This window comes from Streptomyces sp. NPDC042346 (genome assembly GCF_055581845.1).
Genome location: NZ_JBVJEH010000004.1, coordinates 720,680 through 761,475, shown reverse-complemented (window position 1 = coordinate 761,475; position 40,796 = coordinate 720,680). Strand labels below are relative to the sequence as shown.

The following is a 40,796-nucleotide window of genomic DNA, read 5'->3' as shown; positions in this document are numbered from 1 at the left end:
GGTCGTCACGGTTGAAACCGCCCGACGGACGGTCATCGCGGCGGAAACCACCGGAGGACGGACGGTCGTTGTCGCGACGGAAGCCACCACGGTCGCCACCACGGTCGTCACGGTTGAAACCGCCCGACGGACGGTCATCGCGGCGGAAACCACCGGAGGACGGACGGTCGTTGTCGCGACGGAAGCCACCACGGTCGCCGCCACGGTCGTCACGGTTGAAACCGCCCGACGGACGGTCGTCACGGCGGAAACCACCGGAGGACGGACGGTCGTTGTCACGGCGGAAGCCACCGGACGGACGGTCGTTGTCGCGACGGAAGCCACCACGGTCGCCACCGCGGTCGCCGCCACGGTCACGGCGCTCGTAGTTGCCGCGGTCGTCGCGGAACGCCGGGCGCTCCTCACGACGCTGCTCCTCGGCGCGAGCGACACGCTCGGCCTCGGCGGCAGCGGCCGCGACCTCGGCCTCGGCGGCCTCGGCCACCTCGGCGACAGCGGCCTCCGGGTCCTCGCCGCGCTCACGGGCGGCGCGGGCCACCAGGCGGTCGGCCTCCTCGCGGAGCTCGACGGCACGGCGCTGGAGGCGCTCCAGCTGCTTGGTCAGCTCGACGACCTCGCGCTCGGCCTGCTTGGCCGAGTTGTTCGCGGAGTCGGCCTGGACCTCGGTCAGGGACCGGGCACCGGTGATCTCGGCGACCTCCGGCTCGAACGCGCCGGCGCTCTGGATGATGTGGCGCGAGGCGTCGACGCCCGCGTCCTCCATCAGCCGGAAGATCTGGCGGCGCTGGTGCGGCAGCGACAGCGAGACGACGACACCGGACTTGCCGGCGCGGGCCGTACGACCCGAGCGGTGCAGGTAGTCCTTGTGGTCACCGGCCGGGTCCACGTTCAGGACCAGGTCGATGCCGTCGACGTGGATGCCGCGGGCGGCGACGTCGGTGGCGACCAGCGCGTTGACGTAGCCGTCCTTGAAGTCGGCGAGGACGCGGGTACGGGCGCCCTGCGTCATGCCGCCGTGCAGCGCGTCGGCCTTCACGCCGGACTCGACGAGCTGCTCGGCGATGCGGTCGGCGCCCAGCTGGGTGCGGACGAAGATGATCGTGCGGCCCTTGCGGGCGGCGATCGCGGCCGTGACCGGCGCCTTGTCCTTCGGCTTCACGACGAGGACGTGGTGCGACATGGTCGAGACGTTGCCCTGGGCGCTGTCGACCTCGTGGCTGATCGGGTTGTTCAGGTAGCGCTTGACCAGCGTGCCGATCTCGTTCTCCATGGTGGCGGAGAAGAGCATGCGCTGACCGCCGGCCGGGACCTGGTCGAGCAGCTCGGTGACCTCGGGCAGGAAGCCCAGGTCGGACATCTGGTCGGCCTCGTCGAGGACCGCGACCTGGACGTTCTCCAGGGAGCAGGCGCCACGGTTGATGATGTCGCGCAGTCGGCCCGGGGTGGCGACGAGGATGTCGACGCCACGCTCCAGGGCGTAGATCTGGTTGCCCATGGACGTACCGCCGCAGACGACCTTGATCTTCAGGCCGAGCACGTCGCCGTACGGCTGGAGGGCGTCCGCGACCTGCATCGCGAGCTCACGGGTCGGGGTGAGGATGACCGCGCGGGGCTTCTTCTTCTCGGTGTGACCGCCGGCCAGCTGGGCCAGGGTGGGGAGACCGAAGGAGAGGGTCTTGCCGGAGCCGGTACGGCCACGGCCGAGGATGTCCTTGCCGGCCAGGGCGTCCGGGATGGTCGCCGCCTGGATCGGGAAGGGGCTCGTCACGCCGTTCTGCGCGAGCTTGCGCACGATGCCCTCGGGCAGACCGAGGTCCGCGAAGGTGATGGTGGGCTCCTCGTCGGCCTCGTCGGCCTCAGCGGAGTCCTCGACGTCCTGGACGTCGTCGAAGTCGGTGGTGTCGTCGGTGTCGACGACGGCCGCAGCCTCGGTGGCGACGGTCTCGGTGGCCTCTACGGCCTCGACGATCTCGTCGTTCTCGGGCATGACGGTGTGGTCAGAACTGAAAATGGACATGCGAAATGCGAAACCTTCCGGAGTCTCGGCACGCGCCCGTCAACTCCGTGAATTCGCAAATCGACCGCCTCAATGCGGTCAGCCACGGCTAGGGAGAGTACGCGCCACACGGCGCTCTTCTGTGTCGGCGCCGGGCAATGGGATCAAACGATCTACCACCATACGCACCCTCCCCCACCTATGGCAAACCGGACTCCGTCACACCGGCCCGACCTGCGGAGATGCCGCCGGCTCCGAAGGCGCTCCCGGCCCGTCCGCCGCCGCCATCGCACCCAGCTGGGTCTCGGGTCCGGAGGTCGGCGGATCGGTCGGATTGGAGGTCGGCTCGGGCGTCGGTTCCGGGGTGGGCTCCGGGGTCGGCTCCGGGGTCGGAGGCTCGGTCGGGTTCGGGGTCGGCTCCGGCGTCGGCGTCACGCCGCCACCCGGGCCACCGGCCCCGCCGCCGCTGTCACCGCTCCCCGCGCCGCCGTCACCGCTCCCGCCGCCGCTCCCGCCACTGCCCCCGCTCGCGCCACTCCCGCCACTGCCGCCGTCCACAGGGCTCCCGCCCGTGCCCTGCTGACCGCCGGCGGCACCGGCGCCTCCGCCACTCGTCTGCCCGGGCTTCGGGGAGCCGCCGGTCCCGTCGGGGCCCTCCGAGGGCATCACCGCGCCGGGCGAGGGCTGCCCGGAGGCCGACGGCGAACCGCTCGGCACCGGGGACTTCGCGCCCCCGCCGGCCACGTCGGGCCCGCCGCCCTCCGGGCGCCCGTTCCAGGAACCGCCGCCGCCGTCAGGGAGCCCGGCGCCGCCGCCGGTCTCGGCCGCCACACCGCGCTTCCCCCCGGACGCGCCGGGCGCCGGCTTCGCCCCCTCGTCACTCACACTCATACAGCCGCTCAGACCGGCGCAGGCCGCGACGGCCAGTGCGGCGGCGGCCCACCTCACACGGGTGGGCAAGCGGGTGGGCAAATGGCGCACGGGGGCACCTCCAGGGACACAACAGGCAGGAACGGAACGCGTTGCCCTGCCCAACTCCCCCGGCGCCACAAGGGACACGCCCCGGCCTCAGCCGCGCCTCAGCCTCAGCCGCGCCTCGGCCGCGCCCCGGCCGTAGCCGCGCCTCAGCCGTAGCCCAGCGCGTGCAGCCGCTCGTCGTCGATGCCGAAGTGATGGGCGATCTCGTGCACCACCGTGATCTCGGTCTCCGCGACCACGTCCTCGTGCGACTCGCACATCCGGAGCGTCGGCCCCCGGTAGATCGTGATCCGGTCCGGCAGCACCCCGGCGTACCACTCGCCGCGCTCGGTCAGCGGCGTCCCCTCGTAGAGCCCGAGCAGCTCGGGATCGTCCGGGGCGGGTTCGTCCTCGACGAACACCGCGACGTTGTCCATCAGCCGGGCGAGTTCCGGTGGGATCCGGTCCAGGGCCTCGGCGACAAGTTCCTCGAACTCCTCGCGCGTCATCTCCAGCACGCGCCCATTGTCCCCCCGTCAGAGGGACTCGCCGGGGGTGGGCGGAAACCGTTTTGGCGATAGCGGCCGACATCCCATATGCTTCTCACGTCCCCGACGCGCTGAGAAGCGCCCCGGTGGGCCCTTAGCCCTCATCGTCTAGTGGCCCAGGACGCCGCCCTTTCAAGGCGGTAGCACGGGTTCGAATCCCGTTGGGGGTACGCATTAACGTGTGCGAGACTTGTCTCGCACATTGCAAGGCTCTGTGGAGCAGTTGGTTAGCTCGCCACCCTGTCAAGGTGGAGGTCGCGGGTTCAAGTCCCGTCAGAGTCGCTGAAGCTGGAAACAGCTTCGTGGCTGGGTAGCTCAGTTGGTACGAGCGATCGCCTGAAAAGCGATAGGTCGCCGGTTCGACCCCGGCCCCAGCCACAAACAGAAGGCCCCGTTCGAAAGAACGGGGCCTTCGTCGTTTTCTCTCCCGCGTCCCAGGACTCCCGTACGGGGAAGGGGCCCGCGCCCCTTCCCCGTGGACGGTCACGCCTCCTCGCGCTCCCGCGTTCGGCTCCCCCGCCGGCCCCGCACCACGAGCACCACCGCCACCACGGCCACCACCGCGACGAGCAGTGCCCAGTCCGGCACCGCGCGCCCCAGCTCGGCCACCCGCTCCTCCACCGCGAACGACTCGTCCACCGAGAGCAGCCCCGGCAGCGCGGTCGTCCCGTCGAAGACCAGGAAGAGCGTGCCGAGGGCGATGAAGAACAGGCCCGAGAGCACCGAGGTCGAGTGGAGCGTGAGCGGCCCGACCCGGAGCGGCCGGCCGCGCAGCCAGCGCCGCCGGCCCAGGTCGTACCGCTCCCAGAGCAGCGCCAGGACGAAGAGCGGGACCGCCATGCCCAGCGCGTACACCGCGAGGAGCAGCCCGCCGTACGCCGGACTGCCGCTCAGCGCCGCCACCGTCAGGACGCTGCCGAGGATCGGGCCCGCGCAGAAGCCCGCGAGGCCGTAGACCAGGCCGAGGGCGTAGACGGAGAGCGCCGACGTGGGCCGGATGCGGCCGCTCGCCTCGGCGATGCGGCGGGACGCGAAGCCCAGGCCGAGGAGCTGGAGGACGCCGAGCCCGACGATCAGCCAGCCGCCGACGGTCACCAGGAGGTCGCGGTTGCCGTAGAAGAACCGGCCCGCGAAGGACCCGGCCGCGCCCAGCGGGACGAGGGTGGTCGCCAGGCCCGCGTAGAGGATCCCGGTCCTGGCCACCAGTTTCGCGCGCGTGTCGATCGAGTACGCGAAGAAGGCGGGCAGGAGCAGGGCGCTGCACGGGCTGAGGAGGGCGAGCAGACCGCCGAGGAACGCGGCGAAGTACCCGATGCCGGAGGTCACTGCGCGGAGCCCGGCTTCTTCGCGTCCTTCGTGGCCTTCGCCGTCTTCGCCGCCGCCTCGATGGCGTCGGTGAAGGTCTCCAGGGGCTGCGCGCCCGCGATCGGGCGGCCGTTGACGAGGAAGGACGGGGTGGAGGTCGCGCCGAGCGCGTACCCCTGCTCCTGGTCCTTGCGGACGGCCTCGCGGGCCGCCGTCCCCTCGGTGTCCTTCGCGAACCGGGCCGCGTCGGGGACGCCGGCCTCCTTCGCGAGAGCCGCGAGGCGGTCCTTCCCGAAGCCCTTCTCCTTGGCCCCCTCGGCGTACGCGGCCTTGTGGAACTCCCAGAACCGGCCCTGCTGCCCGGCCGCCCAGGAGGCGCGGGCGACGGCCTCCGACTCCTCGCCGAAGATCGGGAAGTTCCGCCACTCGATGCGCAGGGTGCCCGCGTCCACGTACTTCTTCACGAGGACCGGCTCGGTGTCCCGGGCGAACTTCCCGCAGTAGCCGCACTTGAAGTCGGCGTACTCGATGAGGACGACGGGCGCGTCGGCCCGGCCCAGGGCGAGCTTGTCGGCGGCGTCGCGGCGGGCGTACGCCTCCAGCTCGGGGTAGACGCCGGCGGACGGGTCGGCGGAGACCTCGGCGACGGCGGACGAGCCGCCCGCGCCGCCGGCGGCCGGCTTGGTGGCGGTGTACGAGACGACGCCGAGCAGCACGGCGGCGGCCGCCACCCCGGAGACGATCACGATCGGCTTGGACTTGGGCTTGGACTTGGGCCTGGACGTGGGCATGCGGAAGCGCTCCTGAGGAGGAAGGGGAGAAGGAGAGGGACGGCGCGGAGGGCGACCGTCCGTCTACACCCTCATCAGGGTCGACAGCTCCACGGGTGAGGCCGCGACGCGCTCGGGCGGCTCCCGGCCCGGCGCCGTCCCCCGTCCGTCCGGCTGCCCGTGCCGGACCGCGCACGGCGTCCGGTCGGCGGCCAGGGCGGGCAGCAGCTCCGCGAAGCCGCCGGCCCGGGGCGGTACGACGGGACCGGAGGCGCCCGCCTCGACGGCGTGTCCCGGGTCACAGCCCGGCACGACGGCACCCACGACGGCGACGGCCTGGGTCCGGGGAGAGTCGGCAGAGGCGGCGGCAGCGGCGGCCGACGTCGTCGTCCCGCACACCAGCAGCCCCAGCACCAGGCCCGCCAGCGCGGCGAAGGCCGCCAGGGCGCGGGTGGTGCGGAACATGCGATACCTCTCGGGTCCGGTCGACGTGCCCGAAATAGTACGCACCCCTCCCCCGGAAATCGGTTCGCCGCTTCTCGGCCGCAAGTGCGATCCTGGGGTCCGTATGTCTACTTCCTTCGCCGCCCTCCAGTCCGTCCTGGCCGAGGTCTCGCTGCGGGACTCCCACCGGCTCGGCCGCCGTCTCGAAGGCGCCCGCCGCATCCGTAAGCCCGAGGCCCGTGAGGCCGTCCTGGACGAGATCGCCGCCGAGGCGGCCAAGGCCAAGGAGCGCGTCGACGGGCGCGCCTCTCGCGTGCCCGCGATCACGTACCCCGAGCAGCTGCCCGTCTCGCAGAAGAAGGACGAGATCCTGGAGGCGATACGCGACCACCAGGTCGTGATCGTCGCCGGTGAGACGGGTTCGGGAAAGACCACCCAGATCCCGAAGATCTGTCTGGAGCTCGGCCGGGGCGTCCGGGGCATGATCGGGCACACGCAGCCCCGCCGGATCGCCGCCCGCACGGTCGCCGAGCGCGTCGCCGAGGAGCTGCGCACCCCGCTCGGCGAGGCCGTCGGCTGGAAGGTCCGCTTCACCGACCAGGTGAACCCGGACGCAACCTTCGTGAAGCTGATGACGGACGGCATCCTGCTCGCCGAGATCCAGACGGACCGCGAGCTGCGCGCCTACGACACGATCATCATCGACGAGGCCCACGAGCGGTCCCTCAACATCGACTTCCTGCTCGGCTATCTGGCCCAGCTGCTGCCGAAGCGCCCCGACCTCAAGGTCGTCATCACCTCGGCGACGATCGACCCGGAGCGTTTCTCCCGTCACTTCGGCGAGGCCCCGATCGTCGAGGTCAGCGGCCGTACGTACCCCGTGGAGGTCCGTTACCGGCCCCTCCTCGAAGAGGACTCCGAGGAGTCGGACCGGGACCAGATCACCGCGATCTGCGAGGCCGTCGAGGAGCTCCAGTCCGAGGGCCCCGGCGACGTCCTGGTCTTCCTCTCCGGTGAGCGCGAGATCCGCGACACCGCGGACGCGCTCCTCAAGCGGCAGCTGCGGAACACCGAGGTCCTCCCGCTCTACGCGCGCCTGTCGCACGCCGAGCAGCACCGCGTCTTCCAGGCCCACTCCGGCCGCCGGATCGTCCTCGCGACGAACGTCGCCGAGACCTCCCTGACCGTCCCCGGCATCAAGTACGTGATCGATCCGGGCACCGCCCGCATCTCGCGCTACTCGCACCGGACCAAGGTCCAGCGGCTGCCGATCGAGGCGGTCAGCCAGGCCAGCGCCAACCAGCGCAAGGGCCGCTGCGGCCGTACGTCCGACGGCATCTGCATCCGCCTGTACTCCGAGGACGACTTCCTGTCGCGACCGGAGTTCACGGACGCCGAGATCCTCCGGACGAACCTGGCCTCCGTCATCCTCCAGATGACCGCGGCCGGCCTCGGCGACATCGAGAAGTTCCCCTTCATCGACCCGCCGGACCACCGGAACATCCGGGACGGCGTGCAGCTCCTCCAGGAGCTCGGCGCGATCGACCCGGCGGAGAAGGATCCGAAGAAGCGGCTCACCCCGCAGGGCCGGAAGCTCGCCCAGCTGCCCGTGGACCCGCGGCTCGCCCGCATGGTCCTGGAGGCGGACAAGAACGGCTGTGTCCGCGAGGTCATGGTGATCGCGGCCGCGCTCTCCATCCAGGACCCGCGCGAGCGGCCCGCGGAGAAGCAGACGCAGGCCGACCAGCAGCACGCCCGCTTCAAGGACGAGGCGAGCGACTTCTCCGCCTACCTGAACCTGTGGCGGTACGTCCGCGAGCAGCAGAAGGAGCGGGGATCCAGCTCCTTCCGCCGGATGTGCAAGCAGGAGTACCTGAACTTCCTGCGCATCCGGGAGTGGCAGGACATCTACGCCCAGCTCCGTACGGTCGCCAAGCAGATGGGGATCCATCTCAACGAGGACGACGCCCCGGAGCAGTCCGTCCACGTGTCCCTGCTCGCCGGTCTGCTCAGCCACATCGGTCTGAAGGACGTGAAGGACGGGGCGAAGAACGACTACCTGGGTGCCCGCAGCGCCAAGTTCGCGATCTTCCCCGGCTCCGCGCTCTTCAAGAAGCCCCCGCGTTTCGTCATGTCGGCGGAGCTCGTGGAGACCTCGCGGCTCTGGGCCCGGGTCAACGCCCGGATCGAGCCCGAGTGGATCGAGCCGCTCGCCGAGCACCTGACGAAGAAGACGTACAGCGAGCCGCACTGGGAGAAGGACCAGGCGGCCGTGATGGCCTTCGAGAAGGTGACGCTGTACGGCGTGCCGATCGTCGCCGACCGCAAGGTGAACTACGGCCGCATCGACCCGGAGGTCTCCCGCGACCTGTTCATCCGGAACGCCCTGGTCGAGGGCGACTGGCGCACCCACCACAAGTTCTTCTCCGACAACCGCAAGCTCCTCACCGAGGTCGAGGAGCTGGAGCACCGCGCCCGGCGCCGGGACATCCTCGTCGACGACGAGACGCTCTTCGACTTCTACGACAAGCGCGTCCCCGAGCACGTCGTGTCCGGCGCCCACTTCGACTCCTGGTGGAAGCACAAGCGCCATGACGAGCCGGAGTTCCTGGACTTCGAGCGCGAGATGCTCATCAACGAGAAGGCCGCGGGCGTCACCAAGGACGACTATCCGGACTCCTGGCGGCAGGGGCCGCTGAAGTTCCGGGTGACGTACCAGTTCGAGCCGGGCGCGGACGCGGACGGCGTGACCGTCCACATCCCGCTCCAGGTGCTCAACCAGGTGACGGACGAGGGCTTCGAGTGGCAGATCCCGGGTCTGCGCGGCGAGGTCGTCACGGAGCTGATCCGCTCTCTGCCGAAGCCGATCCGCCGCCACTACGTCCCCGCGCCGAACTTCGCGTCCCGGTTCCTGGACGCGGTCGTGCCCGTGCAGGAGCCGCTGGCGGGCGCGCTCGCCCGCGAGCTCCAGCGGATGGTCGGCGTCCCGGTCACCGCCGAGGACTTCGACTGGGCGAAGGTGCCGGAGCACCTCAAGGTCACGTTCCGGATCGTCGACGAGCGGCGCCGCAAGCTGGCCGAGGACAAGGACCTGGAGACGCTGCGGCTCCAGCTGCGCCCCAAGGCCCGTAAGGCCCTCTCCCAGGCCGCCGCGGCGGCCACGGGTGGCCCGGACGGCTCCGGGCCCTCCCTGGAGCGCACAGGGCTCACGGAGTGGACGATCGGCACCCTCACGAAGGTCTTCGAGACCAAGCGGGGCGGCCAGCCGGTCAAGGCGTACCCGGCGCTCGTGGACGAGGGCGCGACCGTCGCCGTACGGCTCTTCGACACGGAGGCCGAGCAGGAGCGGGCGATGTGGCGGGGCACCCGGAAGCTGATCATGCTGAACATCCCGGTGAACCCGGCGAAGTTCGCCTCGGACAAGCTGACCAACCAGCAGAAGCTGGCCCTGTCCTCGAACCCGCACGGCTCGATCCAGGCCCTCTTCGACGACTGCGCGACCGCCGCGGCCGACAAGCTGATCGCCGACCACGGCGGGCCGGCCTGGGACGAGGAGTCCTTCCGGAAGCTGTACGACAAGGTCCGCGCGGACCTGGTGGACACGACGGTCCGGACGGTGGGCCAGGTCCAGCAGATCCTGGCGGCCTGGCAGGCCTGCCAGCGGCGGCTCAAGTCCACGAACAGCCTGGCGCTGATCAACAACCTGACGGACGTGCGCGAGCAGCTGGCCTGGCTGGTGCCGGCGGGCTTCGTCACCCGTACGGGGCTCAAGCGGCTCCCGGACCTGATGCGCTATCTGGTGGCGGTGGACCGGCGGCTCCAGCAGATGGCGACCGGCGTCCAGCGGGACACGACCCGCATGGAGAAGGTCCACGAGATGCTGGACGAGTACGCGTGGCTGCTCGAACAGCTCCCGAAGGGCCGCCCGGTGCCGACCGAGGTGACCGACATCCGCTGGATGATCGAGGAGCTGCGGGTGAGCTACTTCGCGCACGCGCTGGGCACGGCGCACCCGGTCTCGGACAAGCGGATCGTGAAGGCGATCGACGCGGCGGCGCCCTGAGCGCCGCCTCGGCACCCTGACCGGCCGCGGGGCCGGCGGTGCCGTCCGGCGGTGAGTTCGACCGGACCGCTGACCTGCTGTACAGTCTTCCTCGCAGCCACTTACGAGGGGCTGCGAGCAAGGACCTGTGGAGCAGTTGGTTAGCTCGCCACCCTGTCAAGGTGGAGGTCGCGGGTTCAAGTCCCGTCAGGTTCGCAGTACCGAAGGCCCGCATCGTGAGATGCGGGCCTTCGTTGTGTTCCCGTGTATTGACGGCGCGGGGCGCCCGCCGGTACCCCGGACTCAGGGAATCGGGGGACCGTACCGGAGGTGGTCGCGCATGGCCGCGGCGTCGGCGGCACGACACGACACACGAGCGCTGCTGCGTGCCCATCTGGCGGCCGCTTCCCGCTACGGACACCTCACGCGTCACTGCGTGGTCTGCCATCGCCTCCAGCGGCTCGTCATGGAGCTTCCCGAGTACGAGGATCCCGAGCCGGCGGCGGAGGAGGACGAAAGTCCCACCGACCCATGACCAACGGCGGGTTGTGAGCGATCCAGGGGGTGGCACGCTGGATATTGGCAAGGCTTCGCGAGTGTGACGGGTGTCACTGAAGGAGTTTCAGGAACCCCTGCACTTACACCTCTCCTACACCCGCCCGATTTAATATGTGCAATTGCACGGCCTGCCGCAGAGTGGCCCAGGGCACAAAAAAGATCGCGCCAGACCCGGCGGAGTCCAGCGCGATCGTTGACGAAGGCCTGTTGGGGCAGGATTCCGTCGGCAGTACTAGGGGTGGGCGACCGGATTGGGGGATCCGGACGGGCCCGGTGTTACAGGGTGCTGCGGGGTGTTGAGCGAGCCTCAGGCCTCGCTGCGCTGCTGCGGAATACCCGCGAGCAGTGCGCGAACCTCGGCCTCGCGGTACCGGCGGTGCCCACCCAGCGTGCGGATGGACGTGAGCTTGCCCGCCTTCGCCCAACGGGTCACCGTCTTCGGGTCCACACGGAACATCGTGGCAACCTCGGCAGGGGTCAGCAGCGGCTCGGCATCAGGGGTGCGAGCGGTCATGAGCGGCCTCCTCGGGAGAACCGAACCAATCTCGGTTCTTTCCTCTAAATTCTGCACCTTGACCCGCGTTGCCCGAAATGGCAGAAGCGGGCCGAGTCGGTTATAGGACGAACGGCTTGTCCTCGGCACTACAACTACACCATCCGTCCAGCCACGTCGGCCAAACCGATGGAATTGCCCTCGCAGGTGTTCATCAGCGGCGGAAGTCGATGGACCATGCCATAACGGACAGTCACGCGGCTGTGACGATCAGTCACAGAGCGATCAGGAGTCCTCAGACCCCCCATAGAGTGCAATGCTGAGCGTTCCGCCCAAACTTGGGCGGAAGGAACCCTCCCCGGACTCCTTGTCCTATTTTGGCACGAGGGTGGGTGATGGGCGCAAGGGTGCGTTAAGTGCTGTCCGTCACGCTTGAGCCAAAGGCCCGGATCAGGACCAACGTCCCCGTCGCCCGTGTGCCGAAAGACCCCGCCGCGAAGAGCGCGGCGAGAGACCCCGGAGCCGTCGGGTCCGGATGTCTGAAGATCATTTACCTCAGTCGGACATGTCTTGTCGATGGGGACCTGACGAAGATGCCCGACTGATGTCAGTTCGCGCCCCGCAGGTCCCTGACGACCCGCCAGCGCTCCGCGAGCCGGCCGTACACCTCACTGGCCCGCTCGCCGTCCCCCGCGCGCAGCGCGGCGATCCCCTCCGCCATCTCCGCCGCCGACCGCTCGGCCGCCAGCCACTCCTCCGCGACCGCGTGCACCAGGCCCCCGAAGTCCAGCTCCACGAGCGCCCGCGGATGGAACTCCTCCAGCCAGCGGCCCACGTCGACCAGGCCCTCCGTCATCGGCCCCTCGTCGATCGACTCCCGCAGGGCCCTCAGCGCCCGTGCGAGCCGCCGCCGCGCCTGCGCCATCGTCGTCCGGTAGCGCAGCACCGGAGCCGTCTCCGGGCCGCCCGGCTCGTACTGCCGGTCCTCGTCCCCGAAGAGCGCGAACCAGCGCAGCGGCACCTGCCAGACCGCCGTACGGATCCACGGACGGGCGTCCGGGTTCCTGCTCAGCCACCGTTCGTAGTCGCCGGCCACCTGGACGCGCACCACGGGCGGCAGCATCGCGTCGAGCACCGGCCCCGGGTACCCGTCGGCCATCAGCTCCTCGACGGCCAGCCAGCTCCGCAGCCGGGTCCGCCACGGACAGATCACCACCACCCCGTCCAGGTGTGCGACGAACGCCTCCCCGCTCTCCTGGACCGGCACCGGCACCGGGGGCGTCGGCAGCAGGTCGGCGAGCGAGCGCCGCAGCTCCTCCTGCGCCCCCGGCGTACGCGGGAGGCGGGCGTACCGGGCCCAGTGGCTCCGCTCCGGTTCGGGGAACGCGGCCAGCGGCTCGTACACCCGCAGGTAGGACGCGTAGGGGACGAGGACCGAGGAGGCGACCGACATGCCGCGAATCCTTCCACGGAGGTACTCCGGGAGGGGGTGATCCCGAACGAGAGGGGGTGATCCTGAGCACTGCTGCTGATCTACGCCCAGGTAGGACTTACTCTCTTGCCGAACTGGTCCTCCCCCACCCGCAGGGAGGGCCGTAACCGCCGCTTCGTACTTGGGAGTCACCACCGTGACCGATGTGACCGGCGTTCCTGTCGTTCCCGCAGACGTGCTGCACACCTTGTTCCACTCGGAGCAGGGTGGCCACGAGCAAGTCGTGCTCTGCCAGGACCGCGCCACCGGCCTCAAGGCCGTCATCGCCATCCACTCCACCGCCCTGGGCCCGGCCCTCGGCGGAACCCGCTTCTACCCGTACGCGACCGAGGCCGAGGCGATCGCCGACGCGCTCAACCTGTCGCGCGGGATGTCGTACAAGAACGCCATGGCCGGCCTCGACCACGGCGGCGGCAAGGCCGTCATCATCGGGGACCCGGAGACGATCAAGACGGACGAGCTGCTGCTCGCCTACGGGCGCATGGTGGCCTCCCTCGGCGGCCGCTACGTGACGGCCTGCGACGTCGGCACCTACGTCGCCGACATGGACGTCGTCGCCCGCGAGAACCAGTGGACCACCGGCCGCTCCCCCGAGAACGGCGGCGCCGGCGACTCCTCGGTCCTCACCGCCTTCGGCGTCTTCCAGGGCATGCGCGCCTCCGCGCAGACCCTGTGGGGCGACCCGACGCTGCGCGGCCGCAAGGTCGGCATCGCGGGCGTCGGCAAGGTCGGCCACTACCTCGTCGAGCACCTCCTGGAGGACGGCGCCGAGGTCGTCATCACCGACGTGCGCGAGGAGTCGGTCCGCCGGATCACCGACAAGCACCCGCAGGTCACCGTCGTCGCCGACACCGCCGCGCTGATCCGCGTCGAGGGCCTGGACGTCTACGCGCCCTGTGCGCTCGGCGGCGCCCTGAACGACGAGACCGTGCCCGTCCTCACCGCGAAGATCGTCTGCGGCGCGGCCAACAACCAGCTCGCGCACCCCGGTGTCGAGAAGGACCTGTCGGACCGCGGGATCCTCTACGCGCCCGACTACGTGGTCAACGCCGGTGGCGTGATCCAGGTCGCCGACGAGCTCCACGGCTTCGACTTCGACCGGTGCAAGGCGAAGGCCACCAAGATCTTCGACACCACGCTGGCCATATTCGCACGTGCGAAGGCGGATGGAATTCCGCCGGCCGCCGCCGCCGACCGGATCGCCGAGCAGCGGATGGCGGAGGCCCGGCGGGGCTGATCCGGCACCGCCGCACCGAGGATCGGCCCGCCGCCGGGGGACACCCGGGAGAGACATCGCTCACCCCTGTCGGCGGGTCGACCCTCAAGAAGAGGTTAAAATCGCGATTGACCAGCGAGGAAAGGGCGCCTCGAAGGTTCTGTACCGAGGTATGTGATGCGCACGGCGTACCGTAGAGCCGAGGAAACAGGTACCGTTGAAGCCCTACGGGCCGGTCTCTCTTTCGAGAGTCCGTTCCGAATCATGAACGCGTGTCAAGACTCTGGGGTCATCGAGCCCCGTCACCGAGGGGGTCGAGCCATGGGGCGCGGCCGGGCAAAGGCCAAGCAGACCAAGGTCGCCCGCCAGCTGAAGTACAGCAGCGGCGGGACTGACCTGTCGCGTCTGGCCAATGAGCTGGGCGCTTCGACTTCGAACCAGCCGCCGAATGGCGAGCCGTTCGAGGACGACGACGAGGAAGACGACCCGTACGCGCAGTACGCGTCTCTCTACGACGACGAGGACGAGGACGAGGACGACGAGTCCGGTCCGTCGTCCCCACGTCGCGCTTGATCTTCTGAATCACCGAAACCCGGTCCGGTACACCCGGCCGGGTTTCCGTGCTGCCTTCGTACGCCTCCGTGCTGACGGAGACGGGGACGGGGACAGGACAGGGACGGCAACGGCCCGGCAGCACCCCTGTGGGGCGCTGCCGGGCCGCTGTCGTCTGTCTTTACTTCGCGTAGTCCCCGACCAGCTCCGCGCCGGTCGTGTGCGCGCCGCGCTCGGTGATCTCGCCCGCGACCCAGGCGTCGACCCCGCGGTCCGCGAGGGTCGCCAGGGCCACGTCCACGGAGTCGGCCGGCACGACGGCCATCATGCCGACGCCCATGTTCAGGGTCTTCTCCAGCTCCAGGCGCTCCACCTGACCGGCCTTGCCGACCAGGTCGAAGATCGCGTCCGGGGCCCAGGTGGAACGGTCGACCGTGGCGTGCAGGCCGTCCGGGATCACCCGGGCCAGGTTGGCGGCCAGGCCGCCGCCCGTGATGTGGCTGTACGCGTGGACGTCCGTGGTCCTGGTGAGGGCCAGGCAGTCCAGCGAGTAGATCTTGGTGGGCTCCAGGAGCTCCTCGCCGAGGGTCCGGCCCAGCTCCTCGACCTGCTGGTCCAGGGTCATTCCGGCGCGGTCGAAGAGGACGTGCCGGACGAGCGAGTACCCGTTGGAGTGAAGACCCGAGGAGGCCATGGCGATGACCGCGTCCCCCGTACGGATGCGATCGGCGCCGAGCAGCCGGTCGTACTCCACGACACCCGTGCCGGCGCCGGCGACGTCGAAGTCGTCCGGGCCGAGGAGGCCCGGGTGCTCCGCGGTCTCGCCGCCGACGAGGGCGCAGCCGGCGAGGACGCAGCCCTCGGCGATGCCCTTGACGATGGCGGCGACCCGCTCCGGGTGGACCTTGCCGACGCAGATGTAGTCGGTCATGAAGAGCGGCTCGGCGCCGCAGACGACGATGTCGTCCATGACCATCGCGACCAGGTCGTGGCCGATCGTGTCGTACACGCCCATCTGGCGGGCGATGTCGACCTTCGTCCCGACACCGTCGGTGGCGGAGGCGAGCAGCGGACGCTCGTAGCGCTTGAGGGCGGAGGCGTCGAAGAGGCCGGCGAAGCCGCCGAGGCCGCCGAGGACCTCGGGGCGCTGCGTCTTCTTCACCCACTCCTTCATGAGCTCGACGGCGCGGTCGCCCGCTTCGATGTCGACGCCCGCGGACGCGTAGCTGGCACCAGTGGTCTCAGACATGCTGAAGAACTTTCGTGTCGTACTGCGGTTGCAGCGGGGTCTTACGGGCGACGCAGGGCGTCGGAGGCCGCCGTGGCCGCGGGACCCGCGGCCAGCTCGGTCTCCAGGAGCTGCTTGCCGAGGAGCTCGGGGTCCGGGAGCTCCATCGGGTACTCGCCGTCGAAGCAGGCACGGCAGAGGTTCGGCTTCTGGATCGTGGTCGCCTCGATCATCCCCTCCAGGGAGATGTACGAGAGCGAGTCCGCACCGAGCGACTTGCCGATCTCGTCGATCGACATGCCGTTGGCGATCAGCTCCGCGCGGGTGGCGAAGTCGATGCCGAAGAAGCAGGGCCACTTCACCGGCGGGGAGGAGATCCGGATGTGGATCTCGGCCGCGCCGGCCTCGCGGAGCATCCGGACGAGCGCGCGCTGGGTGTTGCCGCGGACGATCGAGTCGTCGACGACCACCAGGCGCTTGCCCTTGATGACTTCCTTGAGCGGGTTCAGCTTCAGCCGGATGCCCAGCTGGCGGATGGTCTGGGAGGGCTGGATGAAGGTGCGCCCGACGTAGGCGTTCTTCACCAGGCCCGCGCCGAACGGGATGCCCGAGGCCTCGGCGTAGCCGATGGCGGCCGGGGTACCGGACTCCGGAGTCGCTATCACCAGGTCGGCCTCGACCGGCGCCTCCTTCGCGAGGCGGCGGCCCATCTCCACGCGGGAGAGGTAGACGTTCCGCCCGGCGATGTCGGTGTCGGGGCGAGCCAGGTACACGTACTCGAAGACACAGCCCTTGGGCTTCGCTTCCGCGAATCGCGAGGTACGCATGCCGTTCTCGTCGATCGCGATCATCTCGCCCGGCTCGACCTCGCGGACGTAGCTGGCGCCGCAGATGTCGAGGGCGGCGGACTCGGAGGCGACCACCCAGCCGCGCTCCAGGCGACCGAGGACCAGCGGGCGGATGCCCTGCGGGTCACGGGCCGCGTAGAGCGTGTGCTCGTCCATGAAGACGAGGGAGAAGGCGCCCCGGACCTCGGGGAGGATCTTCGCGGCGGCCTGCTCGATGGTGAGCGGCGTGCCGTCCTCGTCGACCTGGGCGGCGAGCAGCGCCGTGAGGAGGTCGGTGTCGTTGGTGGCGGCCACTCGGGTCGAGCGGCCTTCCTTCTTGGGAAGGTCGGCGACCATCTCGGCGAGACGGGCCGTGTTCACCAGGTTGCCGTTGTGGCCGAGCGCGATCGAGCCGTGGGCGGTTGCCCTGAACGTCGGCTGCGCGTTCTCCCACACGGACGCCCCGGTGGTCGAGTAGCGGGCGTGACCGACCGCGATATGACCTTGGAGGGAGCCGAGAGAGGTCTCGTCGAAGACCTGGGACACGAGGCCCATGTCCTTGAAGACGAGGATCTGGGAGCCATTGCTGACCGCGATACCCGCGGATTCCTGGCCCCGATGCTGGAGGGCGTAGAGCCCGAAGTACGTGAGCTTTGCGACCTCTTCACCCGGAGCCCAGACACCGAAGACGCCACAAGCGTCCTGGGGGCCTTTCTCTCCGGGGAGCAAGTCGTGATTGAGTCGACCGTCACCACGTGGCACGTTTCCGAGTGTAGACCGGGCTCGACCACTGGTCCGAATTGAAGAAAAGGGCCCCCTCCCCCCTCGTGCGATCACACAAAATGATCATCTCCGGCTTGGAGAGGCCTACGAAGCAAGCGCGGGAAGGGATTCCGCCTCCGGGGCCTCGATGAGCAGACGCTCGTACCAGGCAGGACGAGCCCTCGCGATGTGACGGAGTGCACCTCTTTTTTGGGGCTCGGTTCACCTCCGGGGCGCTTGAGCCGGGCTCACAGGGTCACCGTGCTCGCCTCCCTCGTACCTCGGGAGGCTCCGCGCGGTCGACCCTGTTCCCCCGGCGCGCCCCTTCGGCTCACTCGCCGGTCCCGTGGGTGACGGGCTGCTCCTCTACGGGGTGGCCTTGGCCGCGAGGCCCTCGCCCGACGGGGCCGTGAGGGTCAGGGTGCGGTGGTCGAGGCGGTAGGTGAGCGGGCCGTCGAGGAGCTCGTACAGCTTCGTCTCCAGCTGCATCTCGGCGCTCGCGCACATCATGCGGGTGGTCGCCGCCGGGCCCTCGACGGTGACGGTGGTGCCGTCGACCCGGGCGGTGGCGGAGAAGTTGTTGCAGCCCAGGTTGCCGGTGACCCGGCCGTCCTCGCCGATCACGAAGCGCGCCTTGCTCCCGCTGCCGGCGGGCAGCGAGGCGGCCGTCGTGCCGGAGAGCAGGGAGTCGACCTTCCAGGTGGTGCCGCGCAGCGGGGCGCCCGGCTCCGACGTCAGTTCGAGGCCGTTCCGGCCGTCGGCCGAGGCGAGCGTGAACCGCTCCCCCTTGAGCGTGCCCGTGAGCGGGCCGGAGAAGGCCGTGATCAGCTCCTTCTCGAAGCGCTGCCGGTCGCCGGGGCAGCCGATCTCGGTGATCTCGTCCTGGCTGACGGTGAGGGTATCGCCCTTCACCACGACGCCGGCGCCGAAGTGGTTGCAGCCGGTGTTCCCCCGGGCGCGGCCGTCCTCCGTGAACTCGACGCGCGCGTCGGCGGGGGCGGTGGACCTGCGGCCGTCGACCGTCACGGCCTTGATCGACCAGTGCGTACCGCTGACGGGGAGGCCGGGATCGACGGTCCCGGCCTGGGCGGCTCCGGGACCCTGCTCCGACCCGCAGGCGGTGGCGGTGGCCGTGAGCAGCAGGAGCGGGACCAGGACGGCGAGGGCGCGTGGCTTCGGCATGGAGGTGGGACGGGCCGGCCCCGGCGTCGGTTCCCTGGGGCCCGGGCCGGCGGATCGGGGCCGGACAGGACCTGGGAGAGGACCTGGGGGAGGACCTGGGGGAGGACCTGGGAGAGAGGGCCTAGGAGAGGACCGGGAGGACGCCGCTCAGGTCCGCGCGCTCGCCGCTCGCGCCGACCCGGGCCGCGTCCAGCTCCGCCGCCCACTCCGCGCGCCCGGTCGCGAGCCTGATCCAGGTCAGCGGGTCCGTCTCGACGACGTTGGGCGGGGTGCCGCGGGTGTGCCGGGGGCCCTCCACGCACTGCACGACCGCGTACGGCGGGATCCGCACCTCGACGGCGCCGCCGGGGGCCTTCGCCGCGAGGGCGTCGGCGAGCAGCCGGACGCAGGCCGCGAGGGCCTGCCGGTCGTACGGGACGGCGGCGCCGGTCGCCGCGTTCAGGTCGTCGGTGTGGACGACCAGTTCGACGGTCCGGGTCACCAGGAAGTCGGCGAGGGTCATGGCGCCGAAGCGCGTCGGGACGAGCCGCTCGTCGGAGGCGCCCGCGATCCGCTCCTCGTACAGCGCGGCCGTCCGCCCGTACAGGCCCGGCAGGTCGCCCGTGTCGATCGCCCGGGTGTCCTCGTCGATGCGCGCCGAGGCCGTCGCGGTGGCCAGGGCCCAGTCGAGGACGGTGAGGTCCCGCTTCGCCGGCTCGGGCTCGCCGAGGTACCGCGCGACCGCCCCCACGGCCATCGTCACGTGCGCCGCGAGCTCCCGTACGGTCCACTCCCCCAGCCGCGTCGGCCCGTCGAGCTGCTCCGGCGTGAGCGCCGCCACCCCGTCCCGTACGTGCGCGAACTGGGCGAGCACGGCGGCCCGGGTCTTGGCGGAGTCGTACCTGCGGGCGCGCTTCTTGGCCGGTGGCATGGGGGCGAGGGTAGCCGGAGACTGGGAGGGGAGGGCTTCCCGCACACACCTCAACGCGTTCGAGAGGGGTCGAGCAGCCATGACCGAGCACCCTGACATCGCCCTGGTCCGCCGGGGCTTCGAGGCATGGACCCGAGGGGACATGGAGGCCGTCGGCACCCTGATGACGGCGGACTGTACGCACCACTCGCCCGGCAGCAGCCAGATATCCGGGCACTACAAGGGGCGCGACAACGTCCTCGCCATGTACGGAAAGATGTTCGAGCTCACCGGCGGCAAGATGCAGGTGGAGATGGACAGCATCTCGATGGACGGCCGCGGGCACGTGGTGGCGTCGAACAAGTTCTTCGCCGAGCGCGGTGACCGGGGCATCGAGATGAAGGGCGCGCTGATCTTCACGATCATGGGCGGCAAGATCACCGACATCGACGAGTGCGTCGAGGACATCGAGCAGTCCGACGCCTTCTGGGGTCAGGCTCAGGCCGCCGCGTAGGAGTCCGGCGCCGTGAACGTCTCGCCGTTCGCCGGTACGCCGATGCCGCGCCAGGTGAACGGGACACCCCGGGCGGTGTCGAGGTCCGGGCCGTCCATCAGCTGGAAGTGGACGTGGGGCTCCGTGGAGTTGCCGGAGTTGCCGCACCTGGCGAGTTCCTGACCGGCGACGACCCGGTCGCCCGGGCGGACGGCGAGCGAGCCGCGCCGCAGGTGCGCGTACATCGCGTACGTACCGTCGCCGAGGTCGAGGACGAGGTGGTTGCCGGTCACGCGGCGGGCGCCGGCGAGCGCCCGGACGGAGGACTCGATCAGGATCAGGTAGACCAGCGCGGGCAGCGAGTTGCGGCTGAGGTGGTCGCGCTGGCCGTCCTCGGCGTGGACGACGGTCGCGTCGGCGACGGCGAGCAGGGGCGCGTCGAAGGCCGGGAAGTGCCGGTTGTCCCGGACGAGGGGCCACAGCCGGGCGAAGGAGGGGTGCGGACGCCTCTCGTCCTCCTCCACGACGTCGATGGCGTACGTCTGGCCGTACTGGTGCGTGCCGTGGCTCGGCGTCCGGTCGGCGGGGCTGTTGAGCGCGGACCAGCGGCCGGCGACCGGCGGGCCCACCTCGACCGTCTCGCGCGGCTCTGCCGCGATCCGGCGGCGGGCGGTCACGGCGAGCGCGAGGCCGAGTCCGCCGGCGGCGATCGCCGGCAGCCAGCCCGCCCAGTACGGATACGGCGGCTCGACGGCCACCGAGGCGAGGGCCTGCACGATGAACAGCAGCCAGAGCGCGCGGTGGAGCAATAAAGCGGACTTGCGCGACAGCGACGGCATGAACGTTCCCCCTGTGTCGGTCTACGGGTTCTACGAGTCCTACGGGCGGGCGGCGGTGAGCATCACCAGGAGCGGGACCACCCGGGCCCCGGGCACCTCGTAGCGGCCGCGGCCGGTGGTGTGGAGCCAGCCGGCGCCGGTCAGCTGCCGGAGGTGGTGGTAGATCTGGCCGGTCGTGCCGATCTCCGCGAGCTCCGCCAGTTCGGCGGCGGTACGGCGGCCGCCGAGGATCTCCCGCAGCAGCCGGAGCCGTACGGGATGGCCGAGCGCGGCGAAGGAGTCGGCGGTCTCGGCCCACTCCTCGTCGAGCAGCCGCTCGGTGAGCGCGCCGAACTGCCACTCGTACCGCTCCCCGGTCGGCAGTCCGACCGAGCCCGTGAACAGCACCCCGCCGTCCTCGCCCCGCGCCCCCGCCTCCGCGAGGTCCGTCCTGAGCCCTTCCAGGGCCCAGAAGGTGGCGTCGGCCTCCTCGGGTACGGGGCGCTCGGCGCCCTCCAGGGCGGCCATGCGCCGTTCGAGGTCGGCGACCCGCTCTTCCAGCTCCATGCATCGGAGATTACGTAATTACGTAATCCCGTGCAAGCGGAGAACGAAAGAACCCCCGCCCGGAAGGGGCGGGGGTTCTTTCGGAAAGCGTCGGATCGCGTCGGATCAGGCCAGCAGGGCCGGGATCGTCGCCTCGTGGGCCGTACGCAGCTCCTCCAGGGAGAGCGCGAACTCGCCCTGGACGTCCACGGCGTCACCGTCGACGACACCGATCCGGGTCGCCGGCAGACCCCGCGCACCGCACATGTCGGTGAAGCGGAGCTCCTCGCTGCGCGGGACGGCGACGACCGCACGGCCCGCCGACTCGCTGAGGAGGAAGGTGAAGGCGTCCAGGCCCTCCGGGACGACCAGGCGCGCGCCGTTCCCGCCACGCAGGCAGGACTCGACGACCGCCTGCACGAGACCGCCGTCGGACAGGTCGTGCGCCGCGTCGATCATGCCGTCGCGGGAGGCCGAGATCAGGATCTCGCCGAGCAGCTTCTCCCGGTCGAGGTCCACGGCCGGCGGCAGACCGCCGAGGTGCTGGTGGACGACCTCGGACCAGGCCGAGCCGCCGAACTCCTCACGCGTGTCGCCGAGCAGGTAGAGGAGCTGGCCCTCTTCCGCGAAGGCGATCGGCGTACGGCGGTTGACGTCGTCGATCACACCGAGCACGGCCACGACCGGCGTCGGGTGGATCGCCGTCTCGCCCGTCTGGTTGTAGAGCGAGACGTTGCCGCCGGTGACCGGGGTGCCGAGCTGGAGGCAGCCGTCCGCGAGACCACGGGTGGCCTCGGCGAACTGCCACATCACGGCCGGGTCCTCGGGCGAGCCGAAGTTCAGGCAGTCCGAGATGGCGAGCGGCTTGGCACCGGAGGCGGCGACGTTGCGGTACGCCTCCGCGAGCGCGAGCTGCGCACCCGTGTACGGGTCGAGCTTCGCGTACCGGCCGTTGCCGTCGGTCGCCATGGCCACGCCGAGGTTGGTCTCCTCGTCGATCCGGACCATGCCCGCGTCCTCGGGCTGCGCCAGGACCGTGTTGCCCTGCACGAACCGGTCGTACTGGTCCGTGATCCAGGACTTCGAGGCCTGGTTCGGGGAGGAGACGAGCTTCAGGACCTGGTCCTTCAGCTCCTCGCCGGTCTGCGGCCGGGGCAGCTTGTTCGCGTCGTCGGCCTGGAGCGCGTCCTGCCACTCCGGGCGGGCGTACGGCCGGTGGTACGTCGGACCCTCGTGGGCCACGGACCGCGGCGGAACGTCGACGATCTGCTCGCCGTGCCAGAAGATCTCCAGGCGCTCGCCCTCGGTCACCTCACCGATGACGGTGGCGATGACGTCCCACTTCTCGCAGATCTCCAGGAAGCGGTCGACGTGCTGCGGCTCGACGATCGCGCACATGCGCTCCTGCGACTCGCTCATGAGGATTTCCTCGGGCGAGAGCGTCGCGTCGCGCAGGTGGACCTTCTCCAGGTCGACGTGCATGCCGCCGGAACCGGCGGAGGCCAGCTCGGACGTGGCGCAGGAGAGCCCGGCGCCGCCGAGGTCCTGGATGCCCGCGACCAGCTTCTCCTTGAAGATCTCCAGGGTGCACTCGATGAGGAGCTTCTCCTGGAAGGGGTCGCCGACCTGGACGGCGGGGCGCTTGGTGGGCTTGGTGTCGTCGAAGGTCTCGGACGCGAGGACCGAGACGCCGCCGATGCCGTCGCCACCCGTGCGGGCGCCGTAGAGGATGACCTTGTTGCCCGGGCCGGAGGCCTTGGCGAGGTGGATGTCCTCGTGCTTCATCACGCCGATGCAGCCGGCGTTGACCAGCGGGTTGCCCTGGTAGCAGGAGTCGAAGACGACCTCGCCACCGATGTTCGGCAGGCCCAGGCAGTTGCCGTAGCCGCCGATGCCGGCGACGACACCGGGCAGCACGCGCTTGGTGTCGGGGTGGTCGGCGGCGCCGAAGCGCAGCGGGTCGACGACCGCGACCGGGCGGGCACCCATGGCGAGGATGTCGCGGACGATGCCGCCGACGCCGGTGGCCGCGCCCTGGTAGGGCTCGATGTACGAGGGGTGGTTGTGCGACTCCACCTTGAAGGTGACCGCGTACCCCTGGCCCACGTCGACGACGCCGGCGTTCTCGCCGATGCCGACGAGCATGGCGTCGTTCTCCGGGACCTTCTCGCCGAACTGCTTCAGGTGGACCTTGCTGCTCTTGTAGGAGCAGTGCTCGGACCACATGACGGAGTACATGGCGAGCTCGGCGCCGGTGGGACGGCGGCCCAGGATCTCGCGGATGCGCGCGTACTCGTCCTCCTTGAGGCCGAGCTCCTTCCAGGGCTGCTCGCTGTCCGGCGTCTCGCTCGCGTGCTTGACGGTGTCGAGGCTCATCAGGCGTTGACCAGCTTCTTGAGGATCGAGGTGAAGAAACCGAGGCCGTCCGTCTTGCCGGTACCGATCAGCGGCTCGACGGCGTGCTCCGGGTGCGGCATGAGGCCGACCACGTTGCCCGCGGCGTTGGTGATGCCCGCGATGTCGCGCAGCGAGCCGTTGGGGTTGACGTCCAGGTAGCGGAAGGCCACCCGCCCCTCGGCCTCGAGCTCGTCGAGCACGCGCTCGTCGGCGACGTACCGGCCGTCCATGTTCTTGAGCGGGACCTCGATCTCCTGGCCCCGCTCGTAGTCGGACGTCCAGGCGGTCTCCGCGTTCTCCACCCGCAGCTTCTGGTCGCGGCAGATGAAGTGGAGGTGGTTGTTGCGCAGCATCGCGCCCGGCAGCAGATGGGCCTCGGTGAGGATCTGGAAGCCGTTGCAGATGCCGAGGACCGGCATGCCGGCCTTCGCCTGCTCGATGATGCTCTCCATCACCGGCGAGAAGCGGGAGATGGCTCCGGCCCGCAGGTAGTCGCCGTAGGAGAAGCCGCCGGCGAGGACCACGGCGTCGACCTGCTTGAGGTCCTTGTCGCGGTGCCAGAGCGAGACGGGCTCGGCGCCCGCGAGGCGGGCGGCGCGCAGCGCGTCCTGGTCGTCGAGCGTTCCGGGGAACGTGACGACGCCGATGCGTGCGGTCACGACTCGACCTTCACGACGAAGTCTTCGATCACGGTGTTGGCAAGGAAGGTTTCGGCCATCTCATGGATGCGGGCGAGGGCGGCGTCGTCGACCGGCCCCTCCACCTCCAGTTCGAAGCGCTTCCCCTGACGGACGTCGGCGATTCCGGCGAATCCCAGGCGGGGCAGTGCACGCTGCACCGCCTGCCCCTGAGGGTCCAGAATCTCCGGCTTGAGCATGACGTCGACTACGACGCGTGCCACTGGCACTCCCGGTGGTGTGTTGCGTGGGCGGTTCCCTCAGCGTACCTGCCTCCAAATTCTACGCGGGTAGAGATCTGAAGGATCCTCCAAAGAGATCCCCAAAGACCCGTGAACGGACCACGAACGGAGCGCGAACCCCGGGCGCCCCCCACAGGCACACTCGCACGCAAAATTCCAGCGAAATATTGCGGACCTCAATCCGCCGGGACACGCTGAAACAATTGCCGGGGCTTCACAATGCGACACCTGCCGCTGTACAAAGGAATGCAGAGGAAAACAACATTGTCCCGGCACAGCCGAACGGTCGGCATCGTCGCACGTCAGAGACGTCACAAGCGTCCTTCCGACCCCGGCGGCCGCAGGAAAGGACCGATATCCGTGGCTCAGCGTGTGGTGGTCACTCTCTCCGATGACATCGACGGCGGAGATGCTGCGGAGACGGTCGCGTTCGGCCTCGACGGGAAGATGTACGAGATCGACCTGAATGCTGCCAATGCAAAGAAACTCCGCAAGACCCTCGCCCCCTACCTCGCCGCCGGCCGCAAGCAGCAGGCCGGAGCGAAGGGCGGCGCGAAGGAGCGGGCGGGCATCGAGACCTACACCCACACCTCGCTCGCACCCGACCCGGCGGCGGTCCGCGCCTGGGCCCAGTCCAACAAGATGGACGTGCCCGCGAGGGGCCGCATCCCGAAGAAGGTCTACGAGGCCTTCCACGCCGCGAGCTGACACGCGCCGACGACACGCGCCGACGACACTCATCGACGACGCGCGCCGAGCGGATTTGCGTTCCACCCCCCATGATCCGCTAGAGTCTGGAACACGCCGAGGGGCGAGGCCGCCGGGCCGAACCTCACGCAGCGTGCGGGTGTAGTTCAGTAGTAGAACGTCCCCCTTCCAGGGGGAAGGCGCAGTGTGCAATTCCTGTCACCCGCTCTGCATCGCATTACCGAGCACTCCGGTGCATCAGGTAGAGTGGTGCTCGCGCCGCCCGATGAAAGTCGGTCGGAGGCATGCGGACGTGGCTCAGTTGGTAGAGCATCACCTTGCCAAGGTGAGGGTCGCGAGTTCGAATCTCGTCGTCCGCTCAGGAAGTCGAAGGCCCCGGCTCTCTGGAACCGGGGCCTTCGTCGTGTCCGCGTGAGACCTCATCACATGTGCGTGAGACCTCATGACATTTGTCAGACGCCGTGATGACACCGCGCACTGCCGGACGGCCCCGGCCGCCGGAAGCCTGGTCACATGACCAACGCGATCGAAGCGGAAGACCTGCGCCGCAGCTACTCCGGCGGCTTCGAGGCCGTGCGCGGCATCTCCTTCACCGTCCCCCGCGGCGAGATCTTCGCCCTCCTCGGCACCAACGGCGCCGGCAAGACCTCCACCGTCGAACTCCTGGAGGGCCTCGCCGCCCCCGGCGCCGGAACCGCCCGCGTCCTCGGCCACGACCCGTACCGCGAACGGGCCGCCGTCCGCCCCCGCATCGGCGTGATGCTCCAGGAGGGCGGCTTCCCCAGCGATCTGACCGTGGCCGAAACCATACGGATGTGGGCGGGCTGCACCAGCAACGCCCGGCCCGCCGCCGAGGCCCTCGCCGCCACCGGGCTCGCCGGCCGCGAGCGGGTACGGGTCAAGCAGCTGTCCGGCGGCGAACGGCGCCGGCTCGACCTCGCGCTCGCCCTCCTCGGCCGCCCCGAGGTCCTCTTCCTCGACGAACCCACCACCGGACTCGACGCCGAGGGCCGCCGCGACACCTGGGACCTCGTCCGGGCCCTCCGCGACGGCGGCACCACCGTGCTGCTCACCACCCACTACCTGGAGGAGGCCGAGGCACTGGCCGACCGGCTCGCGATCATGCACGCGGGCCGGATCGTCCTCTCCGGCACCCCCTCCCAGGTCACCGCCGCCCGGCCCGCCCGCATCCGCTTCACCCTCCCCGACGGCGTCCCCGCCGGACGCCTCCCGCTCCACCTGCGGGCCGCCGAGGACGGCGGGCGGGTGGAGATCCGTACCGACGCCCTCCAGGACGACCTCGCCGCGCTCCTCGACTGGGCCCGGGAGAACGACGTACGGCTCGACGCGCTCGACGCCCGGTCCGCCTCCCTCGAAGAGGCCTTCCTCGACATCGCGTCCCGGACCTCGACGCAGGATCAGACGCAGTCGCGGTCGAAGTCGCAGTCGAGGTCGGGGTCGCAGGCGAAGTCGCAGAACCCTTCCACGGAACCGGAGGCCGTCCGATGAGCTCGCTCACCGCCACCCGACTCGCCGCGCTCGGGCGGGCCGAACTGACCCTGCTCGTCCGCAACCGCACGGCACTCTTCGTCGCCGTCTTCGTCCCCCTGCTGATGGTGGGCGCGATCCGCAGCTCCCTCGACCGCGTAGACGTCGGCAAGGCGGGCACGACCATCGCCGAGGTCGCCGTGACCGGCGGCATCGGGATGGCCCTGCTGATGGTCGTGCACGGCAACCTCGTCTCCGCGTTCGTCGCCCGCCGCGAGGCGCTCGTCCTCAAGCGGCTGCGGACCGGAGAGCCGACCGACACCGAGATCCTCACCGGGGTCGCGCTGCCGGCCGCCGCGCTCGCCCTCGCCCAGTGCGCCCTCATGACCGCCGGCGGCATGACCGTCCTCGGCCTGCCCGCACCCGCCCGGCCCGAACTGCTCCTCGCCGGCGTCCTCCTCGGCACCGTCCTGCTCACCGCCGTCGCCGCCGCCACCTCGACCGTCACCCGCACCGTCGACAGCGCCCAGCTCACGACCCTGCCGCTGCTCCTGATCTCCTCCCTCGGATCCGGGCTCTTCGTCCCCCTCTCCGTCCTCCCCGAGCGGATCGCCTCGCTCTGCGAGCTGCTGCCGCTGACCGGCGTCATGACCCTCGTACGGGCCGGCTGGACGGGCGGCGTCGACCCGATGGACCTGGTGGGCGCCGCCCTGGCCGCGCTGGCCTGGACCGTGCTCGCGGTGTTTGCTGTCCAGCGGTGGTTCCGCTGGGAACCCCGGCGCTGAGAGACCCGAGGGGACGTCTTCCTGTGAAGAGCTGGAGCGGCCGGAGCGGCCTGGCCAAGGTGGACGCCTACACGCGCGTCACCGCGTACATGCTCCTGTGGTCCGCCGTGTTCGTCCTCGGGCTCCTCCTGCTGACCTGGCCGGTCCGGCACGAGGCCCCGCTCCTCCTCGTCGTCGTCGCCCCGCTGCTCAACCTCGCCAACGGGATCGTCGGCCACCGCTTCCTGCGGCGCGCGATGGACGTGTACCTGCTGCCGGGGACCGCGCTCGGCCCGCGCGCGACGCTGCCCGCCGCCGCTGCCGGGGCCGCCGTCGCGGGGGCCGTCCTCGCGGAGGCGGCCACCGCCGACCTGGGCGGGCTGCTGCCGGGGATGCTCGGGGCGGCCCTCATCCCCTTCTTCGCCGGGCACTGCCTGCTCTTTCCCGTACGCACCGTCGTCCTGCACCAGGCGCTCCTGGGCGCCGTCCTCCTCGCCGCCGTCCCGCTCACCGGCCGGGACATGGGGCAGACCATCGGGACCGCGGCGACCGTCCTCTTCATCACCGGCTGGCTCGCCGTCACCGTCCGGCTCTCGCTCTGGGTGCTCGGCGTCCTCTTCGAACTGCGCGAGGCGCGGGACGTGCAGGCCCGGCTCGCCGTCGCCGAGGAGCGCCTCCGCTTCGGGCGGGACCTGCACGACATCCTCGGCCGGAACCTGTCCGTGATCGCCCTCAAGAGCGAGCTCGCCGTCCAGCTCGCCCGACGCGAACGTCCGGAGGCCGTCGACCAGATGATCGAGGTGCAGCGGATCGCCCAGGAGTCCCAGCGGGAGGTGCGGGACGTCGTCCGCGGCTACCGCGAGGCGGACCTGCGGGTGGAGCTGGAGGGCGCGCGGGGCGTCCTCGACGCGGCCGGGATCGACTGCGCCGTCACCTCGCCCGTGCTCGCCCTGCCCGACGAGGTGCAGTCGGCGCTCGGGTGGGTGGTCCGGGAGACCACGACCAACGTACTGAGGCACGGGGACGCGCGGCGCTGCGCGATCGCCGTCCGCGAGGAGGAGGGTGCCGTGCTGCTGACGGTGGAGAACGACGGGGCGGGAAGCCCTTCAGGGATCGGGCCCGGGTCCGGGAGCGGGATCGGGAGCGGGGGCGGCCGTGGGATCGGCCGTGGGATCGGTGGCGGGTCCGGGTCCGGGTCGGGGCTCGCCGGGCTTCGGGAGCGGCTCGCGGCCGTCGGGGGGAGCCTGGAGGCCGGGCCGGGCGACGACGGTACGTTCCTGGTGACGGCCCGGGTCCCCATGCCCCGTACACCCGGTATGTCCCGTACGGAGGTGGCCCGGTGACCGCGCGCGTACGTCTCCTGCTCGCCGACGACGAGCATCTGATCCGTGGTGCGCTCGCCGCGCTGCTCGGCCTGGAGGACGACCTCGTCGTCGTCGCCGAGGCCGCGACCGGGCCCGAGGCGCTCGCCATGGCCCGCGCCCACCGCCCCGACGTCGCCGTGCTCGACCTGCAGATGCCGGGCGCGGACGGTGTGACGGTCGCCACGGCCCTGCGGGACGAACTGCCCGGCTGCCGCACCATGATCGTGACCGGTCACGGCCGTCCGGGACACCTCAAGCGGGCCCTCTCCGCGGGCGTCCGGGGCTTCGTCCCGAAGACCGTCAGCGCCCAGCGGCTCGCCGAGATCATCCGTACCGTGCACGCCGGAAACCGTTACGTGGACCCGGAGTTGGCGTCCGACGCCATCGCCGCCGGGGACTCCCCGCTGACCGCCCGGGAGGCCGAGGTCCTCGAACTCTCCGCCGACGGGGCACCGGTCGCGGAGATCGCCCGGCGCGCCTCGCTCTCCCCCGGAACCGTCCGGAACTACCTCTCCTCGGCCGCCGCGAAGCTCGGTGCCGAGAACCGTCACACGGCCGTGCGTCTCGCGCAGGCGAAAGGGTGGGTATAGTTAGCCCCGCGCTACGGCGCATGCGGACGTGGCTCAGTTGGTAGAGCATCACCTTGCCAAGGTGAGGGTCGCGAGTTCGAATCTCGTCGTCCGCTCCATGAAGAAGCCCCCCGGTCGATCCGACCGGGGGGCTTTCTCGTGTCCGTGGACCGGAGTTCTAGAAGCTGTCGGACCAGGGCTTGCCGGTCAGCAGCTCGTACGCCTCCAGGTACTTGGCGCGCGTCGCGTCGACGATCTCCTGCGGGAGCGGCGGCGGCGGGGTCTCGCTCTTGCGGTCCCAGCCCGAGGCCGGGGACGTCAGCCAGTTCCGCACGAACTGCTTGTCGTACGAGGGCTGGGCGCGGCCCGGCTGCCACTGGTCGGCCGGCCAGAAGCGCGAGGAGTCCGGGGTGAGGACCTCGTCGGCGATGACGAGGCGGTCGCCGTCCGGGGTGCTCTCGAAGCCGAACTCGAACTTGGTGTCGGCCAGGATGATCCCGCGCTCGCGGGCGATGTCCCGGGCCCGGGAGTAGACGGCGAGGGTCGTCCGGCGCAGCAGCGCGGCCGTCTCGGGGCCGACCTGGCGGGCGACTTCCTCGTACGAGACGTTCTCGTCGTGGTCGCCGACCGCGGCCTTGGTGGCCGGGGTGAAGATCGGGGCGGGCAGCTCGGAGCCGTCGGTGAGGCCCTCGGGGAGCGCGAGGCCGCAGACCGTGCGGGACTCGTCGTACTCCAGGAGGCCGGAGCCCGTGAGGTAGCCGCGGGCGACGCACTCGACCGGGACCATGTTCAGCGACTTGCAGACGAGGGTGCGGCCGGCCCAGTCGGCGGGGGCGCCGGCCGGGAGCTCGGTGGAGAGGACGTGGTGCGGGACCAGGTCGGCGAGCCGGTCGAACCACCACAGGGAGAGCTGGGTGAGGACCCGGCCCTTGTCGGGGATCGCGGTGGGCAGGACCCAGTCGAACGCGGACATGCGGTCGCTCGCCACCATGACGAGGTCCCCTGCCTCGTTCCGGTACAGGTCGCGGACCTTGCCCGTGTGGAGATGGGTGAGGCCCGGGACCTGGACAGGCTCGGGCTTTTCTACGAATCCGGACACGGTTCCTCCGCGTAGGTTGATCCAGGAGCGTGTCCGATTCTCTCGCACATCCGGGCGGCCCCGGCCGCCAGGCCCTGTGACTCCCCGCTCAGTCCCTCTTGCAGATCCGGTCGAGGAGGTTGGCGGTGGCGCGCTGGACCCGGGCGTCGACATGGCCGGGGCGGTCCAGCGCCGGCGACCAGGCGAAGGTGCCGGAGGCGAAGACCCAGGCGCCGGACGGCGCCTTGTAGAGCGAGGTCTCCTGGTGGCGCAGGGCTCCGTCGCCGTCCCGGTAGGGCGAGTGGGCCAGCAGGATGCGGCCCTGGTGCTCGGGGAGCGCGGTGCGCGGGAAGTAGCGGTCGGCCTCGCCCGCGACCAGGCCGGGGAGCTCGTCGCCGTCGCCGGCGCCGGTGGCCTCCCAGAGCCAGTGCTCGGCGTTCCGCACGACCATCGGGTGCGGTTCGGGGACCCGGCCCGCGTACTGGATGCCGAGGAGTCGCTGCTCGGGCCGGTCGACCTCGCGCCAGAGGGCGGGGCGGCCGGGGCCGCGCCGCTTGCGGCAGGTGAGGAGGCGGTCGGGCACCCCGGACGGGGACGGGCCCAGCTCCACCTGCCAGTACATGGTGTTGGCGGAGAGGAAGACGAGGGACGTGCCCTGGTCGCGGGCGAGTTCGGCGGTCCTGCGCATCGGCGCCGACCAGTACTCGTCGTGGCCCGGGAAGACCAGGCCCCGGTAGCGGCTGGGGTCGACCCGGCCCGCGTGCAGGTCGCGGGTCTCCGCGTAGGCGAGGTCGTAGCCGTACCGCTCGGCCCAGCGGATGAAGTCGTAGGCGTGTCCGACGTGGAGGGGCAGGCCCGCGCCCGCGTACGGACGGTCGAAGGAGACGGTGACGGCGGCGTCCTCCTCGCCGAGCAGCCGGCCCTCCTCGTCCCAGGCGTGGTAGAGGCTGGCGCCGGTGTGCCCGTCCTCCGGGTAGAGGTTGTACGCCTGCCAGGTCACGTCCGGGAGGACGAGGAGGAGGTCCGCCGGGTGGCTGTCCCGGACCGTGAAGGGGATGTGCGAGCGGTAGCCGTCGGCGGTGGTGAGGACGGCGACGTACGCGCCGATCGACCAGTACGACGGGACCTGGAGCCGCCAGGACTGCCACCAGTGGTGACAGGAGACCGTGCGGTCGGCGGTGAGCGGGGCGGGCTGGACGATCCCCGAGAGCCGCGGGCTCGTGGTGATCTTCGCGGCGCCGTCGCCGCCGTAGTGGCCGATCCGGTAGACGTCGACCAGGAACTGCTGCGGCGGGTCCACGGTGATGTGGAAGTCGATCGACTCGCCCGGCGCGACGGCTCCGGTCGAGGCGAACCCTTTGATCTGGCGCCGGACGTCGTCGGCCGTGCGCGGGCCGCCGCTGCCGCCGCGGGCCAGGATCTCGTCGGCGTACCAGGGGACCGTCTGGCCCGTGTCGTCGAAGTAGTTCTCCGAACCGCGGAGCCAGGGCAGCGGGCCCTGTCCGAAGGGATCGCTCACGGCGTGCGCCAGCGCGCCGGACTCCCACCGTCTGATCTGCTCGGCCCCCATGCTGCGCCCCTCCCTCGACTCCCCCGGTCGGGCTGGTCAGTGCCTCTGGTCCTTGCCTTTGTCAGTGACGGTCTCCAGCACATCACATAACGCACGCACTCCGTCACCGTTCGTCGTGAATTGACGAGAGTGGAAGCCGGGACTCCGGGACGGGGCGGTTCCGGGGGCCTTTGCGGAAGGCTTCCGGGGGGCGTGTTTCAGACCAGGCGCACGGGCTTCTCCGGGCGGACTCCGGTGCGGGCGAGCCAGGCGCGCAGGGGCTCCGGGTCACCGTCCTCGACGAGGGCGAGGACCCGGGGGCCGAGGTCCGCCGCGCGCTCGCCGCCGACGATCAGGGCGGGGCCGTCGAGCCAGTCGAGGCCGGGGGTGGCCTCCGCGGTGTCGACGGCCGCGCAGCAGACCATCGCGGTGACGTGGTCGGCGAGCAGGTCGCGGCCGGTACGGGGCGGCTGGAGCGGGAAGAGCGGCAGGGGGCCGTCGGGGCCGCTGACCAGCACGGGCGGGGTGGTGGCGCTCGGGGCCTCGGACGCCGCCTTCGCTGCCTCGGCTGCGGTGGCGGCCGCGCGGGCCTCCCGTGCGGCCTCCTCACGCGCCAGGAGCGCGCTGAGCGCACCGGCGAGGGCGTCGGCGGCGGGGTTGGCCTGCGGCTCGTCGTCGAGGTCGGCGAGGTCGGCGAGATCAGTGAGGTCGGCGACCGCGGCGGGATCGGTGAGGTCGGCGACGTCGGCGACGTCGTGGCGGGCTTCGGGGTCGCCGGCTTCGGGGGCGCCGGCAGCGTGGGCGGCTTCGGGGCCGCCGGCAGCGTGGGCGGCTTCGGGGGAGTGGAGGGCCTCGGGGGCGCCGGGGGTGGGGACCTCGTCGGGGGCCGGGGCCGGCGGTGTCGTCGGCTTCGGGTCCGCGGGCGTGGCCGGCGGGGTGGTCGTCAGGTGGGCCATCACCCGGGTCAGGGTCGGGCCGGTGGAGGCCGACGAAGAGGAGTCGGCGGACGAGTCGGCCACGCCCAGCCGGTCGAGGACCTCGTGGAGCCGGGCCGCGTCCGTACGCCACTTCCGGTCGACGACCTCCTCCGGGTACTGGCTCCACTCCACCGGCGACCAGTCGGGGCCGGGCTCGGCCGGGCCGCCGTGGAAGAGACGGGCGGCGAGCAGCGACGTGGCCTCGTCGACCGCGCCCGGCTCCTCCAGGAGGTCGCAGGCCGGCCGCTCGCCGAGCCGGGAGGAGAAGCCGTCCGCGAGCCGGTCGCGCCGGGAGAGCTCGGTCAGGGCGGAGACCACGCCCGCGTCGAGCTTGGCGGGCCAGCGGCCCATGCGCCAGGCGGGCAGCGCGACCCGGGTCAGGAGCCGGTCCCAGCCCGCGTAGGCCAGGCCGACCTGCTCCTGGGCGACGATCCGTACGCCGTAGTCCACGGCCTGCGCGCGCTCCGAACCGGCGGCGGCGACCCCGCGCTCCATCTCGGCCGCATGCCCGCGACAGGCGCGCAGCAGGACGCGGGCGACCTGCCCGACGCCATGGGCGCCGAACCGGCGGAAGGCGTCGAGCCCGGGGGTCTCGGGGACGGCGACGGCAGCGTCGAGACCGCGCACGAAGCGGCGGGCGGCGGCTATGTCGGGGTGGGCGGCCGGGCCCGTACCGGCGACGACCGGGGCGAGGACCGCGCGCAGCTCGGCGACCCGCATCCACCAGAGGAAGGGCGAGCCTATGACGAGGACGGGGGCTCCGCCGCCGTCGGACGTCCGGCCGCCCCCGGGGGCGTGGTGCTTGCGGTGGGCCCGGTGGGTGCGGTCCTCCAGCCAGCTGTCGCAGTCCGGCGTCAGGGCTATCGCGGAGGGTGCGGGGACGTCGAGCCGGTCGGCCAGGTCCCGCACGAGCCGGTAGAGATCGGGGGCCGCGGTCTCGGAGAGCTCCACGGTGGGCGTGGCGGCGGGCCTGGCCCGGGCGACGACGAGGGCGACGGCGGTGGCGGCGACGAGGACGAGGACCGCGAGGACGGTCACCGCCCAGCGGGCGGTGTCCCAGCCGGACCCGGTGAAGTGGCCGGTGACCCCGCCCGCGTACAGGACGACGGCCACCGCGGCGGGGAGCACGGCGAGGCCCAGGGCCCTGCCACGGACACGGAGGACGGCGAGGGCCCGGGAGCGCGCGGCGCGCGCACCCCACTCCTCGCCGACAACGGCACCGGTACCGGACACGCCGTACATCACCCCCTTCTGCCCTCGTCGGGACTGCCTGTGGCGGTGTTGCTCACTCCCCCACTGTGGCACCCGTCACTGACATCGCAATGCCGGTGGGCCAAGTGCCGGAACGCCTCCGCCGCACCCTAGTTGGGGCGGTGGCGGGCGTCATCCGGATGGCCGAGCCGTCACTCGATCGAATGGCTTTGGGTAAAGGTGATGGCATGCGTGCGGCCGTACGGTTCACCGCACGGCCGCACGAAAAAGCGGCGGACGCCGCGCCGGATCAGGCCTCGGCGGCCTTCCGCGCGATGTCCGTGCGGTGCTGCGAGCCGTCGAGCCTGATACGGCCGACCGCCGCGTACGCGCGCTCGCGGGCCTGCGCCAGGTCCGTTCCGGTCGCGGTGACCGAGAGGACCCGGCCGCCCGCGCTCACGATCGCGTCGCCGTCCCGCTTCGTCCCCGCGTGGAGGACGTACGCGTGCGGGGCGTCCTGCTCCGCGATCGCGTCCAGGCCCTCGATGGGGTCGCCGGTGCGCGGGGTCTCCGGGTAGTTGTGCGAGGCGACGACCACGGTGACCGCGGCGTCGTCGCTCCAGCTCAGCGGCGCCTGGTCGTCCAGGGTGCCGTTGGCGGAGTTCAGCAGGACGCCCGCGAGCGGGGTCTTCAGCCGGGCCAGGACCACCTGGGTCTCGGGGTCGCCGAAGCGCGCGTTGAACTCGATGACCCGGACACCGCGACCGGTGATCGCCAGACCCGCGTACAGCAGGCCGGAGAACGGCGTGCCGCGGCGGCGCAGCTCGTCGACCGTGGGCTGGAGGACGGAGTCCATGACCTCGTCGACCAGCTTGGGGTCGGCCCAGGGCAGCGGCGAGTAGGCGCCCATGCCGCCGGTGTTCGGGCCCTCGTCGCCGTCGAGCGCGCGCTTGAAGTCCTGCGCGGGCCGGAGCGGGAGGACGGTGACGCCGTCGGTGATCGCGAAGAGGGAGACCTCGGGGCCGTCGAGGTACTCCTCGATGACGACCCGGTCGCAGGCGAGGGCGTGCGCCCGGGCCTGCTCGACGTCCTCGGTGACCACGACGCCCTTGCCGGCGGCGAGGCCGTCGTCCTTGACGACGTACGGAGCGCCGAAGGCGTCGAGCGCCTCGTCGATCTCCTCGGGGGTGGTGCAGACGTAGCTGCGGGCGGTGGGCACGCCGGCGCCGGCCATGACGTCCTTGGCGAACGCCTTGGACCCCTCCAGCTGCGCCGCCTCCCGGGACGGGCCGAAGGCGGGGATGCCGACCGCGCGGACGGCGTCGGCGACACCGGCGACCAGCGGGGCCTCCGGGCCGACGACGACCAAGTCGGCGCCGAGCTCGGTGGCGAGGCGCGCGACGGCGTCGCCGTCCAGCTGGTCGACGGGGTGCAGCTCGGCGACCTCCGCGATTCCGGCGTTGCCGGGCGCGCAGTGCAGAGCGGTGACGTCGGGATCGAGGGAGAGAGAGCGGCACAGGGCGTGTTCGCGGGCGCCGCCGCCGATGACGAGGACCTTCACGCCAGCCAGGGTAGCCCGCCGGCCGGGATGCCCCTTGTGCGGGCCACCGAGCGAGACGGCCCTAGTCGTTCGTGTATTCCTCCACAACGGTGGCTCCGAGCTCGCGCACGATCAGGTCGTGCCCGGACAGGGCCGAGTCGACGAGGTCGGGATCGTCCTCCTCGGGCACGTCGTCCTCGGGCGCCACGGGCTGCGGCGCGGGCGGCGCGTACACGGGCTCGGGGGCCTGCGCCGGCGCCGGGGCGAAGCCGGGGCCGGACGCCTGCGGGAAGCCGGCGCCAGGCGCGGGCTGCGCCTGTACGGGGGCGGGCGGCGGGGCCTGCTGGAAGGCGGGGGCGGGGGCCTGCGGCCGTCCGCCGCCGAAGCCGGTGGCGGCGGGCGGCGGATTGGCCCCGCCCGAGGGGTCGATGATCGCCTCGACCCTCCACTGCACGTTGAACGTCTCGGCGAGGGCCTGCTTCAGGACCTCCTCGCTGCCGCTGCTCGCGAAGTTGTCGCGGGCGCCGGCGTTGAGGAAGCCGAGCTGGAGGGTGGTGCCGTCGAAGCCTGCCACCTGCGCGTTCTGACTGAGCAGGATCCAGGTGAAGCGGCGCCGGTTCTTGACGGCGTCGAGGATCTGCGGCCACAGGTTCCGCACCTGCGCCGTGTCTCCGCCACCACCGCCGCCGGCCGCGGGAGCGGGAGCGGGGGCCTGCGGCGCGGGCTGCGCGTGTACGGGGGCGGGGGCGGCCGGGGCCTGCGCCTGCGCGGCGGGGGCCGCCGGGGCGGACGCGCCGGGCCACGCGCCGGGCGCACCGCTGCCGGGGGCGGCGGCGCCGGGCCAGGCGCCGGGCCGGGACGCGGGCGGCTGGGCCTGCGCGGGGGCTGCGGGAGCGGCGGGGGCGGGTTCGGGCACGGGGGCGGCCTGCACGGGCTGCGCGGCCTGCATGGGCTGTGCGGGCTGCACGGGCTGCGCGGGCGCCGGGGCGGGCGGGGGCGGGGCCATCGGGGTGTGGGCCTCGGGCCCGGGCACGTACCCCATGGCGGGCGCGGGCGGCGCGGGCGTGTAGACGGCCCCGGCCCCCACTCCGGCTCCGGACGCGGCCCCGCGCTCCAGCCGGTCGAGGCGCGCCTGGAACGAACGCTCGTCGTCGAAGGCGGCGGGCAGCAGCACGCGCGCGCAGATCAGCTCCAGCTGGAGCCGGGGCGAGGTGGCGCCGCGCATCTCGGTCAGGCCGCTGTTGACCAGGTCGGCGGCCCTGCTGAGCTCGGCGGCACCGAACACGGACGCCTGCGCCTGCATGCGCTCGATCACGTCGACCGGGGCGTCGATGAGCCCCTTCTCGGCGGCGTCCGGCACGGCGGCCAGGATCACCAGGTCGCGCAGCCGCTCCAGGAGGTCGGCGACGAAGCGCCGGGGGTCGTTGCCGCCCTCGACGACCCGGTCGACGACCTCGAAGGCGGCGGCGCCGTCGCCGGCCGCGAAGGCGTCCACCACCGAGTCGAGCAGGGACCCGTCCGTGTAGCCGAGGAGGGAGGTCGCCATCGCGTACGTCACACCGTCGTCGGCGGCACCGGCGAGCAGCTGGTCCATGACGGACATCGAGTCACGGACGGACCCGGCGCCGGCGCGCACGACGAGCGGCAGCACGCCGTCCTCGACGGAGGCGCCCTCCTGCCCGCAGACCTGGCCGAGGTACTCGCGCAGGGTGCCGGGCGGCACGAGGCGGAAGGGGTAGTGGTGGGTCCGCGACCGGATGGTGCCGATGACCTTCTCGGGCTCGGTCGTGGCGAAGATGAACTTGAGGTGCTCCGGCGGCTCCTCGACCACCTTCAGGAGGGCGTTGAAGCCCGCCGAGGTGACCATGTGCGCCTCGTCGATGATGTAGATCTTGTACCGGCTGGACGCGGGCCCGAAGAAGGCCTTCTCCCGCAGGTCACGGGCGTCGTCCACACCACCGTGGGACGCGGCGTCGATCTCGATGACGTCGATCGACCCCGGCCCGTTCCGCGCGAGGTCGCGGCAGGACTGGCACTCGCCGCAGGGCGTCGGGGTCGGACCCTGCTCGCAGTTCAGGCACCGGGCCAGAATCCGCGCACTGGTCGTCTTTCCGCACCCACGGGGCCCGCTGAACAGGTACGCGTGATTGACCCGGTTGTTCCGCAGGGCCTGCTGCAACGGGTCGGTGACATGCTCCTGCCCGATGACCTCGGCGAAGGACTCGGGGCGATAGCGGCGGTACAGCGCGAGAGACGACACGTATACGAGGTTATAGGCGCCCACCGACAACCCGGGAAAAACCACCGGGCGGACCTCTCGCCGCCGCCGCGTTCCGCACCCGGCGGAATCCACCCCGCCCGGGAACGCAAGCGCCCCCCACGCACCCGCCAGAGCCAACCTACCCTTGCTGCCTTCCGGCCCTGGGGGAGTTCAGTCAGATAGCGCCGCGTGAGGGGCTCCGCCCAGCGTACCCGATCCCGGGAGCCCCCCGACCCACCCCCCGTCACACACCCTCTCCGCCCCGCGCGGACCCCCTTCGAACACGCTCACGCACACACCCAGGCGCACGCTCACGCACCCACCCTGGCGCGCACCCAGGCGCACGATCAGGCGAGCCCCGTACGACCTCCGCCTGGCCTCCGCCGACCTCGGCCCGACCTCCGCCTGGCCTCGGCCCGACCTCCGCCTGGCCTCCGCCGCCCTCCGCCTGACCTCCCCCTGACCTCCGTACGACCCCCTCGCACCCCCTTGATCGAATCGAGTTCGCGAGCACCCTCCTCGGTCATGTAATGTTCCGACCGGAGGATTCGCCTAGTGGCCTAGGGCGCACGCTTGGAAAGCGTGTTGGGGGCAACCCCTCACGAGTTCGAATCTCGTATCCTCCGCCAGTGCCCCACCAGGCACACGAAGACCCCGACCGGGAAACCGGTCGGGGTCTTCTGCGTTCCGTGTTCCGTCACCCCAGTTCGCGTCCTCCGGTGAGGCGTGGGTCACATTCCGGCCACGGACCTCACATTTCTGGTCCCTGCATCGCTCGTAGTGCGGAATGCGTCCGCGACGCGAGCCCACGGTGGAGGAATCGACATGATGCGAAGACTGGCTGCGTTGCCCGGCGGAAGAGTGGGGAAGTGGGTCGTCCTCGCGCTCTGGGCGGTCCTGCTGATCCCCGTCCTGATGCTGGCCGGACAGCTCGGCGACGTCGAGGAGAACGACAATTCGGCCTGGCTGCCCGGTAACGCGGAGTCGACCAAGGTCGTCGAACGGGCCGAGAAGTTCCAGCGTGCCGACACCGTGCCCGCGATCGTGGTCTACGACCGGCCCGAGGGCGTCACCGCTGCCGACATGGCCGAGGCCCGAGCCGACGCCGAAGCCTTCAAGGGCATCGACAACGTCGTGGGGCAGCCCCAGGGACCGTTCAAGGCCCAGGACGGCAAGGCCATCCAGACCGTGGTCCAGCTCCACAAGGACAAGACGGGCTGGGAAGGGATCGGCAAGACCGTCGACGCGATGACCGAGGTCGGCGAGGAGAACGCCGACGGTCTCGGCTTCCACGTCACCGGACCGGGCGGATACGCGTCCGACTCGATCAAGGCGTTCAGCGGAGGGGGCGCCCTGACCACGATCACCGCGCTGGTGGTCGTCGTGATGCTGCTGCTCACCTACCGCAGCCCGTTGCTGCCCCTGCTGCCCCTGCTGACCGCGGGCGTCGCCCTGGTCACGTCGGAGGCGGTGATCTACCTGCTGGCGAAGAACGCCGGGCTCGTCGTCAACAAGCAGACCAGTTTCATCCTGACGGTGCTGGTGTTCGGCGCCGCCACCGACTACGCGCTCCTGCTCATCTCCCGCTACCGGGAAGAGCTGCTGCGGCACGAGGACCGGCACGAGGCGATGGCCGAGGCCCTGTACCGCTCCGGTCCCGCGATCATCGCCAGCGCCGCGACCGTCGCGGTCAGCCTGATGCTGCTGATGCTGGCCACGCTCAGCTCCACCCAGGGCCTCGGGCCGGCCTGCGCCGTCGGCGTCCTCGTCGGGCTGCTCGCCATGGTCACCCTGATGCCGGCCCTGCTGGTCATCTGCGGCCGCTGGATCTTCTGGCCGGCGAAGCCGTCGTACGGATCGGCCGAGGCGGTCAGGGAAGGCATCTGGAACCGGGTCGGCACCGCCGTCTCCCGCCGGCCGCGGATCGTGTGGATCGGCACCACGCTCGTCCTCGGCGCCATGGCGCTCGGGATGCTCGGGCTCAAGGCCGAGGGACTGTCCAACAAGGACCAGTTCACCGGCACACCTCAGATGGCCGTCGGCGAGAGGATCCAGTCCGAGCACTTCCCGGCCGGGTCGGGCGACCCCGTCGTCGTCGTGGCCAGGGCCGCCTCGGCGGAGCAGGTGAGGGCCGCGCTGTCCGGCGTACCGGGAGTCGTCGGTGTCTCGACGCCGATGGCGGCCAAGGACGGCGAGGTCATCATGCTCGGGGAACTCAAGGACGACCCCAGCGGCAAGGCCGCGATCCGCACCGTCGAGCAGGTCAGAAGCGCGGTCCACACGATCGAGGGCGCGGACGCCCAGGTCGGCGGCAGCACGGCGATCATGCTGGACACGCAGGAAGCGGCCGCCCGCGACTCCAAGGTGATCATCCCCATCGTGCTGGTGGTGGTGCTCCTCATCCTCGCGCTGCTGCTGCGGGCGATCGTCGCGCCGCTGCTGCTCATGGCGACGGTGGTGCTGTCGTTCGGGGCGGCCCTCGGCGTGAGCAGCCTGGTGTTCGAGCACGTCTTCGGCTTCGCCGGCGCGGAAGCCTCCTTCCCGCTCCTGACCTTCGTGTTCCTGGTCGCCCTGGGCATCGACTACAACATCTTCCTGGTCACCCGGGTGCGTGAAGTGGCGCTGCTGCACGGCACCCGGCGCGGCGCGCTGCTGGGCCTGTCCACCACCGGGGGTGTGATCACCTCGGCGGGTCTGGTGCTGGCCGGCACCTTCGCGGCGATGGCCTCGCTGCCGCTGGTGTTCGCGGCCGAGCTCGGGTTCGCGGTGGCGTTCGGCGTACTGCTTGACACCATGATCGTCCGCTCGGTGCTGGTCACCGCGCTGACCCTGGACGTGGGTCGGTGGATGTGGTGGCCGAGCAAGCTGTTCCGG

33 protein-coding genes, 8 tRNA genes and 1 other RNA gene (1 of these 42 cut by a window edge) are annotated in these 40,796 nt (G+C 71.4%); 19 read left to right on the top strand and 23 right to left on the bottom strand.

All coding sequences use genetic code 11. From position 1 onward, the window contains the following. The 3 genes from ACZ6K0_RS21545 to ACZ6K0_RS21535 form a co-directional block, all read right to left on the bottom strand. The coding region (locus ACZ6K0_RS21545) for a DEAD/DEAH box helicase (protein ID WP_469231443.1) at positions 1 to 2,017 on the bottom strand (2,017 nt) is incomplete at its 3' end. Positions 2,018 to 2,215: 198 nt separating this feature from the next. Then, the gene (locus ACZ6K0_RS21540; RefSeq protein WP_469231442.1) at positions 2,216 to 2,827 is read right to left on the bottom strand and encodes a hypothetical protein; all 612 of its coding nucleotides are present in this window, start codon (positions 2,825 to 2,827) and stop codon (positions 2,216 to 2,218) included. A 293-nt stretch (positions 2,828 to 3,120) separates the two neighbouring features. Then, positions 3,121 to 3,471 (bottom strand): metallopeptidase family protein, encoded by a 351-nt coding sequence (locus tag ACZ6K0_RS21535; protein ID WP_376398321.1) that lies wholly within the window; start codon positions 3,469 to 3,471, stop codon positions 3,121 to 3,123. Positions 3,472 to 3,598: 127 nt separating this feature from the next. Here ACZ6K0_RS21535 and ACZ6K0_RS21530 point away from each other — a divergent pair. The 3 genes from ACZ6K0_RS21530 to ACZ6K0_RS21520 all read left to right on the top strand — a co-directional run bounded on the left by ACZ6K0_RS21530 (position 3,599) and on the right by ACZ6K0_RS21520 (position 3,879). Beyond that, a tRNA-Glu gene (locus tag ACZ6K0_RS21530) sits at positions 3,599 to 3,671 on the top strand. A gap of 38 nt (positions 3,672 to 3,709) precedes the next feature. Beyond that, a tRNA-Asp gene (locus tag ACZ6K0_RS21525) sits at positions 3,710 to 3,783 on the top strand. Positions 3,784 to 3,805: 22 nt separating this feature from the next. Then, positions 3,806 to 3,879 (top strand) — tRNA-Phe (locus ACZ6K0_RS21520). Between the two features lie 105 nt (positions 3,880 to 3,984). On the opposite strand, the gene ACZ6K0_RS21515 is transcribed toward ACZ6K0_RS21520, so the two are convergent. The 3 genes from ACZ6K0_RS21515 to ACZ6K0_RS21505 form a co-directional block, all read right to left on the bottom strand. Next, positions 3,985 to 4,827 carry a cytochrome c biogenesis CcdA family protein gene (locus tag ACZ6K0_RS21515; RefSeq protein ID WP_469231439.1) on the bottom strand — a complete coding sequence of 281 codons (843 nt, stop codon included), beginning with the start codon at positions 4,825 to 4,827 and terminating at the stop codon, positions 3,985 to 3,987. Then, positions 4,824 to 5,597 (bottom strand): DsbA family protein, encoded by a 774-nt coding sequence (locus ACZ6K0_RS21510; protein ID WP_376398316.1) that lies wholly within the window; start codon positions 5,595 to 5,597, stop codon positions 4,824 to 4,826. Before ACZ6K0_RS21510 ends, ACZ6K0_RS21515 begins: the two co-directional genes overlap by 4 nt. A 63-nt stretch (positions 5,598 to 5,660) precedes the next feature. Beyond that, the gene (locus ACZ6K0_RS21505) at positions 5,661 to 6,041 is read right to left on the bottom strand and encodes a hypothetical protein (protein ID WP_376398313.1); all 381 of its coding nucleotides are present in this window, start codon (positions 6,039 to 6,041) and stop codon (positions 5,661 to 5,663) included. A 103-nt stretch (positions 6,042 to 6,144) separates the two neighbouring features. Here ACZ6K0_RS21505 and hrpA point away from each other — a divergent pair, with 103 nt between their 5' ends. The 3 genes from hrpA (at position 6,145) to ACZ6K0_RS21490 (ending at position 10,597) form a co-directional block, all read left to right on the top strand. After that, on the top strand, positions 6,145 to 10,083 hold the full coding sequence (gene hrpA / locus ACZ6K0_RS21500; protein ID WP_469231428.1) for an ATP-dependent RNA helicase HrpA: 3,939 nt from the start codon (positions 6,145 to 6,147) through the stop codon (positions 10,081 to 10,083). 121 nt (positions 10,084 to 10,204) lie between these two features. Beyond that, a tRNA-Asp gene (locus ACZ6K0_RS21495) sits at positions 10,205 to 10,278 on the top strand. Positions 10,279 to 10,303: 25 nt separating this feature from the next. Further along, positions 10,304 to 10,597 carry a DUF6274 family protein gene (locus ACZ6K0_RS21490; RefSeq protein ID WP_469231427.1) on the top strand — a complete coding sequence of 98 codons (294 nt, stop codon included), beginning with the start codon at positions 10,304 to 10,306 and terminating at the stop codon, positions 10,595 to 10,597. Between the two features lie 330 nt (positions 10,598 to 10,927). Here ACZ6K0_RS21490 and bldC read toward each other — a convergent pair whose 3' ends face one another. Then, on the bottom strand, positions 10,928 to 11,134 hold the full coding sequence (gene bldC / locus ACZ6K0_RS21485) for a developmental transcriptional regulator BldC (RefSeq protein WP_003949541.1): 207 nt from the start codon (positions 11,132 to 11,134) through the stop codon (positions 10,928 to 10,930). Between the two features lie 586 nt (positions 11,135 to 11,720). Then, a complete protein-coding gene (locus ACZ6K0_RS21480) occupies positions 11,721 to 12,566 on the bottom strand; it encodes a DUF8083 family protein (protein WP_376398304.1) in 846 nt (281 codons plus the stop codon). Positions 12,567 to 12,741: 175 nt separating this feature from the next. Between ACZ6K0_RS21480 and ACZ6K0_RS21475 the strand changes: the two genes are divergently transcribed. After that, positions 12,742 to 13,842: a Leu/Phe/Val dehydrogenase gene (locus tag ACZ6K0_RS21475; protein WP_376398301.1), complete on the top strand. Its 1,101-nt coding sequence runs from the start codon at positions 12,742 to 12,744 to the stop codon at positions 13,840 to 13,842. Between the two features lie 300 nt (positions 13,843 to 14,142). Further along, positions 14,143 to 14,394: a DUF3073 domain-containing protein gene (locus ACZ6K0_RS21470; RefSeq protein ID WP_024756846.1), complete on the top strand. Its 252-nt coding sequence runs from the start codon at positions 14,143 to 14,145 to the stop codon at positions 14,392 to 14,394. 160 nt (positions 14,395 to 14,554) lie between these two features. Here ACZ6K0_RS21470 and purM read toward each other — a convergent pair whose 3' ends face one another. From purM to ACZ6K0_RS21450, 4 genes are all read right to left on the bottom strand, one after another. Next, complete coding sequence (gene purM / locus ACZ6K0_RS21465; protein ID WP_376398298.1) at positions 14,555 to 15,622, bottom strand: phosphoribosylformylglycinamidine cyclo-ligase; 1,068 nt, start codon at positions 15,620 to 15,622, stop codon at positions 14,555 to 14,557. A 41-nt stretch (positions 15,623 to 15,663) separates the two neighbouring features. Next, entirely contained in the window at positions 15,664 to 17,190 is a 1,527-nt protein-coding gene (purF, locus tag ACZ6K0_RS21460; protein WP_376398295.1) for an amidophosphoribosyltransferase, read from the bottom strand. A 366-nt stretch (positions 17,191 to 17,556) separates the two neighbouring features. Further along, the gene (locus ACZ6K0_RS21455; RefSeq protein ID WP_469231424.1) at positions 17,557 to 18,372 is read right to left on the bottom strand and encodes an META domain-containing protein; all 816 of its coding nucleotides are present in this window, start codon (positions 18,370 to 18,372) and stop codon (positions 17,557 to 17,559) included. A gap of 121 nt (positions 18,373 to 18,493) precedes the next feature. After that, positions 18,494 to 19,282: a maleylpyruvate isomerase family mycothiol-dependent enzyme gene (locus ACZ6K0_RS21450; RefSeq protein ID WP_469231422.1), complete on the bottom strand. Its 789-nt coding sequence runs from the start codon at positions 19,280 to 19,282 to the stop codon at positions 18,494 to 18,496. A gap of 79 nt (positions 19,283 to 19,361) precedes the next feature. On the opposite strand from ACZ6K0_RS21450, the gene ACZ6K0_RS21445 reads away from it, so the two are divergent. Further along, complete coding sequence (locus tag ACZ6K0_RS21445; RefSeq protein WP_469231420.1) at positions 19,362 to 19,775, top strand: nuclear transport factor 2 family protein; 414 nt, start codon at positions 19,362 to 19,364, stop codon at positions 19,773 to 19,775. On the opposite strand, the gene ACZ6K0_RS21440 is transcribed toward ACZ6K0_RS21445, so the two are convergent. The 5 genes from ACZ6K0_RS21440 to purS form a co-directional block, all read right to left on the bottom strand. After that, positions 19,760 to 20,593, bottom strand: a complete 834-nt coding sequence (locus ACZ6K0_RS21440; protein ID WP_469231418.1) for a M23 family metallopeptidase — start codon at positions 20,591 to 20,593, stop codon at positions 19,760 to 19,762. The genes ACZ6K0_RS21445 and ACZ6K0_RS21440 overlap by 16 nt on opposite strands. A 39-nt stretch (positions 20,594 to 20,632) precedes the next feature. Then, entirely contained in the window at positions 20,633 to 21,139 is a 507-nt protein-coding gene (locus tag ACZ6K0_RS21435) for an ArsR/SmtB family transcription factor (protein ID WP_376398281.1), read from the bottom strand. Positions 21,140 to 21,244: 105 nt separating this feature from the next. Further along, positions 21,245 to 23,494 (bottom strand): phosphoribosylformylglycinamidine synthase subunit PurL, encoded by a 2,250-nt coding sequence (gene purL, locus ACZ6K0_RS21430; protein ID WP_469231415.1) that lies wholly within the window; start codon positions 23,492 to 23,494, stop codon positions 21,245 to 21,247. Next, complete coding sequence (gene purQ, locus ACZ6K0_RS21425) at positions 23,494 to 24,174, bottom strand: phosphoribosylformylglycinamidine synthase subunit PurQ (RefSeq protein WP_267044846.1); 681 nt, start codon at positions 24,172 to 24,174, stop codon at positions 23,494 to 23,496. Before purQ ends, purL begins: the two co-directional genes overlap by 1 nt. Further along, positions 24,171 to 24,416, bottom strand: a complete 246-nt coding sequence (gene purS, locus ACZ6K0_RS21420) for a phosphoribosylformylglycinamidine synthase subunit PurS (protein WP_015035032.1) — start codon at positions 24,414 to 24,416, stop codon at positions 24,171 to 24,173. Before purS ends, purQ begins: the two co-directional genes overlap by 4 nt. Positions 24,417 to 24,794: 378 nt before the next feature. Here purS and ACZ6K0_RS21415 point away from each other — a divergent pair, with 378 nt between their 5' ends. The 8 genes from ACZ6K0_RS21415 (at position 24,795) to ACZ6K0_RS21380 (ending at position 29,446) form a co-directional block, all read left to right on the top strand. Then, entirely contained in the window at positions 24,795 to 25,142 is a 348-nt protein-coding gene (locus ACZ6K0_RS21415; protein WP_376398274.1) for a histone-like nucleoid-structuring protein Lsr2, read from the top strand. A gap of 135 nt (positions 25,143 to 25,277) precedes the next feature. Next, positions 25,278 to 25,349 (top strand) — tRNA-Gly (locus tag ACZ6K0_RS21410). A 79-nt stretch (positions 25,350 to 25,428) separates the two neighbouring features. Continuing rightward, positions 25,429 to 25,501 (top strand) — tRNA-Gly (locus tag ACZ6K0_RS21405). Positions 25,502 to 25,655: 154 nt separating this feature from the next. Further along, a complete protein-coding gene (locus ACZ6K0_RS21400; protein WP_469231413.1) occupies positions 25,656 to 26,651 on the top strand; it encodes an ABC transporter ATP-binding protein in 996 nt (331 codons plus the stop codon). Then, positions 26,648 to 27,415 (top strand): ABC transporter permease, encoded by a 768-nt coding sequence (locus tag ACZ6K0_RS21395; RefSeq protein WP_376398268.1) that lies wholly within the window; start codon positions 26,648 to 26,650, stop codon positions 27,413 to 27,415. The genes ACZ6K0_RS21400 and ACZ6K0_RS21395 overlap by 4 nt, the downstream gene beginning before the upstream one ends. 23 nt (positions 27,416 to 27,438) lie before the next feature. Continuing rightward, the gene (locus tag ACZ6K0_RS21390) at positions 27,439 to 28,737 is read left to right on the top strand and encodes a sensor histidine kinase (RefSeq protein WP_376398265.1); all 1,299 of its coding nucleotides are present in this window, start codon (positions 27,439 to 27,441) and stop codon (positions 28,735 to 28,737) included. Further along, positions 28,734 to 29,348, top strand: coding sequence for a response regulator (locus ACZ6K0_RS21385; protein WP_469231411.1), 615 nt, complete (start codon positions 28,734 to 28,736; stop codon positions 29,346 to 29,348). Before ACZ6K0_RS21390 ends, ACZ6K0_RS21385 begins: the two co-directional genes overlap by 4 nt. A gap of 22 nt (positions 29,349 to 29,370) precedes the next feature. Continuing rightward, a tRNA-Gly gene (locus tag ACZ6K0_RS21380) sits at positions 29,371 to 29,446 on the top strand. 59 nt (positions 29,447 to 29,505) lie between these two features. Here ACZ6K0_RS21380 and ACZ6K0_RS21375 read toward each other — a convergent pair. The 6 genes from ACZ6K0_RS21375 to ffs all read right to left on the bottom strand — a co-directional run bounded on the left by ACZ6K0_RS21375 (position 29,506) and on the right by ffs (position 38,124). Next, positions 29,506 to 30,426, bottom strand: coding sequence for a phosphoribosylaminoimidazolesuccinocarboxamide synthase (locus ACZ6K0_RS21375; protein WP_376398259.1), 921 nt, complete (start codon positions 30,424 to 30,426; stop codon positions 29,506 to 29,508). 88 nt (positions 30,427 to 30,514) lie between these two features. Further along, the gene (locus tag ACZ6K0_RS21370) at positions 30,515 to 31,975 is read right to left on the bottom strand and encodes a N,N-dimethylformamidase beta subunit family domain-containing protein (protein ID WP_469231409.1); all 1,461 of its coding nucleotides are present in this window, start codon (positions 31,973 to 31,975) and stop codon (positions 30,515 to 30,517) included. Positions 31,976 to 32,172: 197 nt separating this feature from the next. Further along, entirely contained in the window at positions 32,173 to 34,173 is a 2,001-nt protein-coding gene (locus tag ACZ6K0_RS21365; RefSeq protein WP_469231407.1) for a M48 family metalloprotease, read from the bottom strand. A gap of 259 nt (positions 34,174 to 34,432) precedes the next feature. Further along, entirely contained in the window at positions 34,433 to 35,683 is a 1,251-nt protein-coding gene (gene purD / locus ACZ6K0_RS21360; RefSeq protein WP_468546591.1) for a phosphoribosylamine--glycine ligase, read from the bottom strand. A 61-nt stretch (positions 35,684 to 35,744) separates the two neighbouring features. Further along, complete coding sequence (locus tag ACZ6K0_RS21355) at positions 35,745 to 37,922, bottom strand: DNA polymerase III subunit gamma and tau (RefSeq protein ID WP_469231404.1); 2,178 nt, start codon at positions 37,920 to 37,922, stop codon at positions 35,745 to 35,747. 103 nt (positions 37,923 to 38,025) lie between these two features. Beyond that, an RNA gene (ffs, locus tag ACZ6K0_RS21350) (signal recognition particle sRNA small type) lies at positions 38,026 to 38,124 on the bottom strand. Positions 38,125 to 38,463: 339 nt separating this feature from the next. On the opposite strand from ffs, the gene ACZ6K0_RS21345 reads away from it, so the two are divergent. Together ACZ6K0_RS21345 and ACZ6K0_RS21340 are read left to right on the top strand one after the other, a co-directional pair. Beyond that, positions 38,464 to 38,551 (top strand) — tRNA-Ser (locus tag ACZ6K0_RS21345). 196 nt (positions 38,552 to 38,747) lie between these two features. After that, positions 38,748 to 40,796 carry the 5' portion of an MMPL family transporter gene (locus ACZ6K0_RS21340; RefSeq protein WP_376398245.1) on the top strand. Its footprint extends 66 nt past the window's final position, so only the first 2,049 of its 2,115 coding nucleotides appear in the window; the start codon lies at positions 38,748 to 38,750; its stop codon lies off the right edge, out of view.

Bases quoted from the DNA above. Each gene is read 5' to 3' on its own strand.
- ACZ6K0_RS21435 (WP_376398281.1), bottom strand. From the start codon at position 21,139: ATGGAGCTGGAAGAGCGGGTCGCCGACCTCGAACGGCGCATGGCCGCC.
- ACZ6K0_RS21365 (WP_469231407.1), bottom strand. From the start codon at position 34,173: ATGTACGGCGTGTCCGGTACCGGTGCCGTTGTCGGCGAGGAGTGGGGT.
- ACZ6K0_RS21400 (WP_469231413.1), top strand. From the start codon at position 25,656: ATGACCAACGCGATCGAAGCGGAAGACCTGCGCCGCAGCTACTCCGGC.
- bldC (WP_003949541.1), bottom strand. From the start codon at position 11,134: ATGACCGCTCGCACCCCTGATGCCGAGCCGCTGCTGACCCCTGCCGAG.
- ACZ6K0_RS21470 (WP_024756846.1), top strand. From the start codon at position 14,143: ATGGGGCGCGGCCGGGCAAAGGCCAAGCAGACCAAGGTCGCCCGCCAG.
- ACZ6K0_RS21480 (WP_376398304.1), bottom strand. From the start codon at position 12,566: ATGTCGGTCGCCTCCTCGGTCCTCGTCCCCTACGCGTCCTACCTGCGG.
- purL (WP_469231415.1), bottom strand. From the start codon at position 23,494: ATGAGCCTCGACACCGTCAAGCACGCGAGCGAGACGCCGGACAGCGAG.
- hrpA (WP_469231428.1), top strand. From the start codon at position 6,145: ATGTCTACTTCCTTCGCCGCCCTCCAGTCCGTCCTGGCCGAGGTCTCG.
- ACZ6K0_RS21450 (WP_469231422.1), bottom strand. From the start codon at position 19,282: ATGCCACCGGCCAAGAAGCGCGCCCGCAGGTACGACTCCGCCAAGACC.
- ACZ6K0_RS21510 (WP_376398316.1), bottom strand. From the start codon at position 5,597: ATGCCCACGTCCAGGCCCAAGTCCAAGCCCAAGTCCAAGCCGATCGTG.
- ACZ6K0_RS21490 (WP_469231427.1), top strand. From the start codon at position 10,304: ATGCGGGCCTTCGTTGTGTTCCCGTGTATTGACGGCGCGGGGCGCCCG.
- purM (WP_376398298.1), bottom strand. From the start codon at position 15,622: ATGTCTGAGACCACTGGTGCCAGCTACGCGTCCGCGGGCGTCGACATC.
- ACZ6K0_RS21445 (WP_469231420.1), top strand. From the start codon at position 19,362: ATGACCGAGCACCCTGACATCGCCCTGGTCCGCCGGGGCTTCGAGGCA.
- ACZ6K0_RS21455 (WP_469231424.1), bottom strand. From the start codon at position 18,372: ATGCCGAAGCCACGCGCCCTCGCCGTCCTGGTCCCGCTCCTGCTGCTC.
- ACZ6K0_RS21505 (WP_376398313.1), bottom strand. From the start codon at position 6,041: ATGTTCCGCACCACCCGCGCCCTGGCGGCCTTCGCCGCGCTGGCGGGC.
- ACZ6K0_RS21395 (WP_376398268.1), top strand. From the start codon at position 26,648: ATGAGCTCGCTCACCGCCACCCGACTCGCCGCGCTCGGGCGGGCCGAA.
- ACZ6K0_RS21370 (WP_469231409.1), bottom strand. From the start codon at position 31,975: ATGGGGGCCGAGCAGATCAGACGGTGGGAGTCCGGCGCGCTGGCGCAC.
- ACZ6K0_RS21440 (WP_469231418.1), bottom strand. From the start codon at position 20,593: ATGCCGTCGCTGTCGCGCAAGTCCGCTTTATTGCTCCACCGCGCGCTC.